This is a genomic window from Planococcus salinarum, from assembly GCF_007004625.1.
Classification (GTDB): Bacteria; Bacillota; Bacilli; order Bacillales_A; family Planococcaceae; genus Planococcus; species Planococcus salinarum.
The window spans coordinates 1-49,652 of record NZ_VIFV01000023.1; the positions used below are offsets into that span (position 1 = coordinate 1).

Genomic DNA, 49,652 nt, shown 5'->3' on the forward strand with positions numbered 1-49,652 from the left:
CTTGGGCGTGAGCCCGCGGAAAGCGCGCACCGGAACAGAAAGCAACCGTTCCATCGCCTTATTTTATCAACTTTTGAGATAAAATATGAGAAAAATACTTGACTGCGCATAAGAAAGCATCCGCCTAAAGCGTAATGATTGGAGAAGCTAATAGTTTCTCTACAATCTGAAATACTCGGGTTATAGTTGGATAACCCGAGTATTTTTATTGATTTTTTTATCCGAATTACAGAAAAACAAGCGTTTTCATTCACAAAGTCCTGTTAATTGATTATAATGAACAAGGTAGGAACTTATCAGAGTTTCATAAACGCAGATGAATCATCATTCTGCCTTTTTTTGTGGAATGATGGATTATACTGGAGAAGGAGCGAATTTTATGACATCGTCAAAAGGTTTAGAAGGTGTAGTAGCTACACAATCCGCCATCAGTTCAATTATTGATGACACGCTTACATATGTTGGCTACAATATCGATGATTTGGCTAACAACGCCAGTTTTGAAGAAGTGATTTATCTATTATGGCATCAACGTTTGCCGAAAGCTGACGAACTTGCAGAATTGAAACAGCAATTGGCTGATAATATGGCGGTTCCACAAGCAGTTTTGGATCATTTCAAAACTTACGAAATCAAAAAAGTTCACCCGATGGCTGCTCTTCGTACAGCAGTATCAATGCTGGGTCTTTTTGATGAAGAAGCTGAAGAGATGAATCCTGAAGCGAACTATCGCAAAGCGATTCGCATCCAGGCAAAAATCGCAACATTGGTTACTGCATTTGGCCGCGTCCGCAATGGCCAGGAACCGGTTGCACCGAAAAAAGACCTCAGCTTTGCTGCTAACTTCCTTTATATGTTGTCAGGCGAAGTGCCTGCTGACATCGAAGAAGAAGCATTCAACAAAGCATTGGTTCTTCACGCTGACCATGAGCTGAACGCTTCAACGTTCACTGCACGTGTTGCTGTCGCAACTCTTTCTGATGTCTATTCGGGTGTTACTGCTGCAATCGGAGCTCTTAAAGGGCCATTGCACGGTGGAGCCAATGAACAGGTTATGAAAATGCTGACAGAAATCGGTTCAGTCGATAATGTTGAAAAAGTGATCAATGAAAAACTTGCCAACAAAGAGAAGATCATGGGCTTTGGCCACCGTGTTTACCGTAAAGGTGACCCGCGGGCAAAACACCTGCGTGACATGTCCCAGAAACTGACGAAAATCCGTGGCGAGGAAAAATGGTATGAAATGTCGATCAAGATTGATGAAATCGTTACAGGCCAGAAAGACCTTCCACCGAATGTGGATTTCTATTCTGCTTCTGTTTACCATTCATTGAACATCGAACACGACCTGTTCACACCGATTTTCGCGGTATCACGTACGTCCGGCTGGTTGGCTCATATCCTTGAGCAATACTCGGACAACCGTCTGATCCGTCCACGCGCAGATTATATCGGACCAGGAATGCAGAGTTATGTTCCTGTTGAAAAGAGATAATTATAAGAAAAGCAACATCAATAAAAAATCGATAGGGCTGGCACTTTGTGCAGCCCTATGACTTTGAACTCAGGAGGAATTTTATAATGGCTAACGGCGAAAAGATTTCAGTAGAAAACGGTGTATTGAACGTTCCCAACAATGCAGTAATTCCATACATCATCGGTGACGGTACTGGACCGGATATCTGGAATGCGGCTTCACGCGTTCTTGAAGAAGCGGTAACGAAAGCATACAACGGTGAAAAATCAATCGTTTGGAAAGAAGTACTTGCTGGTCAAAAAGCATACGATGAAACAGGCGAATGGCTTCCTGAAGAAACGCTTGACGTAATCCGTGAATACTTGATCGCTATCAAAGGACCTCTTACTACGCCAATCGGTGGCGGTATCCGTTCGTTGAACGTGGCACTTCGCCAGGAGCTTGACCTTTATACTTGCCTGCGTCCGGTTCGCTATTTCGAAGGCGTACCATCTCCGGTTAAACGTCCGGAAGATACGGATATGGTCATTTTCCGTGAAAACACTGAAGATATCTATGCTGGTATCGAATATGCAAACGGCAGTGACGAAGTGAAGAAATTGATCTCTTTCCTTACAGATGAAATGGGCGTTAAAAACATCCGTTTCCCTGAATCATCAGGTATCGGCATCAAGCCAATTTCTGAAGAAGGAACAAAACGCCTTGTGCGCGCTGCGATCAATTACGCTTTGGCTGAAGGCCGCGAGTCGTTAACTCTTGTACACAAAGGGAATATCATGAAGTTCACTGAAGGAGCTTTCAAGAACTGGGGCTACGAAGTGGCTGAACAGGAGTTTGGCGATAAAGTTTTCACTTGGAACGAGTATGACAAAGTGAAAGATGAGCAAGGTACGGAGGCTGCAAACAAAGCACAGGAAGACGCTCTTGCTTCAGGCAAAATCCTTGTCAAAGATTCCATCGCTGATATTTTCCTTCAGCAGATTCTTACGCGTCCAAGCGAGTTCGACGTAGTTGCTACAATGAACTTGAACGGCGATTACATTTCAGATGCTTTGGCTGCACAAGTAGGCGGAATTGGTATCGCTCCTGGAGCGAACATCAACTACGATACTGGGCATGCAATCTTCGAAGCTACTCACGGAACAGCGCCTAAATACGCTGGCCTTGATAAAGTGAACCCGTCTTCTGTCATCCTTTCGGGTGTATTGATGCTTGAACACCTTGGCTGGAGCGAAGCGGCTAAATTGATCACAAACTCAATGGAAAAAACAATCGCTTCTAAAGTTGTAACTTATGACTTTGCTCGTCTGATGGACGGCGCTAAAGAAGTAAAAACTTCGGCGTTTGCTGATGAATTAATCAAAAACCTGTAATTTTTGGAGAGAGGGGATGCCCCTCTCTTTTTTCTTTTGTTCAAAACCGGCGATCAATTGTTTCAAATCGTTGAGTTGAGGAAACTATAATTGGGTAAGGAATATTTCGAATGAAAAAGTCCACAAAATCCGAATATAAAGGAGAGTTCCAATGACATTCAAACGGAAGAAAATTTCTGTGATCGGTTCCGGTTTTACAGGTGCTACTGCTGCATTTCTTTTGGCACAAAAAGAGCTGGGTGACGTGGTCCTGGTCGATATTCCACAAATGGAGGATCCGGCAAAAGGCAAAGCACTCGATATGGCGGAAGCGGGTCCGGTAATCGGTTTTGATGCACGTGTCACCGGCACAGCGGATTATGCCGACACAAAAGAATCGGATCTCGTGATCATCACAGCCGGAATTGCACGCAAACCCGGTATGAGCAGGGACGATTTGGTTCAGACAAACCAGAAGATCATGAAATCTGTGACAGCGGAAATTGTCAAATTTTCACCGAATTCCACCATTCTCGTTTTGACGAATCCGGTGGATGCGATGACCTATACGGTTTTTAAAGAATCCGGATTTCCGAAAGAGCGGGTTATCGGCCAATCGGGTGTGCTCGATTCTGCGCGTTTCCGAACGTTTGTCGCTCAGGAATTAGATGTTTCCGTGAAAGACATCAGCGGCTTCGTTTTGGGTGGCCACGGGGACGACATGGTGCCGCTCGTACGGTATTCCTACGCCGGCGGCATACCGCTTGAATCACTGATCTCTAAAGGAAGGCTTGAGGAAATTGTCGAAAGAACCCGCAAAGGCGGTGCCGAGATTGTAAATCTCCTTGGCAATGGTTCAGCCTATTATGCTCCTGCCGCTTCGCTCGTTGAGATGGCAGAAGCCCTCATCAAAGACCAGCGCCGCATTATGCCATCGATTGCCTATCTGGAAGGGGAGTACGGCATGGAAGGAATTTATATGGGTGTTCCAACCATTCTTGGAGCCGGAGGAATAGAAAAGATAATCGAGATTGAGTTGAATGAAGAAGAAAAAGCATTATTGAATAAATCAGCCGAATCAGTAAAAGCAGTGATGAAAGTATTAGCGTAAGGCAAGAAGACGGACAGGAATCCCCTGTCCGTTTTTTGGATGAATAAAATATACCGCTTTTATCGTTTAATCCTATACCGCACAGCATTTGCTTTTCATTACTTAATTGATATGATTGAAGTATCAAGACAACAGGGGGGATTTTAATGTTACTGGGAAAGAAACGGAAGTTAGGCCGAAAAATCGAGGATATGGCGGCTGGCGAAAAACTGAAACTTACAGAAAAGATCGAAGACAAAGACCTGCTTCTTTATCTGGGTCTGACGAATGACGGGAATCCACTTTATATTCAGCACGATTTCGCATCACAGACAAAATTCGAAAAGCCGGTTGTTCCAACGGCTATGCTGACAGGCATCGTCACTTCGGCAGTGTCAAAATATCTGCCGGGTCCGGGATCATATATTAAGGAACAACACCTGAAATTCAGCAAGCCTGTATACCATTACGCAACGATCGATTTCCTGCTGGAAGTAACGGAAGTCAATGTTGCAGCCAACGAAGTAACGGTCCGCGTGGAAGCAACTGATGAAAATGGAGAGCTGGTTGTTGAAGGTGAACTTGTGGCGAATCCTCCCCAAGTGCTGAACCAGCTCACCACACAGTCAATGGATAATTTCTGATTGGTTTGGAATGGGGGTTTCAAACTGAATGTGGAGGCTGTTAAATGCAGAAGAAGATATTGATTATCGAAGACGAACAATCCATCGCAACTTTGCTGTCCTATAACTTGAAACAGGCAGGGTATGAAACACTTATTGCAAGCGATGGGAAAGAGGGGTTTGAAATGGCATTAAGTGAAATGCCTTCCCTCATCGTGCTGGATCTCATGCTTCCGTCGATGGATGGAGTGGAAATCTGCAAGGAACTGCGGCTTCAGAAAGTGGGCATCCCTATCATCATGCTGACCGCCAAAGACGAAGAATTCGATAAAGTCCTCGGACTGGAACTTGGTGCGGATGATTATATGACGAAGCCTTTCAGCCCCCGTGAAGTGGTGGCGCGCATTAAAGCCGTTCTCCGCAGATCGGAAGGTCTGAAGGTGACTCGGGAGGACTCATCATCTTCCGAAATGAAATTAGGCAAACTGAAAGTCTATCCAGAGCGCTATGAAGCTTTCCTGAACGATGAGCAATTGGAATTCACACCAAAAGAATTCGAACTTCTCGTATATTTGATGGAGAATAAAAACCGTGTCCTGACACGGGATCAATTATTGAGTGCGGTATGGAAATATGACTTTGCGGGGGATACACGAATTGTCGATGTCCACATCAGCCACCTGCGGGACAAAATTGAGGAAAACAGCAGAAAGCCTGTCTTTATCAAAACCATTCGCGGGCTGGGCTATAAATTTGAAGAGCCGAAGCCGGTATGAAGCCATTTCGGCGACGGCTTTTGGCCACTCTCGTACTATGGCTTGGCACTCTTCTTGCCAGTCTCTATATCATAATCGTACAATTTTTCCCTTTGTATCAGGAACTCGGCAATACTCCTGAATTCTGGTTGTTGCTCGGCCTTCTATTCCTGCTGGCTTTTGTAATTTCAGTCGCGATTGGGTATCGGATTCTCAAAATCCATATCGCTCCAATCGAAAATATTACAGAAACGGCTATGGAGCTGGTAAAAGGGAATTTTCGTGCGAGGGCTTATGAAGACGCAGAGAATGGTTCGGGCCAACTGAGTTCGACCATCAATGTATTGGCACGAAATCTTCAGGAAATTACAGCTGTCCGTGAAATGGAGCAGGAACGGCTGATGACGCTGGTTGAAACCATGGGCAGTGGATTGATCATGGTTGACAGGCAAGGGAAAATTTCTTTGTTCAATAAATTTTTCCAGAATGAATTTAAATTGAGCAGCGAAGACTTGAGCGGCAAGTTTTATGGGGTACTGCCGATTCCACCTTCACTTGCCGATTTTATCGAAAAAGTTTTCATGACTGAAACACCGGCGCGGGAGCAAATTGAATACCAGGCGGGCATCCATACCCGTGCTCTTGAAGTTTATGGCGCACCTGTCCTCGGGAGCCATGAACAATGGCTTGGTATAGTCATTGTTCTGCATGATATCACTGAACTGAAACGTCTTGAACAGATCCGGAAGGATTTCGTGGCAAACGTTTCCCATGAACTTCGAACCCCGGTTACCTCGATAAAGGGGTTTTCAGAAACTTTGATTGATGGCGCTTATAAAGATGAAGACACATTATTATCTTTTCTTGAAATTATCCAAACCGAAACCAACCGGCTTGAAACGCTGATCGAAGAGCTCCTTGAATTGTCAAGAGTCGAACAACGCGGTTTCCGGGTGGATGCGCAGCCGACAGATATGAAGGCCGTAATCGAGTATGCAATTGAAATGGTACAGCCCTCACTGGAAGGTAAGAAAATGCTGCTGAAGACATCTTTGGAACCACTGACTGTTGCAGGGGATGCCAATCGGCTCGTTCAGATTCTGATGAATTTGCTGGCAAACGCGATAAACTATTCAGCCCCAGAAAAAACAATAGAAGTCCGGTTGTATCAAGACAGGAATCAGGCGGTAGTCCAAGTCGAAGACCAGGGGATTGGCGTCGCGCCCACCGAAATCAGCCGACTTTTCGAGCGGTTCTATCGTGTCGACAAAGCGAGGAGCCGGAATTCCGGAGGAACGGGACTTGGCTTGTCAATCGTAAAGCACCTGGTTGAAGCGCATCAGGGAGAAATTGAGGTTGTCAGCACACCAGGGAAGGGCAGCACATTCACCATTTTCCTGCCGCTTGCTGACTGACGTTTTGTAAACAAACAAAGCTTTACAATTCTTTCATACTGGCTTCACATACGGGTGGTATCTTTAAATGGAACCCCCTTTCAACTCAAAAAGAAGAAAAAGGACCTTCCACGAGGTCCTTTTTCTTCTTTTTATTTAAAACTGTTTAAGTTGCACTTATGAATCAGCTTGAGTGCGCCGCTTTGGACAAGTGCAAAACTCAGGTTCGTCGCAAGCTTGTCGCAACACAAGCATCGGCTAAGGTCCTCACAGCCGTTCTGCGGAATTTTCGTCACATCATAAATCTTGTAAGATATCCAGCCGTCATTTCTCTTCTTTTTGCCAGCGTGGTAAAATAAAGGGAATGAGGGCTTTTTTATTGAAAGGGGTAATTTTGTGGCTAAGAAAATACTTTTACTGGATGGCAATAGTTTGGCGTATCGCGCATTTTTCGCGTTGCCATTGCTGACAAATGAGAACGGCATCCACACGAATGCCGTATACGGATTTACGATGATGCTCCAACGGGTTCTTGAAGAGGAAAAACCGACACATATGATGGTGGCATTTGATGCGGGGAAGACGACTTTCCGGAACCAAATGTTCACTGAATACAAAGGTGGACGGCAGAAAACACCACCGGAATTATCTGAGCAGTTCCCATACTTACGCAAATTGATCGATGCATATCGCATCAAGCAATACGAACTCCCGAACTACGAGGCGGATGACATCATCGGAACGTTGAGCCTGGAGGCGGAGCAGGAGGGCGACGAAGTCATCGTCATTTCCGGGGACAAGGATTTGACCCAATTGGCTTCTCCTTCCACAACGGTATACATCACCCGCAAAGGGATTACGGATATCGAAAAATATACGGTAGAGCATATAAAAGAAAAATACGGGTTGGCCCCGTTACAGATTATCGACATGAAAGGACTTATGGGCGATTCTTCCGATAATATACCGGGAGTTCCGGGTGTTGGCGAAAAGACAGCACTCAAGCTGCTTGCAGCACACGGTTCAGTGGAAGGTGTTTACGAAGCGATCGATCAGCAAAAAGGCAAGATGAAAGAAAAGCTGGTCGCCAATGAAGACCTTGCGTACATCAGCAAAAAACTGGCCACGATTGAGCGCCAGGCTCCGGTGGAAGTGAAAATCGAAGAGTTGAGCTACGCAGGACCGGATCAGGACGAATTGATCCGGATCTGGAATGAACTGGCTTTCAAATCATTACTGGAAAAAATGGATTATACGGCTGAGGAAACGGTCAAAGAAGAATTGAATTTCACTGTTGTCACCGCAGTTGATACTTCCATCCTGAAGGATGAAATGGCCGTGCATCTGGAAATGTACGACGAACATTACCACACATGCGAATTACTCGGCGTTGCTCTGTCGGATGAGGATAATACCTATGTTATCCCGATGGCTGCCGCCAAGGAGTCGGAAACATTTAAAGCATGGCTGGCGGATCCAGCGAAGAGAAAGTATATGTCGGATTCCAAAGCGTCCACTGCTGCATTTTTGCGCAACGGAATCGAATTGGATGGTGTGGATTTCGATTTGATGCTCGGTGCCTATATCGTGAATCCGTCGCTGACCTATACCGATATGGCCAATATTGTTTTGGAATACGGCTACACGGACGTTTCGACAAATGAACAGGTTTATGGCAAAGGCGCTAAGAAAAAAGTGCCGGAAGAGACCATCCTGAACGAACATATCGCCAGGAAAGCACGGGCCATCTGGAAAGTCCGAACGGTCATACTCCGGAAGCTGGAGGAAAACCACCAATTCGACCTTTACGATAAATTGGAGCTTCCACTGGCCACAGTGCTTGGTCAAATGGAATCGTTGGGCGTTAAAGTCGACCGCGAACAGCTGTCCGATATGGGCGTGGAATTGGCTAAAAAACTGGAGAAAATCGAGACAGAAATCCATGGCCTGGCCGGACAGGAATTCAATATCAACTCGCCGAAGCAATTAGGGGTCATCCTATTTGAAAAGCTGGGATTGCCGCCATTGAAAAAAACCAAGACCGGCTATTCAACAGCAGCCGATGTACTTGAAAAATTGGAAGGGCAGCATGAAATCATTTCACACATTCTGTTGTACCGCCAGCTTGGCAAACTCCTTTCCACTTATATAGAAGGATTATTAAAAGAAATTCATGAAGACGGCAAAATCCATACCCGTTTCCAGCAGGCGCTGACGACGACCGGCCGTTTAAGCTCCACCAATCCGAACCTGCAGAATATTCCGGTGCGTTTGGAAGAAGGACGCAAAATCAGAAAGGCATTTGTTCCTTCCCACCCGGATTGGGTAATGGTCGCCGCCGATTATTCCCAAATCGAATTGCGGGTACTTGCGCATATGTCCGGTGATGAACGCCTGGTCCAGGCTTTCAAGGATGATCGCGATATCCATACGGCGACTGCGGCGGACGTATTCCACGTCCCGCTCGAAGAAGTGACCGGTAAGATGCGCAGTGCGGCAAAAGCGGTTAATTTCGGGATTGTCTACGGCATCAGTGATTACGGCCTGTCACAAAACCTCAATATTCCCCGGAAAGAAGCGGCCGATTTTATCGAGCGCTATCTGGCCAGCTTTCCGGGTGTGCAGAGATATATGACTGACATCGTATCATCTGCGAAAAAAGACGGATTTGTCACAACCTTGATGAACCGCCGCCGGTATCTTCCTGATATAACAAGTTCGAACTTCAATCTGCGCAGTTTTGCAGAACGCACCGCGATGAACACGCCGATTCAGGGGAGTGCCGCTGATATCATCAAAAAAGCAATGATCCAAATGGATGAAGCGCTTGAACGGGAAGGCTTAAAAGCAAATATGCTTCTGCAGGTCCATGATGAACTGATTTTCGAAGCACCAAAAGATGAACTGGAAAAGTTAATGGAATTGGTCCCGAAAGTGATGGAAGCGGCCGTGGAATTGAATGTTCCGTTGAAAGTCGATATCGCATCGGGTGATACCTGGTACGACACAAAATGAATGGAGGCCGATAATTATGCCTGAGCTTCCGGAAGTGGAAGGCGTGGTCCGGCAAATCAGGCCAGTCGCCATCGGCAAAAAGATAGCCGATGTCTTTGTTTCCGATACCATCCGGCTTTCAAAAACCGGTGGGAAGGAAGCAATCCTGAAAAAGATCGAAGCGGACAGTTTTATTGAGAAAGTAAAAGGGGCTCAAATTGTCAGCGTTGAACGGCGCAGCAAATATATCTATTTCACATTAAGGAAAGAAGAAGAATATCTTCTTGTCAACCACCTCGGAATGTCGGGGGCGTGGTTTTACGTCGGCAGCCTGCTGGCGATTCCGGAAGAAAAATTCCGCCGGCATGTTCACATCGTCCTGACATTGAGTGACGGCAATGTGCTTGCTTATTCGGATATCCGCCGTTTTGGCGAAATGCGGGTGCTGGCCGATGAAAGCGATTACCCACCGCTGCTGCTTATGGCGCCTGAACCCTTTGCTGAAGGGGCTCTGCAGCATTTTCTGGACATGTCCGAAAGCCCGAAATACCGCAATAAACCCATCAAAGAAGTGATCATGGACGGTCAGGTGATATCCGGAGCGGGCAATATCTATGCCACGGAAGCTCTTTTTCGGATGAAAATCCATCCGAAACGGGCTGCGCAACGGATCAGCAGAAAGCGCAGGACAGAACTTTTTGGCGAAGTGGTCGAAATCTTACTGGAAAGCATTGAAGCAGGCGGCAGCACCATTTCCGATTACCGGAACATCAACGGAGAATCGGGCGGCATGCAAAACCGCTTCGCAATGTATGGAAAAAAACAATGCATGTCCTGCGGCAGTGCGACGAAAACCCTGAAAATCGGGGGACGCACATCGGTCTACTGCCCGACATGCCAAAAATGAGGGCTGAAGATGATCATTGGATTGACGGGAAGTATAGCAAGCGGAAAAAGTACTGTTTCGAAAATGTTGGAGGAAATGGGGTTTCCAATCATTGACGCGGATTTGGTTGCCCGGCAAGTGGTGCAGCCCGGAACTGAAACGCTGAAAAAAATCGAAGCGTTATTCGGACCTGAAGTAATTCGGCCTGATGGCACGATGGACCGGGAAAAGGTTGGAACATTGATCTTTTCCGATCCTCTTGCAAGAAAGCAGTTGAACGATATTATCCATCCGGCAATCCGTGAAGAAATGCTCCGGCAGCGGAATGCATATATTGCGCAAGGTTTTGAGACGATCATAATGGATATCCCGCTGCTGTTCGAAAGCAAATTGCAGCATTTTGTTGATAAAATCCTGGTCGTAAGTGTAACGGAAGAAAATCAGCTTGCGCGCCTGATGGAACGGAATGGGTTAAGTGAAAGTGAAGCCAGGGCCCGGATCAGTTCCCAGTTGCCGATGTCCGTTAAAGAAGAAGGAGCGGATGCCGTCATTTACAATAACGGCACTATTGATGAGACTGCCTTCCAATTGGCCCAAATTCTGAAACAGTGGCGATAAAAAACAAAAAGTTGAAATATTCATCCCTTTTTGAGGTTCTGAAAACAGGATAATGTGTTATACTATATAACGGATTCAAAATATAAGTATAACTTAATTAATGGAGGACTTTTAAATGACAGTTTCTATTGCAATTAATGGATTTGGCCGTATTGGCCGCATGGTGTTCAGACAGGCAATCCTTATGGATGATGTAACGATTTCAGCAATAAATGCAAGCTATCCTGCTGAGACTTTGGCTCATTTGATAAAGTATGACACAAATCATGGAACCTTTGCCGGCGATGTAAGCGCTGAAGAAGGAGCTTTAATTGTAAATGGAAAACGGGTCCAATTGGTAAGCGAACGTGACCCTTTGAAACTTCCATGGAAAGAAATGGGCGTTGACATTGTCATTGAAGCAACCGGGAAATTCAATTCGCGTGATAAAGCAGCCCTCCATCTTGAAGCAGGAGCGAAAAAAGTCATTTTGACTGCGCCGGGCAAAAATGAAGATATCATGATTGTAATGGGCGTCAATGAAGAAAAATTGGACATTGATAAGCACGATGTCATTTCAAATGCCAGCTGTACGACGAACTGTCTTGCCCCGGTAGCCAAAGTCCTCAACGATTCGTTTGGCATCGACAATGGGTTGATGACAACTGTACATGCTTACACGAACGACCAGAAAAACCTGGATAACCCGCACAAGGATCTGCGCCGTGCACGTTCATGTGCCCAATCGATTATCCCAACATCGACAGGCGCCGCGAAAGCGCTGTCACAAGTATTGCCGGATCTCGAAGGCAAGATGCACGGAATGGCTCTGCGGGTTCCGACACCGAACGTCTCACTCGTCGATCTAGTGGTCGATCTGAATACAGATGTAACTGTTGAAGAAATCAACGAAGCCTTCAAGCAAGCAGCCGATGGACCGATGAAAGGCATCCTGAGTTTCACGATGGAGCCTTTGGTGTCCATAGATTTCAATACGACAACCGATTCCGCAATCATCGATGGCCTGTCCACGATGGTTCTGGGGAAACGCAAAGTGAAAGTCCTCGCATGGTATGACAACGAATGGGGCTATTCAGCACGCGTGATCGACCTGACAAAACGTGTCGCTTCTGCGATGAGTGTAATTTGATGACAAAAACCACTTTTTCTATTAATATGGAAAAGTGGTTTTTATTTGTAAGATAAAACCACGAAAAAAAGATATTTATATTAGATTAATTTGTTGCATTTCCACGGGATACATCATATACTATGATTCGTAGCTAAAAAAGGGCTGCTTTCTTCCGGACAATCCCAAAGCTCAATGAGGGATCTGGACGAAAAATTTTTATTCACATGACTGCTTAAAGGGTTAGGACCTCTTTGGACTAACTTTCCCCCGTGGTAGTCAACTTTGAATATTTTGAGCAAGAAACCAAAATGATATCAAAGGGGGAAACGAACCATGGAAACAATGGGACGTCACGTAATTGCAGAACTTTGGCAGTGTGATTTTGACAAATTAAACGATATGGATTTTATCGAACAAACTTTTGTTGATGCAGCACTCAAATCAGGGGCAGAAGTCCGCGAGGTCGCTTTCCACAAATTTGCGCCACAGGGCGTAAGCGGCGTAGTAATCATTTCTGAATCACATTTGACAATCCACAGCTTTCCAGAACACGGCTATGCGAGTGTAGATGTTTACACATGCGGCGATATGGATCCGACTATTGCAGCGGATTACATCGCTAAGGCTCTTGACTCACAATCGAGTGAAGTTAAAGAGTTGCAACGTGGAATGGGCCCGGTCGGTGCTGGAAAAACCAAAGTTACAGTAACTGCATAATCCATTAAACCATAACAGTAAAGCAGGGGATCCTTTCCTCTGCTTTTTCTATTTGTATTGAAGAAAATCAAAGAGAATTGATCAACCACCAATATTCCGCAAAACAGCTTCGCTTGCCTGGGGGCTCGCGCTGAGCTAACTCGGTCTCGTTTCACTTCGCCAGAGTGGATCTCAGCACTTCGCTTGGCCCCCTGGGCGTCTTCGCTGTTTTGCTCCATATCTTTAGAGAATCCATTTTAATGTAATAGCGGAAGGCAATGCAGAGTAAAGATATAATTTGCATCGATGCTTCGACTAAAGGCAAAGCTAACTCGGGCCTATGCCCGAGTGTGGTTCAGTATTCCCTAATCACAAAGAATTCTTAAGTGCTTTCTTATTTCTAGAAGTAGATCCCAGCGAAGGAGCGCCGCCGGACTTAGCGAAGCAATAAGACGAGTGCTCTTCTCGGCTTATTGCGGGAGCTTAGTCCAAAGCGACGAAGCGTCATATATATAAGATGTTTCTTCTGTTCCGTTAACAGATTAAAAAATGAAATATATTAAACACCGGAATTTTGTTATACTTATAGCAACAGATAGAGAGTTTGGGGAGATGTCAAAATGAAATGTCCGGCTTGTCAGCATAATGGAACCCGCGTAGTGGATTCGCGGCCAGTAGATGAATTGAAATCGATCAGAAGAAGAAGGGAATGCGAGGAATGCGGCTATCGCTTCACCACTTTCGAGAAAGTGGAAGAGATGCCGCTGATTGTCGTGAAAAAAGATGGTTCCCGTGAAGAGTTCAGCCGCGAAAAAGCGCTGCGCGGTTTGATCCGTGCCTGTGAAAAACGTCCGGTTCCATTGGAAACGCTTGAAGAACTCGTTTTTACTATTGAAAAAGACCTGCGGCGAATCGGCAATGCCGAAGTGAAATCCGAACAAGTCGGGGAAATGGTCATGGACAGGCTGGCGGCAATCGATGAAGTGGCTTATGTCCGTTTCGCATCTGTCTACCGCCAATTCAAAGACATCAATGTATTTATAGAGGAACTGAAGGATTTATTGAACAAGAATCCGGATGACAAGATATCCGAGTAAGGCGGTGACATATGACTGCATTTTATAAGGAGTTGCAGCCGGCTGATGCTTTCAAGATCCGGCTGCCTTATCCATTTTCCGATTATGACCGTCAATTGCTGACGCTTCTTTATCAACCGATGGTGGGCTCCGAGGCTGTATCGCTGTACCTGACACTTTGGGCGGAAGGTGAAGCAATGCAGGCCGAAGCGACGCATTATACGCTGATGAATACACTGGGTCTGCCGATTTCGAAGGTTTTTGAATCGCGGATTCAGCTTGAAGCAATCGGGCTGATGAAGACATACAGGAAGGGAACTGATTCCCGCACGTTCCTGTATGAGTTATGTCCACCGCTCGATCCGAAAGACTTTTTCACCGACCCGCTGTTATCGATGTTCCTGTTCAGTAAAATTGGCGACATTGCATACCGCCGGGTGCGCGACCGCTTTGTCATACCCACAGAGGACATGGATCACTTTGAAGAAGTGTCACGAACATTCACTGATATTTTCAAACCGGTACATGCAAAGGCAGGCTACCCGAGTGATTCACAAAAAATGCAGCAGCGCAGCCGGAAAGGCTATGAAGCAGAATACGATTTCGACTTCAGCCTGTTGCATCAGGGACTTTCCGAGCAGCTTGTGCCAAAACGCGTGCTCACTGTGCCCATCCGGGATACCATCAGCAAACTCGCGTTTCTTTATGGCTGGGGACCGCTGGAAATGCAAAAAGTGATTCTGCTTGCCATTGATGATGATTATCGTCTTACTATAGAAGGAATTAAAAAATCAGCATCCGAGTATTACAAGATGACAGTGTCCACAACTGCGCCGAAATTGGAACCGGTACATACGAAGCCGCCTGAACCGAAAGATGATCCGAAGACGAGACAGGACGAATTGATCCTTTATCTGGAATCGGCATCCCCCATTGAAGTTCTCCGCGATATTGCCGGAGGCAAGGAACCCCTTTCCGCCGATGTTCAGCTGGCCAATAACCTGGTGGTGCATCACGGAATGGAGCCCGCTGTGGTAAACGTTCTGCTTCAGTATGTTTTGCTTCGCACGGATATGAAACTGACGAAAAGTTATGTAGAAAAAATTGCTTCCCATTGGATCCGGAAAAGTGTTTCGACTGCCGCTGAAGCGATGGAGTTGGCGCGTACGGAACATGCCCAGTACGTGAAATGGAAATCGGAAGGATCGCCGACGGCCTCCTCAAAATCTTCGGCGCGCTCAGGCGGGAAACCGGTCCGTGAGGAAAAATTGCCCGAATGGTTCTACACGAAAGATGAACCGCAGGCAGCAAATTCTCCAAAAAACGAAAGCCTTGAAGTTGAGAAGCAAAAACTTCTGGCGAAACTGGCTTTGAGAAAAGGGAAGGGTGATTAAATGGAACCGATACGGGAAACCTTAAAACGGGTGGTCAACGCACCGGCTTTTTCAGAGCGCTACAACGATATGCGCAAGGAAGTGCTGGAACACCCCGGCGTCCAGAATTTTCTTGAGGAACATGCATCTGAAATTGATAAAAGCATCGTCGATCGCGGCATGCATAAATTATACGAATACATCGATCAGTCACATGACTGCAATAAATGCCCGAGCCTGGAAGGCTGCATCAATCATCTGAAAGGCTTTGAACCGAAACTGGTGTTGGAGCGCAATACAATCGGCATCGCCTATACGGCCTGCAAGTCAAAAAATGACTATGACAATAAGCGCCGCGCAAGCTCCCTGATCCATAGCATGTATATGCCGAAAGAAGTCATGCAGGCAACGCTTTCAGAATTTGAAGCAGACGACAGCCGGATGGAAGCATTCCGTGCAGTCGGCACTTTCCTGGATCAGGCGACCGGTCCGGACAACCTTCCGGAAAAAGGATTGTTCTTCTACGGCAAATTTGGTGTGGGCAAATCCTATCTCCTCAGTGCTGTGGCAAATGAGCTGGCAGAGATGAACGTCAAATCTGTTTTGGTCTTCGTACCCGAATTCATGCGCGAAATGAAACAGGCCATCGGCGACCAGACGCTGCAGGAAAAAGTCGACTACGTCAAAAAGGCGGATGTTCTGATGCTGGATGATATAGGGGCGGAAGCTATGTCGAGCTGGACACGCGACGAAGTACTGGGCACCATTCTTCATTACCGCATGGCCGAAAAGCTTCCGACTTTCATGACGTCGAATTTCAGCTATTCTGAACTTCAGCATCACCTCACTTACTCGCAGCGCGGTGAAAAGGAAGACCTGAAAGCGGCACGTGTCATGGAACGTATCCGGGCACTGACCAGTCCTGTTAAATTGGACGGCCGCAATCGCCGGAATTAAACAGTGGTCGAGATCATTTTAAATGCATTTTATTTACAGTGATTGCATTTTGGATGCTTTCGGTTTATAGTATATCTAATCGAAATATGATTTTAAATGCAACGACGAGGACAATAACGGATTGCACGACTTCCAGAGAGAGAAGCCCAGGCTGAAAGCTTCTTAAGAAACGGCCATCCATTTACCGCCTCCGAGCAGCAGTTGTGAACGTATTTAGTAGCAGCTGCCGGCAACCGGCCCGTTAGCCGATGCAGAGCTTCGTTCCTTTCGATTTATTGATTGGAACAGAAGAAGGGTGGAACCACGAACTTAAGCTTCGTCCCTTTGGGATGGGGCTTTTTTGCGTTGAAAAGCGGAAAGAGCCGTTCTGCTTCGACAGGCATAAGACGATTTGGCGAAGCGGCATGTTTTCAGCCGCACAGCCGAAGTGGCTTATGTCCCGAGAAGCAGGCTCTTGCAGCTGGATCTAAATAAAGAGCGCCAGTTCAGTCCCTGTGAACAAGCATTTCCATAAGAAAACAAAAGGAGAGATTGCTATGTCAGACATGATCAATTTAAAATTCCCGGACGGAGCGGTAAAGGAATTCGAACGGGGAACTACTACTGAAGATGTGGCAGGGTCCATCAGCCCGGGTTTGCGCAAAAAAGCGCTTGCCGGAAAACTTGGCGATCGCCTTGTCGACCTTAAAGCACCGCTGAAAGAAGACGGCGAGATCGCGATAATCACTGCGGATTCGGATGAAGCTTTGGAAATTTTGCGCCATAGCACTGCGCATTTACTGGCACAGGCAGTCAAACGTCTGTATCCGGATGCCAAGCTTGGCGTTGGTCCGGTAATTGAAAACGGTTTTTATTACGATATAGATACAGCGTCGGCCATCACTTCAGAAGACCTTCCGAAAATCGAAAAGGAAATGAAGAAAATCATCGGGGAAAACCTTGAAATCGTATGCGAAAATGTGACGCGTGCAGAAGCGCAAAAACGTTTCGCTGCGATTGAAGACCCGTATAAACTGGAATTGCTCGAAGCGATCCCGGAAGATGACCAGGTATCCATTTACGAACAGGGCGACTTTTTCGACCTGTGCCGCGGCATCCATGTCCCGGCAACAGGCAAGCTGAAGGAATTCAAATTGCTCAGCGTAGCAGGCGCTTACTGGAGAGGCAACAGTGACAACAAAATGCTGCAGCGCATCTACGGTACTGCGTTTTTCAAGAAAGAGGACCTGAAAGCGCATCTGCAAATGCTGGAAGAAGCGAAAGAGCGCGACCACCGCAAAATCGGCAAGGAACTCGACCTGTTCATGAACTCCCAAAAAGTTGGACAGGGCTTGCCGATGTGGCTGCCGAAAGGCGCGACAATCCGCCGCATCATCGAGCGTTATATTGTTGATAAAGAAGAGCGTCTTGGCTATGATCACGTCTACACTCCGGTTCTCGGCAGTGTCGATCTTTATAAGACAAGCGGCCACTGGGATCATTACCAGGACGACATGTTCCCGGTAATGAGCATGGACAATGAAGACCTAGTTCTTCGTCCGATGAACTGCCCGCACCATATGATGATTTTCAAGCATGGCATCCATTCCTACCGCCAGATGCCGGTCCGCATCGCGGAACTTGGCACAATGCACCGCTATGAAATGTCCGGAGCATTATCCGGTCTGCAGCGTGTCCGCGGCATGACATTGAATGATGCGCATCTATTCGTTCGTCCGGATCAGATCAAGGATGAATTCAAACGAGTCGTCAATTTGGTGGTGGAAGTTTACAAAGATTTCGACATCAAAGATTATTCATTCCGCGTTTCATACCGCGACCCGGAAGACAAAGAGAAGTATTTCGATGACGATGCAATGTGGGAGCGCGCGCAATCCATGCTGAAGGAAGCCATGGATGAAATGGGCTTGGATTATGTGGAAGCTGATGGAGAAGCGGCATTCTACGGACCGAAACTTGACGTCCAGGTGAAAACTGCTCTGGGCAAAGAAGAAACGCTTTCAACAGTTCAGCTCGATTTCCTGTTGCCTGAACGTTTCGACCTTTCCTACATTGGAGAAGACGGCAAGCAGCATCGTCCGGTTGTCATCCACCGCGGGGTGGTTTCTACAATGGAACGTTTTGTAGCCTTCCTGATCGAAGAATATAAAGGTGCCTTCCCGACTTGGCTGGCACCGGTCCAGGTTGAGGTCATCCCGGTTTCATTGGATATCCACAGTGAATATGCGAAAGAAGTACAGGAAAAACTGCAGGCGCATAAATTGCGTGTCGACATCGATGAACGCGATGAAAAGCTCGGTTATAAGATCCGCGAAGCCCAAATGCAGAAAGTTCCTTATATGCTCGTGCTGGGTGATAAGGAACTGGAGGACGGTTCAGTGAACGTCCGCAAATACGGCGAACAGAAATCCGAAAGCATGCCGTTTGAAGACTTCCTGTCGATGATCCAAGGAGAACTTCGATAAGTTTGAACTAGAGAAATATCATATGCAACGTTCGGCACTGAGAGTGATTTCAAGAGATATGGAGTAAAACAGCGAAGACGCCCAGGGGGCCAAGCTCAGCGCAAGCCCCCAGGCAAGCGAAGCTGTTTTACGGAATATCGGTTATGTTGATTTATTACTTCAAGTTATATCGATATGTTGGTTGACATGCACTTATGTGCGTGGTATTATGAATAAGGTTATAGAATACTTATATGTGCAAGCAGGAGCACCCGCTTCTCACCTGATCGACCATTTGTTGGCAGGTAGACACGATTTGACTTTTTCACGCTGAGGCGTGTTGTCATAAATTGCGGGTGGGCCGAACGAGGCCCATCCGCTTTTTTTTTGGATCGGAACCTGTATGCCGACATGGTCGGTTACGCATTTTAAGCTATTCGCAACACTATCCGGAGGTGGATTATTATTAGCAAAGACAGTAATGTAAACGAAGGAATTCGTGCACGGGAATTACGGGTTATTGATCAGAATGGTGAACAACTCGGCATTAAAACGCGCACCGAAGCCCTAGAAATTGCAGGTCGTGTCAACTTGGATCTGGTTCTTGTGGCTCCTCAAGCTAAGCCGCCGGTTGCCCGCATCATGGACCATGGTAAGTTCAAGTTTGAGCAGCAGAAGAAGGAACGTGAGATTCGCAAGAATCAAAAAGTCATCGTAGTGAAAGAGGTTCGTTTGAGCCCCGGAATCGACGATCACGACTTCAACACGAAGCTTCGGAACGCAATCAAGTTCCTTGAAAAAGGCGACAAAGTGAAAGCTTCAATCCGTTTTAAAGGCCGTGCGATTACGCACAAAGAAATCGGACAACGTGTCCTTGAACGCTTCGCAGAAGCGTGCAAAGATGTTGCAACCGTTGAACAGCGCCCTAAAATGGACGGCCGCAGCATGTTCTTGATGCTTGCACCGATCAACGAAAAAGAATAAGAGATCATTGTTTAGGAGGAACTCGAAATGCCGAAAATGAAAAGCCATAGCGGTGCGTCAAAACGTTTCAAGAAAACTGGAACAGGTAAAGTAAGACGCAATCGTTCACACACAAGCCATTTATTTGCAAACAAATCGACTAAGCAAAAGCGTAAACTTCGCAAAGGGAAACTTGTATCTTCTAGCGACTTGAAGCGCATCAAATCACTAATCTACAACATGAAGTAATAACGAAAAGCGGAAACGGCCGTTCAGCTCCATAAGACTAAAGATGAACTTCCGAAGCAGCGCTCTTTGCCGCACAGGAAAGACAGCTTAAGTCCGAGGAGTTGGCCGTCGGAGTCTGGACAATAACTGAACAAAAAATCGAATTTTTTATATTCAGCAGGAGGTAATGTGATATGCCACGCGTAAAAGGTGGAACAGTGACGCGTCAGCGTCGTAAAAAGGTCATTAAATTAGCAAAAGGTTATTATGGTGCAAAGCACATCCTTTACAAAGTAGCAAACCAACAGGTGATGAAGTCAGGTAACTATGCTTACCGTGACCGTCGCAACAAAAAACGTGATTTCCGCAGATTGTGGATCACTCGTATCAACGCAGCAGCTCGTTTGAACGACATCTCTTACAGCCGTCTAATGAACGGTCTTAAAGTTGCCGGTATCGACATCAACCGCAAAATGCTTGCTGAAATCGCTGTAACTGATGCAGTTGCATTCACAGCACTTGCAGACCAGGCTAAAAAAGCTTTGAACAAATAAAATGAATGCAAAAAAGACTGGCGAGCCTTCGCCAGTCTTTTTTTACGGGGGAAAAACAATGTTTTTGGTGATTTCAGCTTATTTTGCAATTTTATCAGTCATGGCTCTGGCAATGATGAAAATCGATAAACGCCAGGCACAGAAAAGAGGCCAGCGTATTCCCGAGAAGAACCTGTGGAGAGTCGCTTTGTTCGGCGGCGGCATCGGCGCGTATATCGGCATGATGATGTTCCGGCACAAAACCAAGCACACGAACTTCCGGCTCGGTTTCCTGATGCTGGCCATTCTGCAGGCAGCAGTGCTGGTTTGGGTATACACTGAATTCGGATTCGATTAACCGTCGGTTCCGTTTTCCATCAATAGTTCAATCGGATTTTTCCAATGGATATCGGCGTTCGGGTATTTCAAGTGAATTTCCTTTTCAAGGAAACGGAAATCCTCTTTGCTGAAGTCCTGCAGGCTTTCCGGATGTTCCGTCCAAACAAAAATTGAAACCACTTCGAACGGCTTGTCCGTGGTACCCAAGTATTTTTCTCCTTCAAAAACTGCTCCATGTAATGTAATGAAGAAGTTCTTGCGGACATTGTTGACGTCGTCATAAAAATAATAGGATCTGCTTGCCACAGCCGCATCGAATTTGCGTTTCGGATCGAAGACATAGCGCACCAACCGATAAACTAAATAAATAATCAAGGCAATAACCAGTAAGCGGATAATGATGGCCATGCGAAATACCCCCTTTGGAAAGTGGTTGTCATGTATAATACGGACATACAGAATTATGGTTTCATGATTTATTGAAAATAGAGGAGGATTGGGATGAATTTAGAAAAATTATTCACTATGCAGGAAGAGTTAGACAGCTATATTCAAACGAATAACGAAGCGAACGGAGACCTTTTTGAAAAGAAAGGCCTTGCTCTCATCGTGGAGCTTGCCGAATTGGCCAATGAAACCCGTGCCTTTAAATTTTGGAGTTCCAAAGGGCCTTCTGAGCGCGAAGTGATTCTCGAAGAATACGTGGATTCCATCCACTTTTTATTGTCCGTGGGCATTGAACAGGATTTGAATATGCTGAAAGAATGGCCGGATCCTTATCCGGAACAGGATTTGACTGCCTTATTTCTGAAGACGAATAGGAGCATACTCGAATTTATGGATAAGCATTCAATGTCGACGTATCAGACGGTCTGGAGCTGTTATGGTTCGATTGCCGAATTACTGGGGTTCACATACGAGGACGTCATGGAGGCGTATGTCGCTAAAAACCAGAAAAATTACGATCGGCAAAAAGAAGGATACTGATTCAATAGATGAATTTTTTGAAAATATGCGCTTGTTCATTTATAATGATGGAGTGAGACTATTTAGGAGGTCGAAATAAATGGTGAAATTAGACGAAACGCTTCAAATGTTGAAAGATTTAACGGATGCTAACGGTATCCCGGGCAATGAACGCCAAACGCGCGAAGTCATGAAGAAGTACATAGCGCCTTTTGCCGATTCAATTGAAACGGACGGGCTGGGAAGCCTGATCGCGAAAAAAGTAGGGAAAGACGGCGGACCGAAAATCATGGTTGCCGGCCACCTCGATGAAGTAGGATTCATGATTTCCCAGGTTGACGAAAAAGGATTCCTGAAATTCCAGACAGTCGGCGGATGGTGGAACCAGGTAATGCTGGCACAGCGTGTTACCATCACAACCCGCAGCGGCAAGGAAATTATCGGAGTAATCGGTTCGAAGCCGCCGCATATCCTGTCACCTGAAGCACGCAAAAAACCTGTTGAAATCAAAGACATGTTCATTGACATCGGTGCATCTTCACGCGACGAAGTGAAGGAATGGGGCATTACACCAGGAGACATGGTCACGCCTTATTTCGAATTCAACGTCATGACCAATGAAAAATTCCTGATGGCAAAAGCCTGGGATAACCGCATCGGATGCGCCATTGCAATCGATGTGTTGAAAGGTCTGAAAGGCCAGGACCACCCGAACGTCGTTTATGGCGTGGGAACTGTCCAGGAAGAAGTGGGGCTTCGCGGCGCGAAAACAGCGACAGCGAAAATCCAGCCGGATATCGGATTTGCAGTGGATGTAGGCATTGCCGGCGATACGCCAGGAGTTACAGCTCAGGAATCCAACAGCAAAATGGGCGACGGACCGCAGATCCTTCTTTTTGACGCTTCTATGGTATCCCACCGCGGCTTGCGTGAACTTGTTGTCGATACAGCGGAAGAATCAGGAATCCCTTACCAGTTCGAAACGATTGCAGGCGGCGGCACTGACGCCGGCTCGATCCACTTGACTGCGAATGGTGTTCCAGCCCTGTCGATTGGTGTGGCCACGCGCTACATCCACTCACATGCAGGCATTCTGCACCGCGATGACTACGAAAATGCAGTGAAACTGATCATCGAAGTCATCAAAAAGTTGGACAAAGACACAGTAGCAAAAATTACATTCGAATAAAACATTGTGACCCCGGCCGAATTGGCCGGGGTTTTTGTTGTTTTCGGGGGTGATTGATCATAGAATCCGAAAAGTGATCATAGAACTCGTTGCGTGATCATAGAACCTCAAAAAGTGATCATAGAATATAATTCGAGCCGCTCTTGTCGCTTTTCGCCTGCGAAAAGCATCCATTCAGCTCCCTGAACCTGGTAGAAGCACTCGAAATGTAGAATTCAAGCAGTTTCACATACAGAAAGTGATGTATTCCCTTAAAACCCAACCCAAAAGGCATGCGCAAACACAGCGCATGCCTTTTTGAATGCCTGGACCGCTTTCAGCGCTCCAAAAAAGTTAATAATACTTTACTTAATGTTAAGTATACTGTACATTATGTTATATGGACCGAACATTTGGAAGGAAGGATGAATGGGATGCTGAAGAATCGGGTGAAAGAAATGCGAGCTCGGCATAACCTGACGCAGAGCGATTTGGGCAAGCAAGTCGACGTGACGCGGCAGACGATTGCTTTTATTGAAAAAGGGGAGTTCTCACCGTCGATCACGCTCGCGCTGAAATTGGCAAAGGCGCTGCTAGTTGATGTAAACGAATTATTTTGGCTGGAGGGAGATAAGAAATATGAAAAATGACATCAGGCTAAACTATCCCTTGTGGATGATGGCATTTATCGTTCTTTTGGGCGTTTTTGCTTTAGGGATCAATTTATCGACGACTGAAACCATCAATAACGAGACTGAAGCAAGTCTAGCGATTCAATTGGAAGCTTTTGAGAGCTTTCTTATTTTCGGCTCTATTTTACTGTATCTGATCCTTTTAACCATTTTCAGTGTGAAGATCAAACAATACAATCAGAAAAACCCACACCAGAAAATTTCGCTGTTAGCCATACGGCCACCGGAGTATCTGGAGGCTGATGAAGGAATGACCCATATTACCAGAAGGGCTGTGCAGAAAGTTTACACTTTCTATTCCTGGGCATTGCCGGCTCTTGCGACGATTGTCATTATATTGCCGCTTCCGCGCCTGCTGATTATCTACTCCATTCTCGGCTTGGCATTCGCTCAATATTGGATTTATTACGCAGAAATCCGCAAGCATTTTAAGGAGGAAGAAGAATGATTTACGAATACGTTCTGATATTCCTCGGTGCCGCGATTCCATGGTTCGAAATCGCTCTGGTCATTCCGCTCGGCATTGTCTGGGGGCTGTCGCCGTTTTGGGTAATGGTGCTTGCGTTCGTCGGCAATATGTTGACGGTGCTCGCGCTGATCATCGGCTTCGACCGATTCAAGGATTGGTACGACAAACGCCAGGAAGCAAAAGGCAAGACACAGAATAAGAGAAGCGTACGCGCGAAAAGAATCTGGAATAAGTATGGTTTGCCCGGGGTGGCGATGCTGGGGCCGATTCTGATCGGCACGCATATTGCGGCATTCATCGGCATGACGCTCGGCGCGACGAAAAAGAACACGACGGTCTGGCTGACAATCAGCATCGCGGTTTGGACAATGGCTTTCGGGATACTGACAGCGCTCGGATTTGATTTCTTCACCGGCAAAGTCTAAAGAGGCAGCTCAGGTATGCTATACTGGAGCTATTCTGACTTAAAGGCGTGAAAAATTATGAAACGGATTGAATCCCTCCAAAACTCTTTGGTGAAACATTGGAAAAAGCTCGGCACTACCCGCAAGGAACGCGATAAATTTTCGGAGTTTCTCGTTGAAGGTTTCCATTTGACGGAAGAGTCCCTGAAAAAGAAAGAACTGGTCAAATCGTTGATCGTCCGTGAAGGCGTTGATATTCCGCAGGGCTGGGACATTGAAGATGTACCGCTTTATTCAGTGACAGCCGCGGTGGCGAAGGAAATTTCGGAGACAGAGCATTCGCAGGGCATTTTTGCGCATTGTGCACAGCCGGAATTCACTGTACAGGATCAGCAAGCCTGGACGCGTCTCCTGTTGATCGACGCTGTACAGGATCCGGGCAATATCGGCACGATGATCCGGACGGCTTCAGCTGCCAGCATCGACGCGGTTGTTCTCGGCAAAGGCTGCGCCGATCCTTTCAATCCGAAAACGGTCCGTTCGGCCCAGGGCTCACATTTTCAAATCCCGGTAGTCAAGGGAGAGCTTACTGAGTGGGTTCAGAAAATGCACGATGCAGCCATTCCGGTGTTCGGCACTGCGCTGGAGGAAGCCATCCCGGTACACGAAGCCGAAACGCAGGAAAAATTCGCGTTGATCGTCGGCAATGAAGGAAGCGGCGTTTCGCCGGAGCTTTTGGTCTTGACGGAAAAGAATTTGATGGTGCCTCTATACGGCAGCGCGGAATCCTTGAATGTCGCAGTAGCTACCGGGATTTTATTGTACAGCCTCGTTTCCAAGAACTAAAGTTGATAATGCAGTGAAACTTTCGTATAATTAACAGGTAAATAAAAACAAAAGCGTTGACCGGGAAAAGTACGGAATCCATTTGCATCAACAGGAAATTTGCGCCTTGACTGAAAGCGCGGATATGCAGACGTTCCGGAAGTTCACCCCGCGAGCTGCCGCCGGGACCAGCTTCTTGCTGTAAAGGTGGGCCGGTGAAGAGCCGTTACGTAAATGAGTGATTGCCTATGTGCAATAACTAGGGTGGTACCGCGATTAATGCCTCGTCCCTTTTCTGGGACGGGGCTTTTCTATGTTTAAGAGGAGGAGAAAAAATGGAAGCACAATTGAATGAATTGAAAACAGAGGCACTCGAAAAGATAAAGGCGGCAACAAACGTCAAAGAATTGACCGCTGTCCGTGTTGCGTATCTTGGCAAGAAAGGCCCGATAACGGATTTACTCAAAGGCATGGGCAAATTGCCGGCCGAAGAGCGTCCGAAAATGGGGGCTCTCGTCAACGTCGTCAGAGAAGAAGTGACAGCGCAACTTGAAGAACGCATGGTGATTCTGGAAGAACAGGCAATCAATGAAAAACTGCAGAGTGAAACAATCGACATCACGCTTCCGGGGCGTCCGGTGAAAACAGGCAACGCCCATCCGTTGACGCGGGTAGTGGAAGAAATCGAAGATCTGTTCATCTCCATGGGCTATGAAGTGGAAGAAGGTCCGGAAGTGGAAAAGGATTATTATAATTTCGAAGCGCTGAATTTGCCGAAAGGGCATCCGGCGCGTGATATGCAGGATTCCTTCTATATATCTGAAGATATTTTGTTGCGTACACATACGTCACCGGTTCAGGCGCGCACGATGGAAGCGAAAGGCGGAGAGCCGATCAAAATCATCTGCCCGGGCAAAGTTTACCGCCGCGATAATGATGATGCAACGCATTCACATCAGTTCACGCAGATCGAAGGTTTGGTCATTGGGGAAGATATCCGCATGAGCGACCTGAAAGGGACGCTGTCGGTATTTGCCAAGAAGATGTTCGGCGATGACCGCGAAATCCGTCTGCGCCCAAGTTTCTTCCCGTTCACGGAGCCATCCGTTGAAATGGACATTTCCTGCTTCAAATGCGGCGGAGAAGGCTGCAACGTCTGCAAAAAGACGGGCTGGATTGAAATTCTTGGAGCGGGCATGGTGCATCCGAACGTTTTGGAAATGGCCGGCTACGATTCGAAGCGCCTGACCGGATTCGCATTCGGCATGGGACCGGAACGCATTGCGATGCTGAAATACGGAATCGAAGACATCCGTCATTTCTACACGAATGACGTCCGCTTTTTATCCCAATTCGAACGCACGGAAGTATAAGGAGGAAATCAAATGTTAGTATCGATAAAATGGTTGAAGGAATATGTAAATACACAGGATTTGCCCCCGGCTGAGCTTGGTGAAAAGATCACGCGTTCCGGAATCGAAGTGGATGCCGTCATCGATCGTTCGGAAGGTCTTTCGAACATCGTGGTGGGCTATGTGGAATCATGCGAAAAACATCCTGAGGCGGACAAATTGGCCATCTGCCAGGTCAATGTCGGCGGAACGGTCGACCAGATCATCTGCGGGGCACCGAATATCGCAGCTGGCCAACACGTCATCGTTGCGCGTCCGGGAGCAACACTTCCCGGCGGCATGAAAATCAAAAAAGCGAAACTGCGTGGGGAAGAATCGAACGGCATGATCTGTTCGCTGCAGGAGCTCGGCATCGAAGGCAAGCTGGTTCCAAAAGCATATGCGGAAGGAATTTATGTGCTGCCTGAAAATGCGGAAGTCGGATCCGACGTCCTCACCAATTTCGATTTGGATGATACCGTGCTGGAGCTTGGCCTGACGCCGAACCGCGCAGATGCCATGAGCATGCTCGGAGTCGCCTACGAAGTCGGCGCGATTCTGGAAGAAGAAGTGAAACTGCCGGAAATCACCTATAAAGAAGCGGAAGACAAGGCATCATCCATGTTGACGCTGCACATCGATTCACCGGAAGACAATCCGTTGTACGTCGCAAAAGTGGTGCGGGGTATTGAGGTGAAGGAATCACCGATGTGGCTGCAGCAGCGATTGATGGCATCCGGCGTCCGCCCGCATAACAATGTGGTCGATATCACGAACTACGTCCTGATGGAATACGGCCAGCCGCTCCATGCTTTCGATTATGATCTGCTGGAAACCGGCAATATCACCGTTCGCCATGCAAAAACAGACGAATTGATCACGACACTCGATGGCAATGAACGCAAGTTGTCGTTGAACAACCTGGTCATCACCAATGGTAAAAAACCTGTTGCACTTGCAGGCGTCATGGGTGGTGCAAACGCGGAAGTCAGCAAAGACACGACAACCATCGTTATCGAGTCCGCTTATTTCGCTTCGGGTTCAATCCGCCAAACATCGAAAGAACATAACCTGCGCAGTGATGCGAGTTCCCGCTATGAAAAAGGCGTGGACCCGAACCGCGTAATACCTGCAGCAGAACGCGCTGCCCAGTTGCTCTCGGAAATTGCCGGCGGCGAGGTGCTTGCCGGTTCGGTGATCTTTGACCAATTGAAGCGTGAAGAAAGAATCGTGAAAGTTTCTCCGGACTTCATTAACAGCCGTCTGGGCATGAAAATCCGCTTTGACGATATGCTCGGGATTTTGAACCGCCTGCAATTCAAAACGGAGGCGATGAACAATCAATTGGTAATTTCAGTGCCGACACGGCGCCAGGATATCCAGATCGAAGAAGATATTATAGAAGAGATAGCGCGCCTATACGGCTATGACGAAATTCCATCGACCCTGCCGGAAACCGCAACTACACCGGGCGGCCTGTCGCCGTACCAACTGAAACGGCGCATCGTCCGCTCGTACCTGGAAGGTGCAGGCCTGCTGCAGGCGACGACCTATTCACTGACGTCTGAGAAGTCAGCGACCCAATTTGCCATGAAGCATACGGAGTTGACGCGTTTGCTGATGCCGATGAGCGAAGAGCGCAGCACACTTCGCCAAAGCCTCCTGCCGCATTTATTGGAATCCGTAACATACAATACGGCACGACGCACCGATTCGGTGGCATTATATGAAACCGGTTCTGTATTTCTCAAGGGCCATGATGAATTGCTCAATGAAGAAGAGCATGTCGCAGTGGCGATGACCGGATTATGGCTCGACAACAGCTGGCAGGGAGAAAAGAAAGCTGTCGATTTCTTTGTACTGAAAGGCATCGTTGAAGGCCTTGGCGATAAACTTGGAATTGCACTCGACTTTGAACGCGGCGAAATGGATGGATTGCATCCGGGAAGAACCGCTTACATCACACTCGATGGACACCGCATCGGCATCATCGGCCAATTGCATCCGTCGGAACAGAAAGTGCGTGACCTGAAAACGACCATTGTGATGGAACTCAGCCTTGCTGAGTTGTTCAAGGAGCACACTGGACCACTGAAATATACACAAGTGCCGCGTTATCCGTCGATCACACGCGACATCGCATTGGTGCTGTCCAAAATCGTCGAAGCAGGGACGATCGAGAAGCTGATCCGTTCTGCGGGCGGCAAACTATTGAAAGATGTTCGGGTCTTTGACCTTTACGAAGGCGATAACCTGGAAGCCGGCAAGAAATCAGTGGCGTTCTCGCTGACATATTTCGATCCGGAAAAAACATTGACCGACGAAGAGGTAACAGCAGCACATGAAAAAGTAGTGGCAAGATTAAAAGATTCAGGAGCGGAACTTCGCAGCTGATCAAATAGATGAAAAAACCGGAATCCTGGGATTCCGGTTTTTTTATTACCTATTTTTAAAAGAATCGTTAGAAACGCATTTGAACTGAACAAAAATAACTAGTAAATAAAGAAAGCTATGGTAAAATTAATTTAATTAACATATAAAAAAGTAAATTATTGTAAATCATCTGATATTAATGACGATACGCACTGGAGGATTATGATGAAAAAGTTTTGGAATGGGCAACAGGGGATGACTTTGGTGGAGCTGTTGGCAGCAATCGCCTTGCTGGGAATCGTTTTATTCACTTTCATGTCGATTTTTACGCAGTCTGCGAAGTTTTCAGCCCATAATCAGGAAACGTTGACCGCAGTCCAGGTGGCGGAAGATATAGTGGCAGAGGTTAGAACAGGAACATATTCAGTTTCTGAAGATTTCACTAGAAATGAATATGACATAGAACTTGTCATTGAAGATGGGCCGGAAAATTTGAAAGTGGCGACTATTACTGTGAAATCCCCTGAGGGTGTAGGTATTAATGAACCAGAATTCACAACGCATATGTACTTTGAGGGAAGTGCCCCATGAAAAATGAAAGAGGAATCACTTTAGTTGAATTGATTGCCGTGCTGGCGATTGCGGGAATTGTCGTAGCACTGATTGCCAGTGTGCTGGCCAGTGGGACGAATGCCTCCCAAAGAACAAGCATGAACCAGCGATTGCAGCAAGAGGGCAATATAATAGTAGAAAAAATTCGTGCAGAGTATTTGCTGAATCAGCAGGAAGATTCCATTCCGGACCAATTCGAAATACTGGTTCAAAATGACAGACTGATTCTTTCGGATGGCACAGGCATAACTATGACTCTTTCCGAAGGATACGAGTATGATCTGGATCCACCGGCTGAACAGTCTGCTCCGAGCAAACTGAAAACGCTCCTGGACAGAACGGTGAACTCCGAATTCAATTTGCAGATCCGCGGAAAAAGCAACGAAAATTCCGATGCCCAGGAATACAACATCAATACATCATTCAGCAAGTTAAACTAGGAGGATCACATGAAGACTTTCAAAAATGAAAAGGGATATGCGTTATTGATGGTATTAATGCTGATCCTTCTATTTACTGTTCTGGGAATGGGACTTATGGCCACGAATATGAACTCGGCGAAACAATTTAATATGAAAGAAGAGCAAGTGCAGGCGAGGCATCAGGCTGAAATGGGTCTTCTCCATTATAAATCAAGAGTACAACACATTAATGAAAATTTTGTTTTTCAAATTGATAACAACGCAACAGAACAAGCAAACTTAGAAAAAAATGCTCTTCTATTATGCAATTTGGTAGATGATATTGATGTATTAAGCTCTACTATTCCTATTGAAAAGAAAGATTATGAGGCTCAATTATCAGGAGAGTGTGGACTTGATGAAAATAATAGAGTGGTTATACCGGTTATCAGTGAAGGTTCTTCGAGAGAGAAATTAAAAAAAGTTCAAGGAAGCATTAAATTAAATCCTCCGACGATAAATCTTGAAAGCGAAATTCCTGAAAAACCTGAAAGACCACCGGGTTTCGGAATACTTCCTGAACAACCAGACATTACAATTATAGATAACTATTCAGAAATAAACGGACCTTTCATTTCAAAGAAAAGTAAATATCATTTTTTAGATTCATTCGTAGTAAATCAGATACCTGAAAATGATAAGGCTAGTAAGAAGGATCGTACTTTTGAGATAGCTGGAGGAAAGAGTGATCAAATTATAGTTGAAAAAGATTTATACGTAGACGGAAAGTTTTTTATACAAAATCATGCATGTGTATTAGTTAGAGGTGACTTAACAATCAATGGAGATATAGAAGTTAAATCGAATGGCGGGGAAATTAAAATTATTGTTTATGGCGATGCTTTAATTTTAGGTGATATCAATTTAAAAGATGATAATTATTTATATGTTAAAGGCAATACATTTTTAGGTGAGGAGAAAGAAATAACTGTAAAATATAAAACAAACTCTTCCAGTGATTGTAGTCCTCCTTCAAATTGGCCATTACCGGAAGAACCTGTACAAGGTGATTATTATTGGAATATGCAAGAAGAACTTAATCCAACTTATTTATAATATTAAAAAGCTTGAGGAAGCGATTCCTCAAGCTTTTTAATATTATTGTTTACATAAGAATAATATCTTTACGCTCTTCTCTTTTTCGCCAAAACCTCGGCCTTCTTTGTATTCGCAAAATGCCACTTCGTCAAGCCCTTCAAATACTCCGCACCATGTTTCAACAAAATCTTCGCCGCTGCTTCATCCACAATCTTTCCGGCGCCTTTCGGCAGGGTCACGCCGGCTTCTGCACTCATGCGGTCCATCTCTTCCAGGAAAGCGACACGTGCAATAATGGAGGCGCAGGCGACAGAAACATGCAGTCCTTCGGCTTTCGTGGAAAAGAGGACATTCTCCCGGATAATCTCTTTTTCAGCCTTGATATGATTGTAATAGATGCCGCGTTCGGCGAATTGGTCGATGAGAATGGCATCCGGTTTTACGGGCTCCATTTTGGAAAGGACAAGCTTTAACGCCTGATTATGGAGAAGCGCTTTGATTTTTCCCTGCGACCAGCCCTGAGCCTGAACCTTATTGTATTTTTCGTTTTTCAGTGTAAGGACGCTGTGGAGAAAGGCCTCGCGGAGATCCGGTGCAATTTTGCGCATATATTCGTCATTCAGCAATTTGGAATCTTTGACCCCCAGTTCATGTGCAAGGTCGACTTTATCAGCAGGCACAAAACAGGCGGCGACGGTGATCGGTCCGAAGAAATCTCCGGTGCCGGTTTCATCCGAGCCGAGAACGGAAAGCTTTGCGAAATTTTCCGGCAGGCTGTCACCCTTGGCACCGGAAACTTTCGCCGCGGATTTGTCAGCCTGGCCCCATTTTGCGGCTTCCCGTTCGGCACCGGCCCCTTGGAACATCACTTTTCCGGAATTGTAAACCGTAACGACCGTGTCCGGAAGTTTGGCTGTGAAGCGAATATATTGCGCTTTGGCTGCCGCTTTTTTATTTGCGTAATGGGTGATGATTTGGAGGAGACTTTCCTCTGGAAGTTTCAATACGACATTGGACATGGAAAGCTCTCCTTTCTAATGATTCACAAGTTGCTTGTGTTCATGGTATGATTATGTACAGAAATCCAAAAGGGGGATGGAACATTGTCGGATCAGCAAAGAATTCGCACATCAGTTGAGATCTACGGCCGCACATACAAGATGGTAGGCACTGAAACCTCTGGCCACATGCGTTTGGTGGCGTCTACAGTGGACGAGAAGATGCGTGAGATTCATGCGATGAATCCATCTCTCGACAGTTCGCGTCTTGCAGTCCTGACTGCAGTAAATGCAGTACATGATAATCTTAAACTGAAAGAGCGCATAGAACAATTGGAAACTGAAATGAAAAAACTGAAGGGCTGAAGTAGATGCTAGATATAATTTTATTCCTGTTGCTGATTGCCGGCATCATTGTCGGAGCCAAGCGGGGCCTTGTGGTCCAATTAATACATATGGTAGGGTTCATCATCGCGCTCGTCGTGGCATATCTCTATTATAAACCTTTATCCGAATACTTCGTCCTGTGGATCCCGTATCCGGCGGTGACTGATGAGTCCAAGATTACGATTGCCATCGAGCAATTGGATCTTGATCAGACTTTCTATCAATTATTCGCTTTCGCACTCATTTTCTTTGTCATGAAATTTGGTCTGCAGCTCATTGCTTCCATGTTCGACTTCCTGAAATATTTGCCGGTACTTGGTTTCCTCAGCACAATCCTTGGAGCAATACTTGGTTTTATCGAGATGTTAGTTTTGTTATTTTTCTTCATTTACGTTTTCGCGCTGCTTCCGATGGACATGATCCAAAACCAGCTCGAAAACTCAGGAATTGCCCAGGCAATCCTGGAACACACGCCGTATTTCTCTGAGAAAGTGAAAGAATGGTGGTATATTTATATGTAAGCTCTGACTTCTCTCATTGCGGGAGAAGTTTTTTTGGAGTTTTGGGGTATCTTCTAATAAAATAAGTTTTTCAATGAATTAAACTTAATAATCGATATTCCGCAAAACAGCTCCGAAGGCATTAGCCGACGCCTGCGAGGATAATGCCTTCGCGACGAAGTGCGTAGCACTGCAACGTCCTTTCATGTCTCGAAGCTAGCGTCAGCGATGCAGAGACAGGAGCACGGTTTTTTCAGCACTTCGCTTGGCCCCCTGGGCGTCTTTGCTGTTTTGCTCCATATCTAAGATTCACTATCTCAGTCAAAGCCTCTATCTGAGCGCCGGCGCGTCAATGGACTGAGCGAAGCAATAAGACGAGTGATCTTCTCGGCTTATTGCGGGAGCTTTGTCCTAAGCGCCGAAGCGTCATACTAATACTTATTTTTATAATTCAACTTAAACAGCAACTCACAGGAGGTCTCTCGATGAATAAAAAAATCATCATCAGAACACTTGAAAAAATAGCGTTATATATGGAACTGAAAGGGGAAAACCCGTTCAAGGTGTCTGCTTTCCGCAAAGCGGCACAGGCACTCGAGCTCGACCAGCGTTCGCTGTCTGAAATAGAAGATGTCACGAAACTGAAGGGCATCGGAAAAGGCACCGGCGATGTGATCGTTGAGCTGCTGGACACGGGGAAATCTTCGGTTCTCGAGGAATTGCAGGAAGAAGTGCCGAAAGGGCTCATCCCGTTGATGAAGCTGCAGGGACTCGGCGGCAAGAAAATCGCCAAACTGTATAAAGAGCTCGGCATTGATTCGGCTGAAGCATTGAAACAGGCCTGCATCGACCACAACATCCAGAAACTGCCCGGCTTCGGCCCGAAATCCGAGGACAAGATCCTGCAGGAATTGATGGAGTTCGACTCGAAACCCGGCCGCCATCCCATCTGGAAAACAGAGGAAGCGGTAGCCACCATCAATGAAATACTGGAAAACCTGGAAGAAGTCAGCGAATTTTCCGTAGCGGGGAGTTACCGCCGCACGAAGGAAACAAGTAAGGATCTTGATTTTATTGTCGCGACTGCAGAGCCTGCCAGAGTCAAAGAACAATTGCTGGCAGCTCTTCCCGTCATGGGCACAATTGCATCCGGTGACACGAAAGTTTCTGTGACAGTCGAATTCCAGGATCCGATTGATATCGATTTCCGTCTGGTAGCGCCGGAAGAGTTCGTCACTGCGCTGCATCATTTCACCGGCTCGAAAGACCATAACGTGAAGATGCGCCAATTGGCAAAATCGCAGAATAAGAAAATCAGTGAATATGGTGTGGAACAGGAAGACGGTACTATCCAGACATTTAAATCTGAAGAAGACTTTTTCGCTCATTTCGGGCTGCCGTTCCTTCCGCCGTCGGTCCGTGAAGACGGGCGGGAGACGGACCGCCTCGAAGAATTGCCGGAACTTGTGGACATTGGAGACATTAAAGGTGATATGCATATGCATACCGTCTGGTCTGATGGGGCGCATTCATTGAAGGAAATGATCGATGCCTGCCGCGCAAAATCGTATGAATATATGGTCATCACTGACCATTCGCAATACCTCAAAGTAGCGAACGGATTGACGCCTGAGCGTTTATTGGCACAGAATGCCGAAATCCGTAAGTTGAATAAAGAATATAATGATATCGAAGTCTTTTCCGGAACCGAAATGGATATCCTGCCGGATGCCACGCTCGATTTTGACGACGAAGTCCTTTCGCAATTGGACTTTGTCATTGCGAGCATCCATTCCAGTTTCCAGCAGCCGCAGGAACAGATCATGAAGCGAATCCTGACCGCGATGAAAAATCCGTATGTCCATATGATTGCCCATCCGACCGGCCGCATCGTCGGCCAGCGGGGAGGTTACGATCCGGACGTGGAACAGCTGTTGGACTGGGCGAAGGAATACGGCAAAATTGTCGAATTGAACGCCAGCCCGTACCGACTTGACCTTGCAGTTGAATATCTCGAAATGGCGCAGGAAAAAGGGGTGCCGGTGGCAATCAACACCGATGCCCATGCCATCGAGCAATTGGAAGTGATGGCAATTGGGGTGCGCCATGCCCAAAAAGCGTGGCTGAAACGGGACAATGTGGTCAACACGTGGCCGCTTGAGAAATTGAAAGCATACCTGAAAAAATAGGAGGTGCCGCGAATGATTGCGGAACGCGCATTAAAGACACTCGAATTTTATAAAATCCGGGATGACGTGGCGCGGTATTGCACCTCGTCTCTCGGCAAGACTCATATAGATAAACTCGTGCCATCGATTGAAATAACGGAAGTCGAACAGCTTCTGGCAGAAATGGACGAAGCGGCGCAAGTGCTGCGCGTCAAAAACAATGTGCCGATGGGCGGCATTTTTGACGTCCGCATGCATGCGAGACGTGCCCAGATCGGAGGTGCACTGAGTCCGGTTGAACTGATGGAAGTATCATCGACCATCCGTGCAAGCCGGATTCTGCGCCAGTTTTTTGAAGCAATCCGTGAAGAAGGTGATATTCAAATTCCTTTGTTTCTCGAAAAAAAGGAATCCATGCCGATTCTCACGCAGCTTGAGCACGACATCAACGCCTGCATCGATGATAACGGCGGTGTATTGGATTCAGCCAGTTCGGGATTGCGCAGCATTCGACAACAATTGCGTTCACAGGAAAGCCGTGTACGCGAAAAGCTCGAAAGCCTGGTGCGCGGCAAGAATGCAGCGAAAATGCTGTCAGATGCCATCGTTACCATCCGCAACGACCGGTTCGTCATTCCCGTGAAACAGGAATACCGCAGCCAATATGGCGGCATCATCCACGACCAGTCCTCTTCGGGCCAGACACTGTTCATCGAACCCGATGCAGTCGTTCAGGCAAACAACGAAGTACGCCGATTGAAGATGAAGGAAAAAGAAGAAATCGACCGCATTCTGCAAGTGCTTTCTGCCCAGGTGCAGGAAGTGGCACACGACATTTTCGTGATGGTCGAAGTACTCGGGGAAATCGATATGATTTTCGCCAAAGCCAAATACGGCAATGCCAACAAATGCTCCAAGCCCAAAATGAATACCGAAGGATACATCAACTTGAAAAAAGCACGCCATCCGCTGATCCCGAAAGACGAAGTGGTGGCAAATGACATCGAATTCGGCCGCGACATCACGGCCATCGTCATTACCGGACCGAACACCGGCGGCAAGACCGTCACCTTGAAAACGGTCGGCCTCTGCACATTAATGGCGCAGGCGGGTCTGCCGGTTCCGGCGCTTGATGGATCTGAGCTTGCCGTGTTCAATCAAATTTTTGCGGATATAGGCGATGAGCAGTCGATCGAACAAAGCCTCAGTACGTTTTCATCCCACATGGTCAACATCGTCGATATCCTGACGAAGTTTGATGAAGACTCACTTGTCATTTTTGATGAGCTCGGGGCGGGGACGGATCCACAGGAAGGTGCTGCACTTGCGATTTCCTTGCTGGATGAAGTACACGGCAGGGGTGCACGCGTCATTGCGACCACCCATTATCCGGAATTGAAGGCATATGGCTACAACCGGCCGGGAGTGGCGAATGCCAGTGTGGAGTTCAATGTGGAAACGCTGAGTCCGACATACCGGCTGCTGATTGGGGTTCCGGGACGGAGCAACGCGTTTGAAATTTCGAAACGCCTTGGCCTGCCGGAACATGTCATCAGCCATGCGCAGAGCTTTACCGGCACAGACAGCCGCCAGGTCGATTCCATGATAGCGTCGCTCGAGAAGAGCCGCAGGGATTCAGAGCACGACGCAGAACGCTCCAGCGAAGTATTGAAGGAATCCGAGAAGTTAAAAGAACAATTGGCTGCCCAACTGGAACAATACGAGCAGAAGAAAGAACAGCTGGAAGAAAAAGCCCGTGAAAAAGCGCGTAAGATTGTCGAAGGGGCAAAAGCCGAAGCGGAAGAAGTCATTTCCGACTTGCGCAAGATGCAATTCAATCAGCAGGGATCCATAAAAGAGCATCAGTTGATCGAAGCGAAAAAACGGCTCGAAGGAGCGGCCCCTGAAAACCGCATCCTGAAAAAAGCGGCCAAAGACAAACAGCGTGAAGTGAAATTGAAGCCGAACGACGAAGTCAAAGTGATTTCATTCGGCCAAAAAGGGACACTTGTTGAAAAAGTATCCGACAAGGAATGGATCGTCCAGATTGGCATCCTGAAAATGAAGCTGCCGGAATCCGACCTTGCTTATACGAAGCCTGAGAAGGAAAAGGAAACGCGTACAATGGCAACCTTGAAAGATCGGGACAGCTATGTGAAACTGGAACTCGATCTGCGGGGAGAACGTTACGAAGATGCGCTCACGCGAGTTGAAAAGTATATCGATGATGCGTTATTATCGAATTACCATCAAGTTTCGATCATTCACGGCAAAGGTACAGGCGCCCTGCGACAAGGCGTTCAGCAATACTTGAAAAAGCATCCGCGCGTCAAAAGCTATCGTTTCGGTGAAGCGGGAGAAGGCGGGTCCGGTGTTACCGTAGCAGAATTGAAGTAGAGGGTATAAGGGAGATTGAGCAATGGCAGAGACTGGGTTTTGGACGCATCCGCTGGTCGAGACGGCAGGCTATTTCAGCGTAGTGGTATTGTGCCTGATCGTGGCAATGGTGATTTTTGAAGTCATCACCAAATATAAAAACTGGGAAGAAATCAAAAGGGGAAATCTGTCCGTGGCGATGGCTACGGGCGGCAAGATTTTCGGTGTAACCAATATTTTTCGGTATTCCATCGAACAGCACAACAGCCTGCCCGAAATGATCGGCTGGGGATTGTTCGGTTTCGGCCTGCTCATATTCGCTTACATCCTTTTCGAATTCCTGACGCCGAAATTCAAAGTGGATGAAGAAATCGAAAAGGATAACCGTTCCGTCGGTTTTATATCCCTGTCCATTTCTGCCGGATTGTCATTTGTAATCGGTGCAAGTATTTCATAGGAGTTGTGAAATTTGGAAAACCTCATCAAGATCCTTTTCGTTTGCTGCATACTATTCGTGGTCGTGGGGATTGTCTATTTATTCGTTATTTAATAGAGGAAACCACCGGTGAAATTTGCCGGTGGTTTTTTTGCTTATTGAGAATAATGAAATATTGAAAACCGATATTCCGCAAAACAGCTCGCTTTCCCAAACCCGTGCTCCTGCATCGCTGCGCTGCTTCGTCGCAAAGCGTCGGCCGAACTACCTTCGGCCAACACTTGGCTCGCGCTGAGCTAACTGCGGACTTCGTCCGAGTGGATCTCAGCACTTCGCTCGAACTGGAGTTGGAAAGCCAACTCCAGTTCTGCTCCCCTGGGAGTCTCGCTGTTTTGCTCCATATCTCAGTTCACTTTCGATAAAGAAAGGTCCTATAAAGTTTGTTGCATGTAATGAAGTGGCAGGGGGCGAAGGGCAAAGTGGTGTTCCTGTCTCTGCATCGCTGTGCTGCTTCGTCGCAAAGACTTGCCCTCGCAAGCTTCGGCCAATGTCTTCCCCGCGGAACGCGTCCGCCTGCAGCGAAATGATTTGAGAAGTTAACAATTCTCCGACAACCTGACACCTGCCGGCGGTTTTTTATTATGGTGAAATATCCTTAAGGATTTATTTTTGAAATTACGTTATGAAAATAATGTTTGTAAGCGCTGACATATTTCTCTATAATAAAAAATAGGAATATTCAAACGATTCTTAAAAAAGAAGGAGGAAAAACGAATGACAGAAAAACCGTGGCTCGCGCATTATCCGCCTGAAATTCCACACACACTGGAGTACGAAAGCAAACCGGTGCAGGAATACCTTACGCACACCTATGAAACTTTTCCGGACAAAACAGCCATCCACTTCATGGGCAAGGACATGGACTACAAGGAATTGTATGAGTCGTCGATGAAATTCGCCAGTTACCTTCAGGGGCTTGGCATCAAAAAAGGTGACCGTGTAGCCATCATGCTGCCGAACTCTCCCCAGGCTGTTATCGGATTTTACGGAATTCTGTATGCCGGTGGCGTGGTGGTAATGACGAATCCGCTGTATACTGAACGTGAAATTGCCTACCAGATGAAAAATTCAGGCGCAAAAGCAATTCTCGTAATGGATATCCTGTATCCCAGAGTCTCGAAAGTGATGAAGGAAACAGACCTTGAAAATGTCATCGTGACGGGCATCAAGGAATATCTTCCTTTCCCGAAAAACAGGATTTACCCTTTCATCCAGAAAAAGCAATATGGCCTGACAGTGAAAGTGGAACACCGCGGAGCCAATCACCTGTTTTCAGAAATCATGAAAACTGCTTCGACAGAAGTGGCAACACCTGATTTTGATTTTGAAACAGACCTTGCATTGCTGCAATATACCGGCGGTACAACGGGTTCACCGAAAGGCGTCATGCTGTCCCATAAAAACCTGATTTCCAATGCGACGATGTGTGACAAATGGTTGTATAAAACGAAGCATGGGGAAGAAACTGTTCTCGGCATCATTCCGTTATTCCATGTGTACGGATTGACAACTGTGCTGATCCTATCAGTAATGCAGGGCAACAAAATGGTGCTTCTGCCGAAATTCGATCCGGAAACGGCATTGAAGACGATCAATAAACAAAAACCGACCCTATTCCCGGGTGCACCGACGCTTTACATCGGGTTGATGAACCATCCCGACATTGCAAAATACGACCTTTCTTCAATCAGCGCCTGCTTGAGCGGTTCCGCTCCACTGCCGGCTGAAGTTCAGGAGAAATTCGAGAAGATCACTGGGGGCAGTTTAGTCGAAGGTTACGGCCTGACAGAAACTTCACCGGTAACTCACTCAAACCTTGTATGGGGAGAAAGAGTCAAAGGTTCGATCGGCATTCCGTATCCGGATACTGACAGCAAAGTATTCCAGCCTGGAACTACGGAAGAAGTTCCCCACGGCGAAATCGGGGAAATCGGCATCAGAGGTCCTCAGGTCATGCAGGGCTATTGGAACAATCCGGAAGCAACCGCTGCGACCATTGTCGATGGCTGGTTAATGACGGGCGATTTGGGGTATATGGATGACGCGGGCCATTTCTTCGTAGTCGATCGCAAGAAAGATATGATCATCGCTGGTGGATTCAACATCTATCCACGGGAAATCGAAGAAATCCTGTATGAAAATGAAGCCATTCAGGAATGCGTCGTCGCTGGAATTCCGGATCCTTACCGCGGGGAAACAGTGAAAGCATATATTGTACTGAAAGAAGGAAAGAGCATTACCGAAAAAGAATTGGATGCTTATTGCAGAGAGCATCTGGCTGCCTTCAAAGTACCGCGCATCTATGAGTTCCGTTCGGAGCTTCCAAAAACGGCGGTCGGCAAAATTCTTCGCCGCTCACTGATCGATGAAGAAAAGCAAAAACAGAATACAGCGGTCCCTTCATAAAGCTTGACACTGCTGACCGTAAACTATAATATGAAAATATGAATGAATCGCCATTCATATTTTCATATTTTTTTGGGTGGTGAAGACTTGGTTAAAAAAGATAAACCGAAATACAAGCAGATTATCGATGCTGCGGTCATCATCATCGCTGAGAATGGCTACCATCAGGCACAAGTTTCCAAAATTGCTAAACAAGCCGGGGTGGCGGATGGTACAATTTATCTGTATTTCAAAAACAAAGAAGACATTCTCATTTCTGTCTTTCAGGAAAAGATGGCGGTATTCGTCAGCAATCTGGAACAGATTCTCAAAAAAGATCATTCAGCTTCCGAAAAAATGAAGCATATGATTGAGAGCCATTTCAACTTGCTGGCGGGGGACATCCATCTGGCTATCGTTACCCAGCTTGAACTTCGGCAGTCCAACACCGACCTTCGGTTGAAGATCAATAACATTCTGCGGGAATATCTCCTGCTGCTTGATCAGATTCTGATAACGGGTATTGAAAACGGCGAGTTCGATCAGGAGATGGATATCCGCCTGGCGAGGCAGATGGTCTTCGGTACAATGGATGAAACCATTACAACCTGGGTAATGAATGAGCAAAAATATGACCTGGTTGAACTGGCGCCGAAAGTCCATCATTTATTGATGAAGGGCATGCGTGCCTGAGAGAGGGGTTTTCCTAAATGGAATTTATCAGTTATCGTGTAGAAGATGGGGTTGCTATCGCAACAATCAACCGGCCACCGGCAAATGCTTTGTCGCGCGGCTTGATCATGGAAGTGGATGAATTGCTGAGTGAAGTTGAAAACGATGATTCGGTCTGGGCAATCGTATTGCACGGCGAAGGAAGATTCTTTTCAGCGGGAGCAGACATCAAAGAATTCACGCAAGTAAGTTCCGGGGAGGAATTCTCGAAACTTTCGGCTTCCGGACAGAAAGTTTTTGAGCGTGTGGAAACTTTCCGCAAACCTGTTATTGCAGCAATTCACGGTGCAGCACTGGGTGGCGGACTGGAGCTCGCGATGAGCTGCCAAATGCGCTTTGTTACGGAAAATGCTAAACTTGGATTGCCGGAACTTCAGCTTGGCCTTATTCCCGGTTTTGCGGGAACGCAGCGGTTGCCGAGATATGTCGGTGTTGCGAAGGCTGCAGAAATGCTGCTGACTTCCGATCCGATCAGCGGAACGGAAGCTGCGCAACTGGGATTGGCGAACAGAGCCTATCCGGAAGAAGAACTTCTTCCGCAAACGCTTACAATCGCCAAGAAAATTGCGAAAAAGAGCCCGGTTTCAGTTGGCGCCGCAATCGATATGCTGCAGTATGCCAAGCATGCCGGCTATCATGAGGGCGTGAAAGCGGAAGCGAATTCTTTCGGCACCGTTTTTGTTTCTGAAGATGCACAAGAGGGAATCCAGGCATTTCTGGAAAAACGGGAAGCACATTTTAAAGGGAAATAATACTTGGGAGGTTTACGTTAATGAACATTTATGTATTGGTTAAACGCACATTCGACACAGAAGAGAAATTAGTCATTTCAGGCGGCAAGATCCAGGAAGATGGCGCCGAATTCATCATCAACCCATATGACGAGTATGCAATCGAAGAAGGTATCAAAGTCCGCGATGAGCACGGCGGGGAAGTCACCGTTATCACTATGGGCGGCGAAGACGCTGAGAAACAACTCCGCACTGCACTTGCAATGGGTGCTGATAAAGCGGTCCTTATCAACACGGAAGACGATGTGGAAGAAATGGACCAGTTCACTTCAGCTTACATACTGGCTGAATATCTGAAAGATAAAGAAGCTGACCTTATCCTTGCCGGGAACGTGGCAATCGACGGCGGTTCTGGACAAGTCGGGCCACGCGTCGCAGACTTACTGAACATCAACTACGTAACGACGATTACAAGCCTGCAAATTGAAGGGGAAAAAGTGACGATCATCCGCGATATCGAAGGGGATGCTGAAGAACTTGAAACTTCATTGCCATTGCTTGTAACTGCTCAACAGGGCCTTAACGAGCCGCGCTATCCATCATTGCCGGGTATCATGAAAGCGAAGAAAAAGCCGCTTGAAGAGCTTGAGCTTGATGATCTGGATATCGACGAGGATGAAGTTGAAGCCAAAACGGAAACGATTGAAATCTTCCTTCCGCCTGCCAAAGCTGCAGGACGCATCCTGGAGGGTGACATTTCCAACCAGGTTTCGGAACTTGTCGGCTTATTGAAAAACGAAGCCAAAGTAATATAAACCAACAATAGCTGAATGGACCCCGCAACAAGCGGACCATCCCATTTGAATAGTTGAATTGAATCGAGTTTTTACATCTACTTAGGGGGTAAACGGACTATGTCGAAAAAAGTATTAGTATTGGGCGAAACGCGTGAAGGTTCTTTGCGCAACGTCTCATTTGAAACGATTGCCGCTGCCAAAAAGATTTCAGGCGGCGGAGAAGTCGTAAGCGTTCTTATTGGAGATTCAGTAGGGGAGTTCGGGGCTGAATTGGTGAACTATGGTGCTGACCGTGTCATCACAGTCGAACACCCGCATTTAAAATCGTACACTTCTGATGGTTTCGGACAGGCCATGATGGCTGTCATCGAACAGGAGCAGCCGGGGGCATTGGTATTCGGACACACAGCTGTCGGGAAAGACCTTTCACCAAAAATCGCTTCCAAATTGCAAACCGGTTTGATTTCTGACGTTACAGATATCGAAGGCGAAGGCGAAGACGCTGTCTATATCCGTCCGATCTTTTCCGGTAAAGCGTTTGAAAAAGTGAAGAACAAAGGCGGAGTCGACTTCATCACAATCCGTCCGAATAACATCGCTCCTCTTGAAAGAGAAGAGCGCTCAGGCGATGTAAGCTCGTTATCTGTTGATATTACGAACCTGCGCACAATCATCAAAAACGTGGTACGCAAATCTGCAGAAGGTGTTGACCTTTCAGAAGCGAAAGTCATCGTTGCAGGCGGCCGCGGCGTCAAGAGCGAATCAGGCTTTGAACCATTGCAGGAACTGGCGGACCTTCTTGGGGGCGCAGTCGGCGCATCCCGTGGAGCATGTGACGCGGAATACTGCGATTATTCACTGCAAATCGGCCAGACGGGCAAAGTTGTCACGCCTGACCTATACATCGCAGCAGGCATTTCGGGAGCAATCCAGCACATGGCCGGTATGTCCAACTCGAAAGTGATCGTGGCGATCAACAAAGATCCGGAAGCGAACATTTTCAAAGTTGCTGACTACGGCATTGTCGGAGACCTTTTCGAAGTCATCCCGATGTTGACGGAAGAGTTTAAGAAAGTAATGAAATAAAGAAAAGCGACGGCGCCCGTTAAGCTCTGAAAGGCATAAGACAGACCAGCGAAGTGGCCTTGGCCGCGCAGCTGGGTTGACTTATGCCCCGAAGAGCTGGGCAGCCGGAGTCTGGACAACAAAGAAGCGGCCCCCGGACCAAGCATTGCTTGGTCCGGGGGCCATTTTTTTGATTCATTTCTGATGGCCGCCGATCAGCCGTGTTCGGGCGATGGCGGTTCCGGCTTCGGTGCCGGAAACAGCGCGGTAGATGGCGGAGTAACCGTATTTGTTGCGAATCTGGTCCATTGCTGCCGCGAGACGCCGCTTCTCCCATTTCCGCGCTTCGAAGAGGCTCAATTGCATGGACGATTCCTCTTCCAGGCTGCTGATGGCAATCGAGATCTGGCGGACCGGCTTGTTCTGGAAATGGGCGTTGAAAATCACCTGGCACACTTTGTAGATCTGCAGCGTGTCATTGGTGGCTTCCTCCAATGACCGGGAACGGGAAAAGCCGCCGCCGAAAGCGGTCTTGCTGTAGCCGATGCTGAGGTGGATGGTGCGCCCCGCCCTTCCGGCCTGGCGGGTGCGCATGCCGATGTCTTCGCACATTTCGAGGATGATGGTGATGATGTCTTCCACTTCTATGTAATCGCGGTACAGGATCTGCCCTTTGCCGTAGCTGACCTGCCCCGCCACGAGAGGAGAGCCGAGCTCGGACAGGTCGATGCCGTTCGCATGCTGGTAAAGCTGGTGGCCAAGGATGCCGAAGCGGTCCTCCAGCGTTTTGATGTCCGTACAGGCAAGGTCGCCCACGGAAAAAATGCCCATGCCGTGGAGGGTGCGTTCCGTCCGGGAACCGATGCCCCACATTTCGCTGAGCGGCGTGAGGGGCCATAATTTTTCCGGCACATCGTCATATGTCCATTTGGCGATGCCGTGCTCTTTGCCTTCAAGGTCCAGAGCCAGTTTCGCCAGCAGCATATTGGGGCCGACGCCGACCGCGGAAGGCAGGCCAAATTGGCGCAGCAGGGCGTCCTGGATATGGGTGATGAGCGTTTCGGTGTCGCCCCAAAGGCGGCTGACATTGGTGAAATCGATAAAGCTTTCGTCGACACTGTAGACGTGCACCGCATCTTTCGGCACGAATTCGGTGATGAGGTCGGTGATGGCCATGGAGACCCGCAGGAAAAATTCCATTTTCGGTTCAATCAGCCGGATCCGCGGATCGTCCGGAATCTCGAACAGCCGTGTGCCGGTCCTGACGCCGAACTGCTTTTTCATGCACGGCGATGCCGCAAGCACCACGCTGCCCCGGCGCTCCTGGTTGCCGACAACCGCGATACAGGCTTCCAGCGGATCCAGCCCTTCCTGGATGGCTGCACAGCTGGCGTAGAAACTCCGCATATCCAGACAGGCAATGGTCCGTTCGGGCAATTCCTTCATCTCCATTTTGTCGCCTCCCAAATAATAAGAACATTTGTTCTTATTCTATACCTCCAATTCTCCCCGGACAATCCTCTTTTCCGCAAAAAAAGATTCTTCATCAAAAAAAGATCCGAATGGCGGATTTTCATTATCATAAGAAAAAGGATGTTGAATCAGCCCATTCTGGATAGATGTTTTTACGCGCAGCCAATGGGCTTTGGAGGGGCTATACAGCAAATGGATTTCTTCCGTTTATCTGCCACTTAAGAGGGTAAACTGGGAATAGGCAAAAAAATAGCTAGTGAAAAATACGCGTGCTATAATCGGTTTAGACTTTGGTAAAACTAAGGAGGAATTATTCATGGCAATTGTACACGGAACAGATCAAAACTTTTCACAGGAAGTATCAGAAGGACTCGTATTGGTTGATTTTTGGGCAACATGGTGCGGACCTTGTAAAATGATAGCTCCTGTATTGGAAGAACTGGACGCTGAAATGAGCGATAAAGTTAAAATCGTAAAAGTGGACGTTGATCAAAACCAGGAAACTGCCGGGCAATATGGCATCATGTCAATTCCGACTCTTCTGCTGTTGAAAGATGGAGAAACAGTTGATAAAGTTGTAGGCTTCAGACCAAAAGAAGCATTGGCTGATTTGGTTAACCAACACGCATAATTCTTAACCGGGTCCAATGTGGCCCGGTTTTTTAATAGGGTGAGAAAATGGCAAACGAATTGATTCAACATAAATTGGCGATACTGCCCGACCAGCCGGGTTGCTACCTGATGAAGGACCGCCAGGATACAGTCATCTACGTGGGCAAGGCGAAAGTGCTGAAAAATCGGGTGCGCTCTTATTTTACGGGCAGCCATGATGCAAAGACCCAGCGCCTGGTCAATGAAATCGAGGATTTCGAATACATCGTCACGTCTTCCAACAAAGAAGCGCTGATTTTGGAATTGAACCTCATCAAGAAATACGATCCGAAATACAACATCATGCTGAAAGATGATAAATCCTACCCGTATCTGAAGATTACGGGGGAACGCCATCCGAAACTGATCATTACGCGGCAGGTGAAAAAGGACAAAGGGAAATATTTTGGCCCTTATCCAAACGCCTATTCGGCGAGCGAAACGAAAAAACTGCTCGACCGGCTGTATCCGTTGCGGAAATGCCATCAGATGCCGGACCGTGCCTGCCTTTATTATCACATGGGCCAGTGTTTGGCACCGTGCATCAAACCGGTGGAAAAAGAGACATATACCGAGATGATCGACGCAATTTCAAAATTCCTGAACGGCGGTTTCCGGGAAGTCAAACAGGACCTCGTTGAAAAAATGTCGGAAGCTTCCGAGAATCTCGAGTTTGAACGCGCCATGGAATACCGCGACCAGATCAACCACATCGAAAACGTCATGGAAAAGCAGAAAATGGCGATGAACGATTTCACCAACCGCGATGTGTTCGGCTATGCTGTCGACAAAGGCTGGATGTGTGTGCAGGTCTTTTTTGTGCGCCAGGGTAAACTGATTGAACGCGATGTCTCGCTGTTTCCGCTGTACCGCGACCCACAGGAAGAATTCATGACGTATCTCGGCCAGTTTTACGAAAAATCGAATCACGTAAAACCGAGCGAGATCCTGCTGCCGGAGGGCGAAGATGCGGAGCTGGTCAATGAATGGCTTGGTGTCCGTACGCTGGTGCCGCAGCGTGGCAAGAAGAAAGACCTCGTCCAACTGGCGAAGAAAAATGCTGAAATCTCGATTAAAGAGAAGTTCCAACTGCTTGAACGGCAGGAAGAACGGACAATCGGTGCCTGCCAGGAGCTTGGCGAAGCGATGAATATCCAGACGCCGCTGCGCATCGAAGCGTTTGACAACTCGCATATCCAGGGGGCTGATGCCGTGTCGGCGATGATCACGTTCATCGACGGCAAACCATCCAAAAAGGATTACCGCAAGTACAAAACGCGCACCGGTTCAAAACCCGATGATTACGCGGCCATGCGGGAAGTGATCCGCCGCCGTTATTCCCGGGTGCTGAAAGACGGATTGCCGCTGCCGGATCTGATCGTTATTGACGGAGGAAAAGGGCAGATGTCGTCTGCGCGCGAAATTCTGGAAGATGAACTCGGCCTGTCGATTCCGATTGCCGGCCTTGCGAAAGACGAAAAGCACCAGACGTCGCAATTATTGTACGGCGACCCGGTAGAAGTGGTGCCGCTGAAGCGGACGAGCGAGGCGTTTTACCTGATGCAGCGCATCCAGGATGAAGTCCACCGCTTCGTCATCACGTTCCACCGCCAATTACGCGGCAAAAATTCGATCAGCTCCGCACTCGACGTCCTGGAAGGGGTCGGGCCGAAACGCCGCCAGCAATTGCTGAAGCATTTCGGTTCGGTCAAACGGATCAAAGAAGCGGAACCGAAACAATTGATGGAAGCGGGCATGCCGGAAAAACTGGCGGAGTCGATTCACCAGTATTTTACTGATGAAACATTGCCAAAGGACTGAGTTCGTGTTATCGTAATAGCATATTTAGATCACTTGGAAAAGTGGTGATAGAGGTGCGGGCGTCAATAGTAGCCATTCGGAGATTTGCAGAATCTGTGAAGGATGGGGAAAGGGACGGTCGCCGAAGTGTGTGAAGGCTGCAGCCGAACATGCTGGTTCTGCATTTAACAGATGCAGGGCTGTCAGAGTCAATCTCTGGAGGGCTATCTCACATGGACGTTTTTTCGTGCATGATGAAAGAGGTAGTTTGCCGGTATGACGGCAGGCTGCCTTTTTTTGTGTCTAAGCCGGCGTCCAGTTTCACGAAGTTGAACGGACGCCTGTGCTATTCATGTTGAGAGCCACATACTGATGTGGGAGTGGATGAAGGATGGAAACGATTGTGATGAAATTTGGAGGAACTTCGGTGGCGACCCCCGAGAAAATTATCGGGGTCGCGAAACGGGCCATAGTGGAACAAGCGAAAGGCAAACGGGTTGTCATCGTGGTGTCCGCCATGGGCAAGACGACTGATACCCTTCTCGGGTTGGCGGCGGAAATCTCCGCTGAGCCGCCGAAGCGGGAAATGGATATGCTGCTGGCAACAGGCGAGCAAGTGACAATTTCTTTATTGGCGATGGCATTCAAGCAACTCGGCCACGAAGCGGTATCGTTCACCGGCTGGCAGGCGGGAATCGAGACCGAATCGGTGCCGCGGAATGCCCGGATCGAACAGATCCATACCGACCGGCTGGAAGCGGTCCTGAATAACGGGTTTTTCGCAGTCGTCGCCGGATTCCAGGGAGTCGACCGGTACGGCAACATCACGACGCTCGGCCGCGGCGGTTCCGATACGACGGCAGTGGCACTGGCTGCCGCGTTGAAAGCGGAAAAATGCGATATCTATACGGATGTCGACGGCGTTTATACGTCCGACCCGCGCTTTGTGGCCGGCGCCCGCAAGCTCGAACAGATTTCCTACGATGAAATGCTGGAGCTGGCGAACCTTGGTGCCGGCGTGCTGCATCCGCGCGCTGTGGAATTCGCAAAAAACAACAACGTCCCCTTAACCGTTCGTGCAAGCTATTCGAGTGAGCCGGGAACTATCATACAGGAGGTGGTCACTGTGGAAAAAAACCTGATCGTCCGTGGCGTCGCATTCGAGCCCGGCATTGCACGCGTAACCGTTACATACAATAAACCCTTCAACGGTTCATTGGCCAATATCTTCATGACCCTGGCGGAAAATCTGATCGATGTCGACATCATCGTCCAAAGCATCTCGGAAGAATTCCAGCCCTCGGTTTCATTTTCGATAAAAGAGGACAGCCTGGACGAAGTGCGCCGGGTGCTGGAGGACAATAAAGAGGCGATCGGCTTCATGTCGACGGAATTCGAAGTTGGCCTGGCGAAAGTTTCCATTGTCGGATCCGGCATGGTATCGAACCCGGGTGTCGCTGCGCGCATGTTCGACATTCTCCGTCAATCGGAAATCCCCGTGAAAATGGTCAGCACCTCGGAAATCAAGATTTCCGTCGTGGTGCCGGGTGACGATATGGAGAAATCGGCCAATACGCTGCATGCGGCTTACGGGCTGGGATGAACTATGAAGTGGATAAGGTTGAAGAGAAGGGCCTGGCGGTTGCCGGGCCTTTTTCTTGGTGTGCCCGGCATGGGCGTAATCTATAGGGTGCGAGTCCCGAACTGTGAAGGCAGAAGTAACAGTTAGCCAAGCGCAAGGGTGTCCACGGCGACGTGGAATCTGAAGGAAGCGGGCGGCAAACC

The 49,652-nt window shown here is 47.5% G+C and carries 46 protein-coding genes, 1 riboswitch and 2 other annotated features; of the genes, 43 read left to right on the plus strand and 3 right to left on the minus strand.

Features of this window, described 5'->3' with window-relative positions:
• The first annotated feature begins 379 nt into the window (after positions 1-379).
• From citZ to DIJ65_RS12190, 19 genes are all read left to right on the plus strand, one after another.
• Positions 380-1,495, plus strand: coding sequence for a citrate synthase (gene citZ, locus DIJ65_RS12100; protein ID WP_117302595.1), 1,116 nt, complete (start codon positions 380-382; stop codon positions 1,493-1,495).
• Between the two features lie 86 nt (positions 1,496-1,581).
• The gene (icd, locus tag DIJ65_RS12105; RefSeq protein WP_117302597.1) at positions 1,582-2,850 is read left to right on the plus strand and encodes an NADP-dependent isocitrate dehydrogenase; all 1,269 of its coding nucleotides are present in this window, start codon (positions 1,582-1,584) and stop codon (positions 2,848-2,850) included.
• A gap of 151 nt (positions 2,851-3,001) precedes the next feature.
• Positions 3,002-3,940, plus strand: coding sequence for a malate dehydrogenase (mdh, locus tag DIJ65_RS12110; protein ID WP_117302599.1), 939 nt, complete (start codon positions 3,002-3,004; stop codon positions 3,938-3,940).
• Positions 3,941-4,086: 146 nt separating this feature from the next.
• Positions 4,087-4,563 (plus strand): MaoC/PaaZ C-terminal domain-containing protein, encoded by a 477-nt coding sequence (locus tag DIJ65_RS12115; RefSeq protein WP_117302601.1) that lies wholly within the window; start codon positions 4,087-4,089, stop codon positions 4,561-4,563.
• A 44-nt stretch (positions 4,564-4,607) separates the two neighbouring features.
• Complete coding sequence (locus tag DIJ65_RS12120; protein ID WP_117302603.1) at positions 4,608-5,318, plus strand: response regulator transcription factor; 711 nt, start codon at positions 4,608-4,610, stop codon at positions 5,316-5,318.
• Positions 5,315-6,712, plus strand: coding sequence for a two-component system histidine kinase PnpS (gene pnpS, locus DIJ65_RS12125; RefSeq protein WP_117302605.1), 1,398 nt, complete (start codon positions 5,315-5,317; stop codon positions 6,710-6,712). The genes DIJ65_RS12120 and pnpS overlap by 4 nt, the downstream gene beginning before the upstream one ends.
• A gap of 375 nt (positions 6,713-7,087) precedes the next feature.
• On the plus strand, positions 7,088-9,706 hold the full coding sequence (polA, locus tag DIJ65_RS12130; protein ID WP_117302607.1) for a DNA polymerase I: 2,619 nt from the start codon (positions 7,088-7,090) through the stop codon (positions 9,704-9,706).
• Positions 9,707-9,722: 16 nt separating this feature from the next.
• Positions 9,723-10,592, plus strand: coding sequence for a bifunctional DNA-formamidopyrimidine glycosylase/DNA-(apurinic or apyrimidinic site) lyase (gene mutM / locus DIJ65_RS12135; RefSeq protein ID WP_117302609.1), 870 nt, complete (start codon positions 9,723-9,725; stop codon positions 10,590-10,592).
• Between the two features lie 9 nt (positions 10,593-10,601).
• Positions 10,602-11,189 (plus strand): dephospho-CoA kinase, encoded by a 588-nt coding sequence (coaE, locus tag DIJ65_RS12140; protein ID WP_117302611.1) that lies wholly within the window; start codon positions 10,602-10,604, stop codon positions 11,187-11,189.
• A gap of 115 nt (positions 11,190-11,304) precedes the next feature.
• A complete protein-coding gene (locus tag DIJ65_RS12145) occupies positions 11,305-12,318 on the plus strand; it encodes a glyceraldehyde-3-phosphate dehydrogenase (RefSeq protein ID WP_117302613.1) in 1,014 nt (337 codons plus the stop codon).
• A gap of 315 nt (positions 12,319-12,633) precedes the next feature.
• Entirely contained in the window at positions 12,634-13,017 is a 384-nt protein-coding gene (gene speD, locus DIJ65_RS12150) for an adenosylmethionine decarboxylase (RefSeq protein WP_117302614.1), read from the plus strand.
• A gap of 599 nt (positions 13,018-13,616) precedes the next feature.
• Positions 13,617-14,093, plus strand: coding sequence for a transcriptional regulator NrdR (gene nrdR / locus DIJ65_RS12155; RefSeq protein WP_117302616.1), 477 nt, complete (start codon positions 13,617-13,619; stop codon positions 14,091-14,093).
• An 11-nt stretch (positions 14,094-14,104) separates the two neighbouring features.
• Positions 14,105-15,466, plus strand: coding sequence for a replication initiation and membrane attachment family protein (locus DIJ65_RS12160; RefSeq protein ID WP_117302618.1), 1,362 nt, complete (start codon positions 14,105-14,107; stop codon positions 15,464-15,466).
• The gene (dnaI, locus tag DIJ65_RS12165) at positions 15,467-16,402 is read left to right on the plus strand and encodes a primosomal protein DnaI (RefSeq protein ID WP_117302620.1); all 936 of its coding nucleotides are present in this window, start codon (positions 15,467-15,469) and stop codon (positions 16,400-16,402) included. It abuts the gene before it with no gap.
• A 536-nt stretch (positions 16,403-16,938) separates the two neighbouring features.
• Positions 16,939-18,867 carry a threonine--tRNA ligase gene (gene thrS, locus DIJ65_RS12170; protein ID WP_117302622.1) on the plus strand — a complete coding sequence of 643 codons (1,929 nt, stop codon included), beginning with the start codon at positions 16,939-16,941 and terminating at the stop codon, positions 18,865-18,867.
• A 233-nt stretch (positions 18,868-19,100) separates the two neighbouring features.
• Positions 19,101-19,240, plus strand: a sequence feature (ribosomal protein L20 leader region).
• Positions 19,241-19,308: 68 nt separating this feature from the next.
• A complete protein-coding gene (gene infC, locus DIJ65_RS12175; protein ID WP_221930622.1) occupies positions 19,309-19,830 on the plus strand; it encodes a translation initiation factor IF-3 in 522 nt (173 codons plus the stop codon).
• Between the two features lie 27 nt (positions 19,831-19,857).
• The gene (gene rpmI, locus DIJ65_RS12180; protein WP_117302627.1) at positions 19,858-20,058 is read left to right on the plus strand and encodes a 50S ribosomal protein L35; all 201 of its coding nucleotides are present in this window, start codon (positions 19,858-19,860) and stop codon (positions 20,056-20,058) included.
• A 173-nt stretch (positions 20,059-20,231) separates the two neighbouring features.
• Positions 20,232-20,591 carry a 50S ribosomal protein L20 gene (rplT, locus tag DIJ65_RS12185; protein WP_117302629.1) on the plus strand — a complete coding sequence of 120 codons (360 nt, stop codon included), beginning with the start codon at positions 20,232-20,234 and terminating at the stop codon, positions 20,589-20,591.
• A gap of 58 nt (positions 20,592-20,649) precedes the next feature.
• A complete protein-coding gene (locus tag DIJ65_RS12190; protein ID WP_117302631.1) occupies positions 20,650-20,928 on the plus strand; it encodes a DUF1294 domain-containing protein in 279 nt (92 codons plus the stop codon).
• On the opposite strand, the gene DIJ65_RS12195 is transcribed toward DIJ65_RS12190, so the two are convergent.
• The gene (locus DIJ65_RS12195) at positions 20,925-21,317 is read right to left on the minus strand and encodes a sigma-w pathway protein ysdB (protein ID WP_117302633.1); all 393 of its coding nucleotides are present in this window, start codon (positions 21,315-21,317) and stop codon (positions 20,925-20,927) included. The genes DIJ65_RS12190 and DIJ65_RS12195 overlap by 4 nt on opposite strands.
• Before the next feature lie 93 nt (positions 21,318-21,410).
• Between DIJ65_RS12195 and DIJ65_RS12200 the strand changes: the two genes are divergently transcribed.
• The 11 genes from DIJ65_RS12200 (at position 21,411) to DIJ65_RS12250 (ending at position 31,326) form a co-directional block, all read left to right on the plus strand.
• Entirely contained in the window at positions 21,411-21,896 is a 486-nt protein-coding gene (locus DIJ65_RS12200; protein WP_117302635.1) for a dUTP diphosphatase, read from the plus strand.
• A 79-nt stretch (positions 21,897-21,975) separates the two neighbouring features.
• Complete coding sequence (locus tag DIJ65_RS12205; protein ID WP_117302637.1) at positions 21,976-23,064, plus strand: M42 family metallopeptidase; 1,089 nt, start codon at positions 21,976-21,978, stop codon at positions 23,062-23,064.
• 413 nt (positions 23,065-23,477) lie between these two features.
• Positions 23,478-23,693 carry a helix-turn-helix transcriptional regulator gene (locus DIJ65_RS12210; RefSeq protein WP_117302639.1) on the plus strand — a complete coding sequence of 72 codons (216 nt, stop codon included), beginning with the start codon at positions 23,478-23,480 and terminating at the stop codon, positions 23,691-23,693.
• Complete coding sequence (locus DIJ65_RS12215) at positions 23,683-24,183, plus strand: hypothetical protein (protein ID WP_117302641.1); 501 nt, start codon at positions 23,683-23,685, stop codon at positions 24,181-24,183. The genes DIJ65_RS12210 and DIJ65_RS12215 overlap by 11 nt, the downstream gene beginning before the upstream one ends.
• Positions 24,180-24,629, plus strand: a complete 450-nt coding sequence (locus tag DIJ65_RS12220; RefSeq protein WP_117302643.1) for a small multi-drug export protein — start codon at positions 24,180-24,182, stop codon at positions 24,627-24,629. The genes DIJ65_RS12215 and DIJ65_RS12220 overlap by 4 nt, the downstream gene beginning before the upstream one ends.
• A gap of 57 nt (positions 24,630-24,686) precedes the next feature.
• Positions 24,687-25,454, plus strand: coding sequence for a TrmH family RNA methyltransferase (locus DIJ65_RS12225; protein WP_117302645.1), 768 nt, complete (start codon positions 24,687-24,689; stop codon positions 25,452-25,454).
• Positions 25,455-25,501: 47 nt separating this feature from the next.
• Positions 25,502-25,728 (plus strand) — a binding site (T-box leader).
• Between the two features lie 40 nt (positions 25,729-25,768).
• Positions 25,769-26,806: a phenylalanine--tRNA ligase subunit alpha gene (pheS, locus tag DIJ65_RS12230; protein ID WP_117302647.1), complete on the plus strand. Its 1,038-nt coding sequence runs from the start codon at positions 25,769-25,771 to the stop codon at positions 26,804-26,806.
• A 12-nt stretch (positions 26,807-26,818) separates the two neighbouring features.
• The gene (gene pheT, locus DIJ65_RS12235) at positions 26,819-29,218 is read left to right on the plus strand and encodes a phenylalanine--tRNA ligase subunit beta (RefSeq protein WP_117302649.1); all 2,400 of its coding nucleotides are present in this window, start codon (positions 26,819-26,821) and stop codon (positions 29,216-29,218) included.
• Positions 29,219-29,422: 204 nt separating this feature from the next.
• Positions 29,423-29,788, plus strand: coding sequence for a type IV pilus modification PilV family protein (locus DIJ65_RS12240; protein WP_117302651.1), 366 nt, complete (start codon positions 29,423-29,425; stop codon positions 29,786-29,788).
• Positions 29,785-30,249: a type II secretion system protein gene (locus DIJ65_RS12245; RefSeq protein WP_117302652.1), complete on the plus strand. Its 465-nt coding sequence runs from the start codon at positions 29,785-29,787 to the stop codon at positions 30,247-30,249. Before DIJ65_RS12240 ends, DIJ65_RS12245 begins: the two co-directional genes overlap by 4 nt.
• A gap of 9 nt (positions 30,250-30,258) precedes the next feature.
• Entirely contained in the window at positions 30,259-31,326 is a 1,068-nt protein-coding gene (locus DIJ65_RS12250; RefSeq protein ID WP_117302654.1) for a hypothetical protein, read from the plus strand.
• A 68-nt stretch (positions 31,327-31,394) separates the two neighbouring features.
• Here DIJ65_RS12250 and rnhC read toward each other — a convergent pair whose 3' ends face one another.
• Entirely contained in the window at positions 31,395-32,327 is a 933-nt protein-coding gene (gene rnhC, locus DIJ65_RS12255; RefSeq protein WP_117302656.1) for a ribonuclease HIII, read from the minus strand.
• Between the two features lie 84 nt (positions 32,328-32,411).
• Here rnhC and zapA point away from each other — a divergent pair, with 84 nt between their 5' ends.
• From zapA to DIJ65_RS12305, 10 genes are all read left to right on the plus strand, one after another.
• Positions 32,412-32,672 (plus strand): cell division protein ZapA, encoded by a 261-nt coding sequence (gene zapA / locus DIJ65_RS12260; protein ID WP_117302658.1) that lies wholly within the window; start codon positions 32,412-32,414, stop codon positions 32,670-32,672.
• A 5-nt stretch (positions 32,673-32,677) separates the two neighbouring features.
• On the plus strand, positions 32,678-33,214 hold the full coding sequence (locus DIJ65_RS12265) for a CvpA family protein (RefSeq protein WP_117302660.1): 537 nt from the start codon (positions 32,678-32,680) through the stop codon (positions 33,212-33,214).
• 464 nt (positions 33,215-33,678) lie between these two features.
• Positions 33,679-35,382 carry a DNA polymerase/3'-5' exonuclease PolX gene (gene polX, locus DIJ65_RS12270; RefSeq protein WP_117302662.1) on the plus strand — a complete coding sequence of 568 codons (1,704 nt, stop codon included), beginning with the start codon at positions 33,679-33,681 and terminating at the stop codon, positions 35,380-35,382.
• Between the two features lie 12 nt (positions 35,383-35,394).
• Positions 35,395-37,758, plus strand: a complete 2,364-nt coding sequence (locus DIJ65_RS12275; protein WP_117302664.1) for an endonuclease MutS2 — start codon at positions 35,395-35,397, stop codon at positions 37,756-37,758.
• Between the two features lie 22 nt (positions 37,759-37,780).
• Positions 37,781-38,194: a DUF350 domain-containing protein gene (locus DIJ65_RS12280; RefSeq protein ID WP_117302665.1), complete on the plus strand. Its 414-nt coding sequence runs from the start codon at positions 37,781-37,783 to the stop codon at positions 38,192-38,194.
• A gap of 753 nt (positions 38,195-38,947) precedes the next feature.
• The gene (locus DIJ65_RS12285; RefSeq protein WP_117302667.1) at positions 38,948-40,639 is read left to right on the plus strand and encodes a long-chain-fatty-acid--CoA ligase; all 1,692 of its coding nucleotides are present in this window, start codon (positions 38,948-38,950) and stop codon (positions 40,637-40,639) included.
• Between the two features lie 42 nt (positions 40,640-40,681).
• Entirely contained in the window at positions 40,682-41,311 is a 630-nt protein-coding gene (locus DIJ65_RS12290) for a TetR/AcrR family transcriptional regulator (RefSeq protein ID WP_117302669.1), read from the plus strand.
• A 17-nt stretch (positions 41,312-41,328) separates the two neighbouring features.
• Complete coding sequence (locus DIJ65_RS12295; RefSeq protein ID WP_117302671.1) at positions 41,329-42,102, plus strand: enoyl-CoA hydratase; 774 nt, start codon at positions 41,329-41,331, stop codon at positions 42,100-42,102.
• 20 nt (positions 42,103-42,122) lie between these two features.
• Positions 42,123-42,896 carry an electron transfer flavoprotein subunit beta/FixA family protein gene (locus DIJ65_RS12300; protein WP_117302673.1) on the plus strand — a complete coding sequence of 258 codons (774 nt, stop codon included), beginning with the start codon at positions 42,123-42,125 and terminating at the stop codon, positions 42,894-42,896.
• 99 nt (positions 42,897-42,995) lie between these two features.
• Positions 42,996-43,964: an electron transfer flavoprotein subunit alpha/FixB family protein gene (locus DIJ65_RS12305; RefSeq protein WP_117302675.1), complete on the plus strand. Its 969-nt coding sequence runs from the start codon at positions 42,996-42,998 to the stop codon at positions 43,962-43,964.
• 174 nt (positions 43,965-44,138) lie between these two features.
• Here the strand turns inward: DIJ65_RS12305 and DIJ65_RS12310 are convergent, their stop codons facing one another.
• Complete coding sequence (locus tag DIJ65_RS12310) at positions 44,139-45,395, minus strand: Y-family DNA polymerase (protein WP_117302677.1); 1,257 nt, start codon at positions 45,393-45,395, stop codon at positions 44,139-44,141.
• Positions 45,396-45,732: 337 nt separating this feature from the next.
• Between DIJ65_RS12310 and trxA the strand changes: the two genes are divergently transcribed.
• The 3 genes from trxA to DIJ65_RS12325 all read left to right on the plus strand — a co-directional run bounded on the left by trxA (position 45,733) and on the right by DIJ65_RS12325 (position 49,470).
• Positions 45,733-46,047 carry a thioredoxin gene (gene trxA, locus DIJ65_RS12315; RefSeq protein ID WP_117302679.1) on the plus strand — a complete coding sequence of 105 codons (315 nt, stop codon included), beginning with the start codon at positions 45,733-45,735 and terminating at the stop codon, positions 46,045-46,047.
• Between the two features lie 47 nt (positions 46,048-46,094).
• Positions 46,095-47,888 carry an excinuclease ABC subunit UvrC gene (gene uvrC, locus DIJ65_RS12320; protein WP_117302681.1) on the plus strand — a complete coding sequence of 598 codons (1,794 nt, stop codon included), beginning with the start codon at positions 46,095-46,097 and terminating at the stop codon, positions 47,886-47,888.
• A 40-nt stretch (positions 47,889-47,928) separates the two neighbouring features.
• Positions 47,929-48,102: riboswitch (Lysine riboswitch) on the plus strand.
• Positions 48,103-48,258: 156 nt separating this feature from the next.
• Positions 48,259-49,470 carry an aspartate kinase gene (locus DIJ65_RS12325; RefSeq protein WP_117302682.1) on the plus strand — a complete coding sequence of 404 codons (1,212 nt, stop codon included), beginning with the start codon at positions 48,259-48,261 and terminating at the stop codon, positions 49,468-49,470.
• Positions 49,471-49,652 lie beyond the last annotated feature (182 nt).

What these genes read in the sequence shown, in the direction of transcription:
- DIJ65_RS12280 (WP_117302665.1), top strand. Translation starts at nt 37,781, where the DNA reads ATGGCAGAGACTGGGTTTTGGACGCATCCGCTGGTCGAGACGGCAGGC.
- pheS (WP_117302647.1), top strand. Translation starts at nt 25,769, where the DNA reads ATGGAAGCACAATTGAATGAATTGAAAACAGAGGCACTCGAAAAGATA.
- DIJ65_RS12290 (WP_117302669.1), top strand. Translation starts at nt 40,682, where the DNA reads ATGAATCGCCATTCATATTTTCATATTTTTTTGGGTGGTGAAGACTTG.
- DIJ65_RS12265 (WP_117302660.1), top strand. Translation starts at nt 32,678, where the DNA reads ATGCTAGATATAATTTTATTCCTGTTGCTGATTGCCGGCATCATTGTC.
- DIJ65_RS12325 (WP_117302682.1), top strand. Translation starts at nt 48,259, where the DNA reads ATGGAAACGATTGTGATGAAATTTGGAGGAACTTCGGTGGCGACCCCC.
- DIJ65_RS12275 (WP_117302664.1), top strand. Translation starts at nt 35,395, where the DNA reads ATGATTGCGGAACGCGCATTAAAGACACTCGAATTTTATAAAATCCGG.
- DIJ65_RS12295 (WP_117302671.1), top strand. Translation starts at nt 41,329, where the DNA reads ATGGAATTTATCAGTTATCGTGTAGAAGATGGGGTTGCTATCGCAACA.
- dnaI (WP_117302620.1), top strand. Translation starts at nt 15,467, where the DNA reads ATGGAACCGATACGGGAAACCTTAAAACGGGTGGTCAACGCACCGGCT.
- DIJ65_RS12215 (WP_117302641.1), top strand. Translation starts at nt 23,683, where the DNA reads ATGAAAAATGACATCAGGCTAAACTATCCCTTGTGGATGATGGCATTT.
- DIJ65_RS12115 (WP_117302601.1), top strand. Translation starts at nt 4,087, where the DNA reads ATGTTACTGGGAAAGAAACGGAAGTTAGGCCGAAAAATCGAGGATATG.
- DIJ65_RS12160 (WP_117302618.1), top strand. Translation starts at nt 14,105, where the DNA reads ATGACTGCATTTTATAAGGAGTTGCAGCCGGCTGATGCTTTCAAGATC.
- icd (WP_117302597.1), top strand. Translation starts at nt 1,582, where the DNA reads ATGGCTAACGGCGAAAAGATTTCAGTAGAAAACGGTGTATTGAACGTT.
- trxA (WP_117302679.1), top strand. Translation starts at nt 45,733, where the DNA reads ATGGCAATTGTACACGGAACAGATCAAAACTTTTCACAGGAAGTATCA.
- pnpS (WP_117302605.1), top strand. Translation starts at nt 5,315, where the DNA reads ATGAAGCCATTTCGGCGACGGCTTTTGGCCACTCTCGTACTATGGCTT.
- DIJ65_RS12220 (WP_117302643.1), top strand. Translation starts at nt 24,180, where the DNA reads ATGATTTACGAATACGTTCTGATATTCCTCGGTGCCGCGATTCCATGG.
- pheT (WP_117302649.1), top strand. Translation starts at nt 26,819, where the DNA reads ATGTTAGTATCGATAAAATGGTTGAAGGAATATGTAAATACACAGGAT.
- rplT (WP_117302629.1), top strand. Translation starts at nt 20,232, where the DNA reads ATGCCACGCGTAAAAGGTGGAACAGTGACGCGTCAGCGTCGTAAAAAG.
- polX (WP_117302662.1), top strand. Translation starts at nt 33,679, where the DNA reads ATGAATAAAAAAATCATCATCAGAACACTTGAAAAAATAGCGTTATAT.
- DIJ65_RS12250 (WP_117302654.1), top strand. Translation starts at nt 30,259, where the DNA reads ATGAAGACTTTCAAAAATGAAAAGGGATATGCGTTATTGATGGTATTA.
- mdh (WP_117302599.1), top strand. Translation starts at nt 3,002, where the DNA reads ATGACATTCAAACGGAAGAAAATTTCTGTGATCGGTTCCGGTTTTACA.
- DIJ65_RS12300 (WP_117302673.1), top strand. Translation starts at nt 42,123, where the DNA reads ATGAACATTTATGTATTGGTTAAACGCACATTCGACACAGAAGAGAAA.
- DIJ65_RS12225 (WP_117302645.1), top strand. Translation starts at nt 24,687, where the DNA reads ATGAAACGGATTGAATCCCTCCAAAACTCTTTGGTGAAACATTGGAAA.
- citZ (WP_117302595.1), top strand. Translation starts at nt 380, where the DNA reads ATGACATCGTCAAAAGGTTTAGAAGGTGTAGTAGCTACACAATCCGCC.
- rnhC (WP_117302656.1), bottom strand. Translation starts at nt 32,327, where the DNA reads ATGTCCAATGTCGTATTGAAACTTCCAGAGGAAAGTCTCCTCCAAATC.
- DIJ65_RS12200 (WP_117302635.1), top strand. Translation starts at nt 21,411, where the DNA reads ATGAATTTAGAAAAATTATTCACTATGCAGGAAGAGTTAGACAGCTAT.
- coaE (WP_117302611.1), top strand. Translation starts at nt 10,602, where the DNA reads ATGATCATTGGATTGACGGGAAGTATAGCAAGCGGAAAAAGTACTGTT.
- DIJ65_RS12245 (WP_117302652.1), top strand. Translation starts at nt 29,785, where the DNA reads ATGAAAAATGAAAGAGGAATCACTTTAGTTGAATTGATTGCCGTGCTG.
- mutM (WP_117302609.1), top strand. Translation starts at nt 9,723, where the DNA reads ATGCCTGAGCTTCCGGAAGTGGAAGGCGTGGTCCGGCAAATCAGGCCA.
- DIJ65_RS12190 (WP_117302631.1), top strand. Translation starts at nt 20,650, where the DNA reads ATGTTTTTGGTGATTTCAGCTTATTTTGCAATTTTATCAGTCATGGCT.
- uvrC (WP_117302681.1), top strand. Translation starts at nt 46,095, where the DNA reads ATGGCAAACGAATTGATTCAACATAAATTGGCGATACTGCCCGACCAG.
- speD (WP_117302614.1), top strand. Translation starts at nt 12,634, where the DNA reads ATGGAAACAATGGGACGTCACGTAATTGCAGAACTTTGGCAGTGTGAT.
- DIJ65_RS12205 (WP_117302637.1), top strand. Translation starts at nt 21,976, where the DNA reads ATGGTGAAATTAGACGAAACGCTTCAAATGTTGAAAGATTTAACGGAT.
- DIJ65_RS12145 (WP_117302613.1), top strand. Translation starts at nt 11,305, where the DNA reads ATGACAGTTTCTATTGCAATTAATGGATTTGGCCGTATTGGCCGCATG.
- DIJ65_RS12285 (WP_117302667.1), top strand. Translation starts at nt 38,948, where the DNA reads ATGACAGAAAAACCGTGGCTCGCGCATTATCCGCCTGAAATTCCACAC.
- DIJ65_RS12195 (WP_117302633.1), bottom strand. Translation starts at nt 21,317, where the DNA reads ATGGCCATCATTATCCGCTTACTGGTTATTGCCTTGATTATTTATTTA.
- nrdR (WP_117302616.1), top strand. Translation starts at nt 13,617, where the DNA reads ATGAAATGTCCGGCTTGTCAGCATAATGGAACCCGCGTAGTGGATTCG.
- DIJ65_RS12305 (WP_117302675.1), top strand. Translation starts at nt 42,996, where the DNA reads ATGTCGAAAAAAGTATTAGTATTGGGCGAAACGCGTGAAGGTTCTTTG.
- DIJ65_RS12240 (WP_117302651.1), top strand. Translation starts at nt 29,423, where the DNA reads ATGAAAAAGTTTTGGAATGGGCAACAGGGGATGACTTTGGTGGAGCTG.
- DIJ65_RS12120 (WP_117302603.1), top strand. Translation starts at nt 4,608, where the DNA reads ATGCAGAAGAAGATATTGATTATCGAAGACGAACAATCCATCGCAACT.
- DIJ65_RS12210 (WP_117302639.1), top strand. Translation starts at nt 23,478, where the DNA reads ATGCTGAAGAATCGGGTGAAAGAAATGCGAGCTCGGCATAACCTGACG.
- DIJ65_RS12310 (WP_117302677.1), bottom strand. Translation starts at nt 45,395, where the DNA reads ATGGAGATGAAGGAATTGCCCGAACGGACCATTGCCTGTCTGGATATG.
- thrS (WP_117302622.1), top strand. Translation starts at nt 16,939, where the DNA reads ATGTCAGACATGATCAATTTAAAATTCCCGGACGGAGCGGTAAAGGAA.
- rpmI (WP_117302627.1), top strand. Translation starts at nt 19,858, where the DNA reads ATGCCGAAAATGAAAAGCCATAGCGGTGCGTCAAAACGTTTCAAGAAA.